Annotated in this window: 32 protein-coding genes (1 of these 32 running past the window's edge); 18 read left to right on the top strand and 14 right to left on the bottom strand. The window is 36.8% G+C overall.

Annotation, left to right across the window (positions count from 1 at the left end):
* A protein-coding gene (locus ACP6PM_RS31990) for a tetratricopeptide repeat protein (RefSeq protein ID WP_426590898.1) crosses the window boundary here: on the top strand, positions 1-441 show its 3' portion. The gene continues 201 nt to the left of window position 1, outside the view; the window shows 441 of its 642 coding nt (coding positions 202-642); its start codon lies beyond the left edge, outside the window; it ends in the stop codon at positions 439-441.
* Between the two features lie 502 nt (positions 442-943).
* Here the strand turns inward: ACP6PM_RS31990 and ACP6PM_RS31985 are convergent.
* The 3 genes from ACP6PM_RS31985 to ACP6PM_RS31975 all read right to left on the bottom strand — a co-directional run bounded on the left by ACP6PM_RS31985 (position 944) and on the right by ACP6PM_RS31975 (position 1856).
* Entirely contained in the window at positions 944-1114 is a 171-nt protein-coding gene (locus ACP6PM_RS31985; RefSeq protein ID WP_426590897.1) for a hypothetical protein, read from the bottom strand.
* A 176-nt stretch (positions 1115-1290) separates the two neighbouring features.
* Positions 1291-1455 (bottom strand): zinc ribbon domain-containing protein, encoded by a 165-nt coding sequence (locus ACP6PM_RS31980; protein ID WP_426590896.1) that lies wholly within the window; start codon positions 1453-1455, stop codon positions 1291-1293.
* Positions 1410-1856 (bottom strand): helix-turn-helix domain-containing protein, encoded by a 447-nt coding sequence (locus tag ACP6PM_RS31975; RefSeq protein WP_426590895.1) that lies wholly within the window; start codon positions 1854-1856, stop codon positions 1410-1412. The genes ACP6PM_RS31980 and ACP6PM_RS31975 overlap by 46 nt, the downstream gene beginning before the upstream one ends.
* Before the next feature lie 125 nt (positions 1857-1981).
* Between ACP6PM_RS31975 and ACP6PM_RS31970 the strand changes: the two genes are divergently transcribed.
* From ACP6PM_RS31970 to grxD, 3 genes are all read left to right on the top strand, one after another.
* The gene (locus ACP6PM_RS31970) at positions 1982-2242 is read left to right on the top strand and encodes a BolA family protein (RefSeq protein WP_293108563.1); all 261 of its coding nucleotides are present in this window, start codon (positions 1982-1984) and stop codon (positions 2240-2242) included.
* Between the two features lie 607 nt (positions 2243-2849).
* Entirely contained in the window at positions 2850-3245 is a 396-nt protein-coding gene (locus tag ACP6PM_RS31965) for an RNA-guided endonuclease TnpB family protein (protein WP_426590894.1), read from the top strand.
* 46 nt (positions 3246-3291) lie between these two features.
* Entirely contained in the window at positions 3292-3627 is a 336-nt protein-coding gene (grxD, locus tag ACP6PM_RS31960) for a Grx4 family monothiol glutaredoxin (RefSeq protein ID WP_426590893.1), read from the top strand.
* Between the two features lie 593 nt (positions 3628-4220).
* Here the strand turns inward: grxD and ACP6PM_RS31955 are convergent.
* Positions 4221-4472, bottom strand: coding sequence for a DUF6761 family protein (locus tag ACP6PM_RS31955; RefSeq protein ID WP_426542362.1), 252 nt, complete (start codon positions 4470-4472; stop codon positions 4221-4223).
* 796 nt (positions 4473-5268) lie between these two features.
* Here ACP6PM_RS31955 and ACP6PM_RS31950 point away from each other — a divergent pair.
* Positions 5269-6027, top strand: a complete 759-nt coding sequence (locus ACP6PM_RS31950; protein WP_426590892.1) for a response regulator transcription factor — start codon at positions 5269-5271, stop codon at positions 6025-6027.
* Positions 6028-7325: 1298 nt separating this feature from the next.
* Here the strand turns inward: ACP6PM_RS31950 and ACP6PM_RS31945 are convergent.
* Positions 7326-9125 carry a fatty acyl-AMP ligase gene (locus ACP6PM_RS31945; RefSeq protein ID WP_426590891.1) on the bottom strand — a complete coding sequence of 600 codons (1800 nt, stop codon included), beginning with the start codon at positions 9123-9125 and terminating at the stop codon, positions 7326-7328.
* Positions 9126-11221: 2096 nt separating this feature from the next.
* Here ACP6PM_RS31945 and ACP6PM_RS31940 point away from each other — a divergent pair.
* Both ACP6PM_RS31940 and ACP6PM_RS31935 read left to right on the top strand, forming a co-directional pair.
* On the top strand, positions 11222-12445 hold the full coding sequence (locus ACP6PM_RS31940) for a glycosyltransferase (protein ID WP_426590890.1): 1224 nt from the start codon (positions 11222-11224) through the stop codon (positions 12443-12445).
* 1242 nt (positions 12446-13687) lie between these two features.
* Complete coding sequence (locus ACP6PM_RS31935) at positions 13688-15025, top strand: MFS transporter (protein ID WP_426590889.1); 1338 nt, start codon at positions 13688-13690, stop codon at positions 15023-15025.
* 608 nt (positions 15026-15633) lie between these two features.
* Here the strand turns inward: ACP6PM_RS31935 and ACP6PM_RS31930 are convergent.
* From ACP6PM_RS31930 to glgX, 3 genes are all read right to left on the bottom strand, one after another.
* Positions 15634-16266, bottom strand: coding sequence for a tetratricopeptide repeat protein (locus tag ACP6PM_RS31930; protein WP_426590888.1), 633 nt, complete (start codon positions 16264-16266; stop codon positions 15634-15636).
* A gap of 312 nt (positions 16267-16578) precedes the next feature.
* Positions 16579-17994: a pyruvate kinase gene (gene pyk, locus ACP6PM_RS31925; protein ID WP_426590887.1), complete on the bottom strand. Its 1416-nt coding sequence runs from the start codon at positions 17992-17994 to the stop codon at positions 16579-16581.
* 352 nt (positions 17995-18346) lie between these two features.
* Entirely contained in the window at positions 18347-20527 is a 2181-nt protein-coding gene (glgX, locus tag ACP6PM_RS31920; RefSeq protein ID WP_426590886.1) for a glycogen debranching protein GlgX, read from the bottom strand.
* A gap of 94 nt (positions 20528-20621) precedes the next feature.
* Between glgX and ACP6PM_RS31915 the strand changes: the two genes are divergently transcribed.
* Both ACP6PM_RS31915 and ACP6PM_RS31910 read left to right on the top strand, forming a co-directional pair.
* Positions 20622-21086 carry a universal stress protein gene (locus ACP6PM_RS31915; RefSeq protein ID WP_426590885.1) on the top strand — a complete coding sequence of 155 codons (465 nt, stop codon included), beginning with the start codon at positions 20622-20624 and terminating at the stop codon, positions 21084-21086.
* 1026 nt (positions 21087-22112) lie between these two features.
* A complete protein-coding gene (locus ACP6PM_RS31910) occupies positions 22113-22577 on the top strand; it encodes a universal stress protein (protein WP_426590884.1) in 465 nt (154 codons plus the stop codon).
* A gap of 180 nt (positions 22578-22757) precedes the next feature.
* Here the strand turns inward: ACP6PM_RS31910 and ACP6PM_RS31905 are convergent, their stop codons facing one another.
* Positions 22758-25385, bottom strand: coding sequence for a DNA gyrase/topoisomerase IV subunit A (locus ACP6PM_RS31905; RefSeq protein ID WP_426590883.1), 2628 nt, complete (start codon positions 25383-25385; stop codon positions 22758-22760).
* A gap of 1513 nt (positions 25386-26898) precedes the next feature.
* On the opposite strand from ACP6PM_RS31905, the gene ACP6PM_RS31900 reads away from it, so the two are divergent.
* Positions 26899-27297 (top strand): response regulator, encoded by a 399-nt coding sequence (locus ACP6PM_RS31900; RefSeq protein WP_293095378.1) that lies wholly within the window; start codon positions 26899-26901, stop codon positions 27295-27297.
* A gap of 702 nt (positions 27298-27999) precedes the next feature.
* Here ACP6PM_RS31900 and ACP6PM_RS31895 read toward each other — a convergent pair.
* Positions 28000-30234: an amino acid permease gene (locus ACP6PM_RS31895; protein ID WP_426590882.1), complete on the bottom strand. Its 2235-nt coding sequence runs from the start codon at positions 30232-30234 to the stop codon at positions 28000-28002.
* A gap of 1152 nt (positions 30235-31386) precedes the next feature.
* Between ACP6PM_RS31895 and ACP6PM_RS31890 the strand changes: the two genes are divergently transcribed.
* The gene (locus ACP6PM_RS31890) at positions 31387-33045 is read left to right on the top strand and encodes a YcjF family protein (RefSeq protein ID WP_426590881.1); all 1659 of its coding nucleotides are present in this window, start codon (positions 31387-31389) and stop codon (positions 33043-33045) included.
* A 169-nt stretch (positions 33046-33214) separates the two neighbouring features.
* Here the strand turns inward: ACP6PM_RS31890 and ACP6PM_RS31885 are convergent, their stop codons facing one another.
* On the bottom strand, positions 33215-34216 hold the full coding sequence (locus ACP6PM_RS31885; protein WP_426590880.1) for a phytanoyl-CoA dioxygenase family protein: 1002 nt from the start codon (positions 34214-34216) through the stop codon (positions 33215-33217).
* 855 nt (positions 34217-35071) lie between these two features.
* Here ACP6PM_RS31885 and ACP6PM_RS31880 point away from each other — a divergent pair.
* A complete protein-coding gene (locus ACP6PM_RS31880; RefSeq protein ID WP_426590879.1) occupies positions 35072-38482 on the top strand; it encodes a WD40 domain-containing protein in 3411 nt (1136 codons plus the stop codon).
* Positions 38483-38727: 245 nt separating this feature from the next.
* Here the strand turns inward: ACP6PM_RS31880 and ACP6PM_RS31875 are convergent, their stop codons facing one another.
* On the bottom strand, positions 38728-40470 hold the full coding sequence (locus ACP6PM_RS31875; protein ID WP_426590878.1) for a WD40 domain-containing protein: 1743 nt from the start codon (positions 40468-40470) through the stop codon (positions 38728-38730).
* Positions 40471-40861: 391 nt separating this feature from the next.
* Here ACP6PM_RS31875 and ACP6PM_RS31870 point away from each other — a divergent pair, with 391 nt between their 5' ends.
* Positions 40862-42802, top strand: a complete 1941-nt coding sequence (locus ACP6PM_RS31870; RefSeq protein WP_426590877.1) for a mechanosensitive ion channel family protein — start codon at positions 40862-40864, stop codon at positions 42800-42802.
* 416 nt (positions 42803-43218) lie between these two features.
* On the opposite strand, the gene dnaE is transcribed toward ACP6PM_RS31870, so the two are convergent.
* A complete protein-coding gene (gene dnaE, locus ACP6PM_RS31865; protein WP_426590876.1) occupies positions 43219-50148 on the bottom strand; it encodes a DNA polymerase III subunit alpha in 6930 nt (2309 codons plus the stop codon).
* A 488-nt stretch (positions 50149-50636) separates the two neighbouring features.
* Here dnaE and ACP6PM_RS31860 point away from each other — a divergent pair, with 488 nt between their 5' ends.
* From ACP6PM_RS31860 to sigC, 5 genes are all read left to right on the top strand, one after another.
* Positions 50637-51125, top strand: coding sequence for an antitoxin (locus ACP6PM_RS31860; protein ID WP_426590875.1), 489 nt, complete (start codon positions 50637-50639; stop codon positions 51123-51125).
* Between the two features lie 221 nt (positions 51126-51346).
* Positions 51347-51664, top strand: coding sequence for a type II toxin-antitoxin system VapC family toxin (locus tag ACP6PM_RS31855; RefSeq protein ID WP_426590874.1), 318 nt, complete (start codon positions 51347-51349; stop codon positions 51662-51664).
* A 181-nt stretch (positions 51665-51845) separates the two neighbouring features.
* Positions 51846-52076 carry a hypothetical protein gene (locus ACP6PM_RS31850; RefSeq protein ID WP_293138077.1) on the top strand — a complete coding sequence of 77 codons (231 nt, stop codon included), beginning with the start codon at positions 51846-51848 and terminating at the stop codon, positions 52074-52076.
* Positions 52077-52583: 507 nt separating this feature from the next.
* Positions 52584-53462: a lipoyl synthase gene (lipA, locus tag ACP6PM_RS31845; protein ID WP_426590873.1), complete on the top strand. Its 879-nt coding sequence runs from the start codon at positions 52584-52586 to the stop codon at positions 53460-53462.
* Positions 53463-54085: 623 nt separating this feature from the next.
* Positions 54086-55330: an RNA polymerase sigma factor SigC gene (gene sigC / locus ACP6PM_RS31840; protein ID WP_426590872.1), complete on the top strand. Its 1245-nt coding sequence runs from the start codon at positions 54086-54088 to the stop codon at positions 55328-55330.
* 281 nt (positions 55331-55611) lie between these two features.
* Here sigC and uvrC read toward each other — a convergent pair whose 3' ends face one another.
* On the bottom strand, positions 55612-57483 hold the full coding sequence (gene uvrC / locus ACP6PM_RS31835) for an excinuclease ABC subunit UvrC (RefSeq protein ID WP_426590871.1): 1872 nt from the start codon (positions 57481-57483) through the stop codon (positions 55612-55614).
* Between the last annotated feature and the right edge of the window lie 188 nt (positions 57484-57671).

Here is a 57671-nt window from a genome sequence, read left to right as displayed (position 1 = left end):
AGTCTATTAAGTCTTCAGGGGGGAAAACGTTTAATGAACGAAGCTGACAATGCCATTGCTTCAGAGAATTATGATTTAGCTAACCAGAAACTACAAGAAGCTCGTCAAATATTTAATCAACTTTCTAATTTCCATACTCAATTAGCTGCTAGTTTTTCTGGTATTGATAATCGTTTAGCGGATGACCAAAGGACTAAAGCCCTGAATACTGCCCAAATGAGAGACCAAGCTACTTATCAGTTAGCCCTTGTCCACCGAGCGCAAAATCAACCCGAACTAGCAGTACCATTACTGGTTCAAATTATTAGCTCTCAGCAACCAACTCGCGATTTGGGAAAAAAAGCTTATCAGCAGTTACTAGAGTTAGGGTTTGTGGACATTCCCTATCCTAGATCCTCTGGAGATGACCAACCTCCTGCCTCACCCCAGTCTCTTAAGTGACATCCTCTCCGGCTGTTAGGGGCGGAGATTACCTACCGAGCCGTAGCTCAAGGACGGGTTGACATTTCATCAGATGCTGCTAAGCAATGAGTTAGTCTCACGCTTTCCTCCGCGTCCGCGCGCGAGTTTCCGTTTCGCGGAGCGACTTGAATTGCGCAGCTGCTTCGGAGGAGGCTTGCCCCCCGGCAACTAATTAAAGATCATAGCATATTTTCTGCTACAAAAATCTTAGCAAAAGTCCCCCTTTCAGGGCTATTCATTACCCACATATTTCTTAATATAAAATTTGACAAAATTGACAAGTTATGAATTAAGTCTGACTTCGGCTTTTTTCGGAGATAAATGTATGAAAAAATACATTTTTTTGTGATAATTTAAGTAGTTTTATTTAGCTACTATGATTCTTTCTCCTTTCTCCCCTGCTCCCTTCTCCCCCTCTCCCCACAAGCTTTTCAGGAGTTATGGGTAATGGATAGCTTTCAGGGGGAGGCTTCAGACCCAATTATCCGGTGACATCTTCCCGACGCTGACCTCTACAAGTTACAACGCAGGCTTCCAACATCGCTGTTATATATTGCTGCCCTGTGCCACTTATCCAAGCATAATAGCCCCGATAGCCCGACTTGACAGCCAATTTCTTTCCCCCAGAGTCCCTGGGTACTAAGTTGCTCATGGCCTCAGTTACAAATTTCCTGTGCTGAAGCTATGTCTCTATCTACTGATACCAATTCACTTTAAAGATGTGACAAATAGTTTCAAACTTTAAATGTCAAATAATTGCCTCAAACCTTTCTCTTGTCAAAGTTTTTAGCCTATCCAATCTAACTTCTCAATTCAGAATTCGCCCATTCATAATTCTGTGAAATGGTATGAGTATTTGCATTTAAGACAGCTATGCCATCTATCGGATAGTTCCTTTCTGACCTCAATTCCCCAGTTTGGAGAAATTTGGGAAGTGCCTTTGTGGTCTACTTGAGCAACATATACTCCCCGTTGTTTCCCAACATAAGACAAAATAGTCCTAAACTTTCCCAAACCTGCATCACTCGAAGCAATCCAATCCCTAAGTTCCCATCGGATAGTTCCTTTCTGACCTCAATTCCCCAGTTTGGAGAAATTTGGGAAGTGCCTTTGTGGTCTACTTGAGCAACATATACTCCCCGTTGTTTCCCAACATAAGACAAAATAGTCCTAAACTTTCCCAAACCTGCATCACTCGAAGCAATCCAATCCCTAAGTTCCCGAAGAGCATAGTTATAAACATTATGAAAAGTTTCGAGCCATTCATTCAATAACTCCACCTGTTTTTCGTCGGGATAAATTTGATAAGTGTAGTTGAGGGCGATCGTAGCTGGGATAATACCACAACACGCAATTGCAGTAAATGCTGATTTTATCCGGTCAACCCTTGTCAAATCAGCTTGGGGGAGTCCATGTATCCCGAGGTCAAATCGTAGATTATGGCGCGGGACTCAGAGCTGCCCCCCAAACCCCCTCAAATAGTTAAAATGTACAATGTAAGTATTTTCCCAGGGGAAGAATTATGAATCTAGAGCAAGTTGAGTTAATGATTAAAGCTAAGTTGCCAGATGCTCAGGTACAAGTCCAAGATTTAACAGGAGGTGGCGACCACCTAGAAGCCATTGTTGTTTCCTCTGAGTTTGAGGGAAAAACTCTCGTGAAACAACATCAAATGGTTTACGCTGCCGTACAAGAACCTATGGCTTCTGAAGCTATCCATGCTTTAGCTTTGAAAACCTATACTCCTGAAGAGTGGAAAGCAACAGGGCAAACTGCTTAATTTGTGCTTTTGGGTTACAAGGCGAACAGGATTATTTGGCTACATCAGTCATAATTAATTAATTCTCATAATTTGGCCTAAAACATCAGGCAAATTAATAGTATCTATAATCAAAAAGCGATCAACTATCACTTAAGCATATCAACCATACATTAGGGTTGAAAACTGTTAACCGTAAACTGTAGAAAACTTGATAGAATAGTAGAAAAGCAAAAACCAAGCTTCAAAACTTAACGGCTTGACAACCTGAACAAAACTCGCATCTAGTAGGATACCTGTGACAAGGTGACTGGGTACATCCACCAGTGTTAAATTTCCTGAAAATAGCGGAGTAGAGTAGCAAAGCAGTCAAATCGATTAATTTCAAATTTTGTTAGATATAGGGCGAGTTGTGCCCGATTTTTAGCCTGTGGACAGAGTGTTGCTGACAGTTCTGGTTAAAGCAGGAAACTAACTCTCTATTCTTGAGAGTAGTTAAAGTAGAACCAATTTTCTACAGTTTCGTACAACGGTTAGCTAAATGGTGAATATTGAAAGCTTTTATCTCAATGTTGGTTGAAGACCCGCGCTCTCCCGTAGGGGAGCTCAGAGATGGGAAAACCAATCAATGTTGCGAGTTTACATAGTCAAGAATCACAAGTTAGCCTGGGCAATAAGTGATGCTAACTGGTCTGAATTAGTTAGCCAATTAGAATACAAAGCAGAATGGTACGGCCGGGAACTAATCAAGATTGATAGATATTTCCCCAGTTCCAAGCGTTGTTCTAACTTTGGGTATGTAGTAGAGAAATTACCTCTACATATTAGGGAGTGGGATTGTCCTGAGTGCACAGCTCACCACGACCGCGACATCAACGCAAGTATAAATATCTTGGCTGCCGGGCAGGCAGTGTCAGTCTGTGGAGGGACTGTAAGACCAGAAGGGAGTAAGTCCCGGAAGGCAAATGCTATGAAGCAGAAAGCCCCTATTAGTGATATTAGGGAATCCCGCCCTGTCTCCTGAGAGCAGCGTCGGGAGGATGTCAAGACCATCTACTAAGGAAATAAACATGACTCTAGCTCCAGAATTAAAAGCAAAAATCGATGACTTAGTTACTAAAAATAAAATTATGATTTTTATGAAGGGTAATAAGTTGATGCCTCAGTGTGGTTTCTCTAATAATGTGGTTCAAATATTGAATATTTTAGGAGTGAACTATGAAACTTTCGATGTATTAGAAGATCCAGAAATTCGTCAAGGCATTAAGGAATATTCTAATTGGCCTACAATTCCCCAGGTTTATGTCGATGGAGAATTCCTTGGAGGCTCTGATGTGATGATTGAAATGTACAATAACAAAAAAGAAGAGCTAGAGCAAAAGCTAGCAGTTGCTTCAGCTTCCTAGAAATCTCAACTTTTTTAAAACGATAAAAAATGAAGGGTATGTCATAATGCCCTTCATTTTTTATGTCTACTATTATAGTTACTTATGGCTTGCTGATTAATTCTCAAAGCATTTACAGGTAAAGACTTGAGCCTTTTTAGATGCCAAAAAAGTGTTAGGTTTTCAACTCTTCACGCTCAAAAAGGAGCGCATTTTGGGCAAACTTTAAAGACAGAAAAATTAGGGGACAATGCTTACTCCTACCTCCTCTAAATTCCCCATTTCTCCTGACTCGGTCCTCATGACTCCTGACTCCTACTTCTACCACTCATACTTTCCATACGCAAACCCTACTTAGATTTTTGACATCCTCCCCGGTTGTCAGGCATGGGGTTGATACGGAGATATAGCTCCTTGGCGGGTTGAGGTTTTATTGGCTGCTGCTTTTCATGTCACCCAGCGAAACTTGACGCCAGTCTGACGCTTGCCTCCAAGTCCGTTTTTTCTATCGGACTGCTCGACTGCGACAAGAATACTATAGCTTATGTATCCTACTTAATCAATCAAAAAGCCGCCCTACCAGGGCGAGGCTTTAAACCAAATTTTTCGGTAATTTAATAGTAATCTACTTCTGCTTGAGTTTGTAATGGCATTTCAAAATTTGAAGGGTCATATATGTAGCGAGTCGTTTCTTCCTCCAGTCTATTAATTAAAAATGGTTCGATCGCCTTAGAGATTCTCAAGGATGCTAGGTAACCATCTAAATAGATACGCATCTCCTCATAGCGATAACCACGATTCCACATTTCGACGAGGGCGTCGGTTAGTTTTTGATAGTGGCGGATTGTTAGAGCGTCAGTTAACATTGCCTTTGTCTTCTCTGGATTAATGGTTATATTTTTTATTGGAACCTACTTTTAGGTTAATGTTATTTTCTTTTTAATGCAACTTGTACTGTTTGTTTTTGAGATTAGTCTGAACCAACTATTAAGTTGGTATTACAAATTACAAAAACACTTATACATGGGCATTTTTTATACTACTGATGTTTAACTACTTCTATTTTAAAACAATTTCCGGAAGCTTTTCAAATCTATAGTAGAGTTAGAAATAGATTTATTCACAGTATGTCTCCTATCTACAATATATTTCTTATATTTTCCGTTAATCTTAGCCAAAAATCTCAAAATATCGATTTGAAAAAAATCTAAAATATGTGATAGAATAATGATTCTATGTGAAATAATAATTGGCACAAACTTTGCTACAAATTGATCGTACTAAACACTCAGGAGTCATAATTCAGAAGGTAATACTTCTCAACATTTAGTTATAAATTTTATAAACGTTGACTATTTGTTTTTTGTTCTTACTGAAGCTATTTTAGTTTCTTAGTGACCAACTTGAGGGTTAATTTTCTCTCTAAATAGAGATGATGCGTAAAATCTTTAAATCACTCAAGCTTATTAGTAACATTATTTGATCAAATTGAAATAAAATTTAGAAAAATCTCTTTACCAAGAGGTATGGTCAGTTTCCTCAAGAAGTCTTTCTACACAGAATTTTTAGGTTAGAGTAACAGATGTTACAAAAATACAACAATAATTTATGTTAGGTTAGTATTAAGTAATTATAAAGGAAGGTATATAGGAAGTTATTTAAGTGGGAGATGCTTGTATTTTAATTATAGAAGGGAATCCCCATCTGCGTTCCCTAATTGGTTGGCATTTGCAGCAATCAAAGCATTTAGTATATCAGTCAGCAAATGTCGAGCATGCAAAAAAATTAATATACACTCATTGCCCAAGTCTCGTGATTCTCGAAACCGATCTACCAGATGGAAATAGTCTAGAATTTTGCCAGTGGCTTCAGCAACAGCAACAGTGCTTAATTTTAATGCTATCCTCACGCACAACTGAAGCAGATATTGTAGCAGGATTAAAGTCAGGAGCAGATGACTATCTTACAAAGCCTTTTGGTATGCAAGAGTTTATGGCAAGGGTAGAAGCACTACTACGTCGTCGCAGAACTATTAGTTGTACTCCACCCATTAGTTTAGATTATGGTGATTTGATTATTGATTTGGTACACCGTAGAGTTATCTTAAATGGTAATCTGATAGATCTAACTCCACAAGAATTTAATCTTCTTTATGTGCTAGCTCAAGCACAAGGAATGCCCCTTACTCGTTCAGAATTACTACACAGAGGATGGCCAGATTCTATAGATAATCCTCGTACTATAGATACTCATGTACTATCCCTGCGGAAAAAAATTGAAATTGACCCCCGCCAACCCAGTCTAATTCAGACAGTTAGAAATGTCGGTTATAGATTTAATCGAGAAATCTTAACTATGGGTCAATGGAATAATAATTATCAAAAAAGTTACAAACAACCTCAAGAAGTTGCGCCAGCTTAACTAGTTATCAGCTTTTAGTATTTCCATACTGGAATGCTTCGCAAACAGATAGTCTCCTGTGGAGGAACTTCTTTAACAGCTTTTTGTCGCTCTGGTTAAGATACTAGGCAACTGTTGCAGCAGATGGTTTAGGAGGGGTTGAAATATCCTTCGTTCATGTATAGCAGGGAACAGGGAACAGTTGGAAAAACATTTCCTAGTCTCAGATTTACAGCCTATTCCATTTAAGTGTAGTACAGTGATTTTAGTATATTTGATTAAAGACATGAAAACTTTATTCAATACTTCAAAAACTATTTAAAAATTTAGTGCCACTGTACCTCATAAACCTGGAATCCGCTGTATCATCAGTAATTGTCATCTCCAATTTTTTCTTAGCTATCAAAAAAAGGCGTTCGTGAATCGAGCTATGAAATCTAAGGAGTGTGTTATAAGAAACCGGGTTTGTTGCAGACAGATGTCATTCATTAATTGATAATGGATAATGGATAATTACCTCTCATTCTTACAGATTGGATTGACACGGAGCGTGAAAATTTTTTCTGATCAAGGGGAGATTGGAGACCAGCATATAGAGGGTCGCTTGGGGTCTGACATTAAAATGCACCTCTCTACTACTGTTACCCTATATTTTCCTCTCTCCTTTCCTTTTTAGCACTACCAAAATTTTTTCGTTGTCACTGGGTAGATCCTAATGGCTTTACTCCCTTTAGAGTTATCCTTTTACTAGGAATTGTTTTTAATCCGCGCGAGGTTTTCATCTTGGCAAAAGTAGCGAATTTTTTCACCTTTTCCAAATAGTTCATAAAGTTGTGGGAGGAAAGTCCGTTCTGTAGCAAAAACTCAGTTAGAAACCAATACGGTTTAGATCAAAGCAAAACTCATAAGGTATGAAATTATTAAAGTAGCTAGGGTTTGCTGAAAAAGTCTTTTTAAAGAGTAGAGGAGTAGGGTAGCAGGGAGGTGGGGGAGCAGGGAAATAGAGAGTAGTTAGGAAAAAGGGAGAATTATAGAGGAGTTGCTAGGAAGAATTGTGCCTTTATTTTTATGCAATTATTTTGCCTTTTATACTAACTTTTTCAAATTCTTATACTCATGCACCAGGCACTTTTTTCAGGCTAAAAAAGGATTTAGCTTTTATCTATCAATAGTTTCAGATTTAATCAGCAAACCCTAGCTATTAAGATTACACAACTGCAAAAAAACCTTAATTGAATTGTATTGAGCTATTAGACCGATCTACTTCCCTTCTGCCTTCTGCTTTTTTCCTTTTTCCTTCTTCCTTGTTCCTTCTTATTTTAACTTTTGCTTTTTGGATTCTGACTTGCGCTTAACACTTTACCTGCCAATTCAGATACACGACCCTTTTCAGTTTGAAACTGCCATTGACCTACTAAATTCAGAGTACCCTCCAAAAATTGACTGCGACATAACCGACGCTGAATCTTACCACTGGTAGTTTTTGAAATACTACCAGTCTTCAACAAATTAATAGAATAAACTTCCACTGTATGTTCCTCAGCAACTCCTTGGCGAATAGCTCCCACTATTTCCTCAACATTCAACTTCCGTAAATAACTACGCTCCACTTCCTGAACAATTATTAAACGTTCATCATCTTCTGCCTCTACAGAAAAAGCCGCCCCACAACCAGACCTCAAAGCTGGATGACATCTTTCCACGGTCAACTCAATATCTTGAGGATAACGATACCGACCCCACAAAATCATTACATCTTTAATTCGACCAGTAATAAATAATTCCCCATCCTGTAAAAATCCTAAATCTCCCGTCCGTAAAAAAGGTCCCTTATCTGCTAAAAAAGCATTAAAAGTTCGTTCCGTTTCCGAGCGTTGCTTCCAATAACCCTTACCCACACCAGCACCCGATACCCAAATTTCTCCTACTTCTCCGTCTGAACGTCTAGTCAAAGATTCTGGATCGACTATTACAATTTCATCACCCAACCAACCCCAACCACAACTAACCACCGCCCTACTTTTCTCTCCACCAACCAAAACTCGATTTTCTGCTAAAGCTTCACCATCTACATATTTAATAACTGGAGCTTTTGTTTTTGTTCCCCCACTAATAAATAGAGTAGTTTCTGCCATTCCATAACAAGGATAAAAAGCTTCTTGCCGAAATCCACAAGGTGCAAAAGTCTTGGCAAATCTTTCTAAAGTTGCAGCTCGTACAGGTTCAGCTCCAGAAAATGCGACGCTCCAACTACTTAAGTCTAAATTTTTTAGTTGTTCTGGGGTTACTTGACGAGAAACTAAGTCATAAGCAAAGTTGGGTCCGCCACTGGTTGTTGCTTTGTATTGAGAAATAGCTTCTAACCAACGTATGGGTTTTTGAATTAGAGCTACGGGTGACATGAGGGTGACTGGAAAACCTCCATAGAGAGGTTGTATTACTCCGCCTATTAATCCCATGTCGTGGAACATGGGTAGCCAAATTACGCCTTGACTTTCCGGGGAATGTTCAAAAGACTGATAAATAATTTCTGAATTATGTAGGATGTTGCCATGAGTTACCATTACTCCTTTTGGTTTGCCTGTGGAACCAGAGGTGTATTGGAAAAAGGCGAGGGTGTCTGGATCTATTTTTGGTTCTCTCCATTTGGGTGCTTCAGAGAATAAAATTTTATCTGTTGCTATCCAGGGTAAATGCTTGAGTTTAGGAGCTAAGTCTGGATTTTTGGCTAATTTTTCTTGAATTTCCCGTAAAAAAGATTCTGTGGTGAGAATGGCTTTTGGTTCGGAGGATTCGACTCTTTCTTGGAGTTTGGCTATAGCGTCGGTGTTGAGGGGAGGGTTACTCGTGACGGCGATCGCTCCTGCACAGATACAACCAAAGAAACTGGCGATAAATTCTAGTCCGGCAGTGTAGGGATAAACGACTAATATTCGGTCTCCTGGAGTGATGAATGATTGGAGGTGGGCAGCGATCGCTCGGACTTGGGTATTTAGTTGTTGATAGGTTAAGCTACCAGACTCGGTTTTTCCATCGGGCAAAAATTTATAGGCAATTTGGTCGGGAAGATTTTGGGAGCGATGGTTTAGGATATCTAGTATGGTTGAGTATTTAGCCATTTGAGGATTTTTTCAATTCTATTGGTAAGTTTTTAATGATTACCATATAGTTGTAGTTAGGTCAAACCACTGTTAGAGGAAGTTAGAAAAATTAGATCGTCATCCCTAAATGAAAATGAAGCGATCGCTGGTTTAAAGAATGGAATTATAGGTATTTCGGGCTTTAAAATTTTATTAGGCAATAAAATAGCTATAGATTATACATTAAATAATAGTATCACAGAATTTGGAAAGAAGGCTGAAAGCATTGAAACTATGTTGACTAGTTTAGATATTTTTGGCGATGTTTTGTCATAAGTTGCTGACAATCTTTTAAATTTTCTATCAAAGAAGCTGAGATTGATAATTAAAAGTTTTGATAAGAGAATTGAAGCACAAAAACCACAAGTTTGAGTTTTCAACTCATAAAATTGTGTGGTGGGAAATGTAGATGTATCTCGGAAGCTGATAGCTGATGGCTGACTGCTGAATGCTTACAAAATTCGAGATGTTCAAGAAGCACAAAAGAAACCAAACTATTCTTAAGTCATAAGTGCGGTGAGTTATACCAATTACCAAAAGTAATGCTATACTTAGATGACACTTCAGTTATAAAATAATTAACATCGGTAAAATAACTTATTCCCTAATTATTAGCTAGTTAATGTTAATTATTATTATGTTTACTTCTCTCCCCCACTCCCCCACTCCCTTACTACCCTACTCAAGAAAGTGTAGAAAAGTTTTTGAGAAATGGTATTACAGCTAAAAATTTTGGCAAATTATCTATTTTTTGAAATAAAGCGCCTCAGGCACTCTACTGATTTTTCAACTTTTTTAGAGTCGGAAGCGTGAAATGTAATCCACCATCTATCGGCAAAAAGAAACCAAACTATTCTTAAGTTATAAGTGCGGTGAGTTACGGCTAAAAATTTTGGCAAATTATCTATTTTTTGAAATAAAGCGCCTCAGGCACTCTACTGATTTTTCAACTTTTGTAAACCGGGAAGTCGCAAATGTAATCCACCATTTCACAAATAAGCAATACAGAACTAATACTATTTCTCTGTAACAATGCGCTTAATAATTCTTACCCAGGCCTGAAATTTACTCATAGTTGTTATCTTTTATTAAGCGCAACTTCATGGAGAAATGGTATTAGTCAATATCTTTCAGAAAATTGCAATGATCGAGAAAAGTTTAGTCAAGCATTATAACTATTAATGAGTCGGAAAACGGAAAATTTTAAGTATCCTCCACCATCCTTATCCCCCGTACCAGACCAGGTATTGTTGTTGTTAAAAGCGATCGTTTGTAACGATGAATATAGCCTAGTCTAATTGACACTCTCCGCTAATCGCGAGACGGGGATTCTTAAGCAGTCCAAAATCGAACTCTTAAAGGCGTTGTCAATGCGCCTCTACTTAGTTGGCTCAAATTAATATAGACAGCGCTTGGTTGAGGGCTAATTAAATATATATGCTTGTTTTTCTCATCATCAAATCTTTCCATCCATCAGGGCAAACGCATCTTATTTTGAAGTTCTGACAGGGCAAGGATGTCAAGCTTGTGAGCATTTATACTCATTAATTCTCTGAAGCTTAACGGCAGAAGGCTCCAGAATTTAGATGCGTTTGCCCTGTTCCATCCATCACTCCTTAGTGGAAAACCAGCAACATTTTCATTCTGTGAAGCTCCAGAAAAAAATAGAAGGATTTTCAGTTCTGGAGAGTACAAAGTTCTTCTAAAAAACGATTTGCTTATCTGACTGAAAGTCTTACTGGAAAGGGCTTACAGCACCTACAGGTATGAATGGATAGTTTCTAAGCTTGAGTTGCTGAAAGCCTTAGCTAGCAATAGTTATTCAAAGAACTTCGCACTGTCTAGTTTCAGTTGCATCCCCACAAAAATTCTGATATCATAAAAACTATGTGGGGTTGTTCGCCCATATACATGATTTTTTATTCAACTAAAAATAGTTTCTCAGCAATAGAACTCCGTTCCGCTTTGCTACGCACATGAAACGCGAACGCTCAGGTTGTAGAAAAGAAAATAAATCGTGAAACGGTATAATTCCTGAGCTTCAGATTCAGCTTTCTTGCCTTCTTGCTTAATTTATGAAAATTGCCATTATTACCTCTGGATTTTTACCCGTATTAGATGGAGTAACCGTCAGTGGTTATTACCGAGTTCAAAAACTAAGTCAATTCGGACATCAAGTGTTATTATTTTGTCCTGACTATAGTCCGCTAGCTAATTTATATCCAAATTGGAAAGATTATACAGGTAATATTTTTCCTGGAATTCAAGTCATTAATTTACCTAGTACACCATTTCTAGATTTTGAAAGAAATGTAGGATTTAACACTTATAAAATAGTCCGGCGAGAATTAGAAAAATTTCAGCCAGAAATTATTCATGTAGATGAACCAGAAAGATTATTTTTTGCTTTTTTTCGTTTGGCTGGCATAAAATTTGCTCAACAAAATAAAATTCCCTGCGTTTGTACCTTCCGAACTAACTTTTTAGAATATTTTGAAGATTTTTTACCTTTGCCAAAAGGGATTAACTTGATGTTGCAGTTAATCTTTGAAAAAAGTTTTGTCTCTATTTACAATCAATATGATTTAACCCTAGTTTCTAGCAGTGTTACCTATCAAAAAATTGTGAATATGGGTATCAAGAATGTTAAGTATACCAATTTTCATGGTTTTGACGTGGAAAAATTTCAGTCAGCAAGAATAACAGCTAATTTTTGGGAATCAAATTATCAAATCCCTAATTTAGCTAACAAAGTAAAAATAGTATTTTTAGGTAGACTAACGGAAGATAAGGGTTGGAAATTTACCTTAGATGCTTTTGTGAAACTTCAGCAATTAGTAAATCTAGAAAATGTTGCCATAATCATTGTTGGTGATGGTCCGATGCGCGATGAAATATCAAACAGATTAGCTACAGTAACAAATAAAGTTTATCTATTAGGTAGAATACCTCCTGAGAATGTACCTAATATTTTGAAAAATAGCGATTTTCATGTCACAGCTTCAGAAAAAGAAACCAGAGGTTTAACTGTATTAGAAGCGTTTGCCGCAGGTATTCCAGTAGTTGCTCCTCAAGCAGGAGGAGTCACAGAGAATATTCAAGATGGTTGGAATGGTTTATTATTTACTCCAGGAAATCAGGAAAGTTTTTGTAAGAAATTGAAGCTTTTAATTGAAGATAGTAATTTACGAAAAGAAATGGGTATTAAAGCCAGAGAAGTTATTGTCAAATATAGTTGGGATAATGCAGTAGCTAACTTAGTTAAAATTTGGCAAGAACAAATTATACTCAAAACTTAATTCCTTATTCCCTTAAAAAAAAATAAATGACAAATAATTGTGTATTTGCTGATTCCTTATTCGCTGCTTTCTGTGATTTTATCTAATACTATTTTGAAAAAAGAATGTTACGAATAATAATGGCGCTCATGCATACTTTACTGAATAATTAATAATTAATAATTAATAATTAATAATTAATAATTAAATAATTCACCCTTTAAAGCCTCCCCTTTCAAGGGAAAAAAGCGGTCGTTTGCGGAGAATTCCGTAGGATGGGATGGCGAGGTCTCCCGCTCTTGCAGAGCCGCTGCCTCTTTCAGAGGAGCTTCGCTAACGCTAACGCCATATCCAATCACCAATCCGAGAAAAGTGCTAGGATCTTTCCTTATATTCAATTCTGTTACGGTTAAAACCCGAGGTAATTATCCATTATCCATTAATGAAAGGAGATGTTCCTTTGACTAATAAGATAAGTTATGAATTGATAAATAGTATAGAAGCTATTCATTCTGACTCCTGACTCCTGACTCCTAAAAAGTCCCCTAGCTATTTGTAGTAAATATTTATCAATTTTATCTAATTTTTTTGTGTAGTTTGCAACAATATTTCTTAGGTTCCTTTCAGGAATAGCATTGGAGAAAATATTTGATAAAAATAAATTATAAAAATATTAAGACAATCTAATCTTTGAGTCATTTCCAGAAGATACAGTTACAGTAAATAGAGATACTTTTAGGTAAATAACCAAAACCAACCGAGGATTTTCGGTTATTAATTTTATGTAAACATTTAACTAGTTGGCATTTTTTGCGGAATGCTACGCAAACAGCTTTTGAAAGAATCAAGAAATAACTAAGGTTAGGTGATGACCTTTTTCTTTCCTGCGGAATGCTGCACAAACATAAGTTTTAATTCTCGTTGGAGACTAATTTATCCTTCCTGTGATAATGAGTTAATAACTTATAGCTGATGGTTGAATTTTTTACAATTTTATAGTGACTAATTTAACAGGGTAAATTTACTAAATAACTACTAGAAAATTAATTCGATATGGGAAAAATGAAATTGTTTAATAGCCATAGCATTTCTCAATAAGTTCAAGAGACAAAACAAAACTATTAGAGCTTAATATATACCTGGATTAATACATACTGAGTATTTTAAAATCACCATACTCAAGTTATAATATAATAAGTATTATTAAGCAAACTCAATAAATGCCATTCGACTCTATTTTGATTCATCTAGCAACTCAAAGTTATGCAAACATTCGTATTTATATGGTTGGGTCAAGTTTTTTCTCTATTAGGTTCTAGTCTGAGTGAATTTGCTCTAGCAGTATGGGTATATCAAACAACAGGTTCAATTACCCATTATGCTTTATTGTCTTTATTCATTCATCTACCTAGTATCTTTATTTCACCATTTGCTGGTGCAATGGTAGATCGCTGGAGTCGTCGTCGGGTAATGATTGTCAGTGACTCAATTACTGGGGTAACAGCATTAGGAATAATGTTCCTAGTCTTCTCTGGACAATTGCAAGTTTGGCATATCTATGTAGCAGTGGGTATTAGTTCGGTCTGTAACGCTTTTCAATGGCCAGCTTATATATCTGCAATCTCTCAACTTGTACCTCCGCAACACTTGAGTCGGGCGAATGGCATGGTACAAGGAGCAATAGCAACAGCAAGAATTCTTGGGCCAAGTATAGCTGGATTATTGATAATCAAAATTCACCTTCACGGCATATTATTAATAGACTTTAGTACCTATCTACTAGCATTTTTCACTCTGTTAATTGTTAAATTCCCAAGAAGGCAGCAGACAAATATTAGACGGAGAGTAAGTGTTGAAGAGTTATGGCAGGAAGTTGTTTCAGGGTGGAATTATGTAGTAGTCCGTTCTGGTTTGCGCAAGTTGACAATATTCTTTGGAGTTATCTATTTAAGTGCAGGGGTATTGCAAGTTTTATTCTTGCCAATGATTTTAAGTTTTGCCTCGGAAAAAGAATTAGGAATAGTCATGTCTTTTAGTGGCATTGGAATGTTATTAGGCAGTGTCATAGTAAGTTTATGGGGATGTTCTAAACGAAGAATAGAAGCTATTTTAGTTTTTGTATTTATCCAGGGATTATGTCTATGTCTGGGAGGATTAAAACCTGCTGTAATTTTAGCTGCAATTGGCGGTTTTGGTTATTTATTTTCCAGGGCAATTGTTGTTAGCTTGAATCATACTATTTGGCAGAAAAAAGTACCTCAAAATTTACAAGGGCGAGTTTTTGCTTTGCAGAATATGATGGAAAAGTTTTTGTTAGTAACTACCCATCTAAGTGCAGCGCCTTTAGTAGAGTTTATGTTTAAACCTTTGATGAGTGAAAATGGAATGTTGGCCAGTAGTGTGGGCAAAATAATCGGAGTAGGAGATGGCAGAGGAATAGCTTTGTTATTTGTATTGATGGGTTTATTGAATATGGGAGCAGTATTAGTTGCTTATCGTACTCCAGAGTTGCGACGGGTAGAGAGAGAATTAAATGATGCTGATAGCTTTCAAGTAAATAAAACTGAGACTGATAATACTGAACAAACTGTATTGATGTAGTTCATTAATGGATAATGGATAATGAATAATGGATAATTACCTCTTTAACAATGGATAATGGATAATGGATAATGAAAACTTTCTCTAATTATCAATTATCAATGTTATCGAGAACAAGAATCTGTAATCAGAATTATTTCTGCCCACAAAGCAACTAAAAAAGAAAGTCAAATGTATGGAGGATAAAACTATGAAACCAGAATATGACCTAACTAAAATGAAAAGTCGTCCTAATCCTTATGCCAAAAAACTCAAGCAACAAGTAAGTTGATCTTTAGAGATTGAAGTAATAGAATATTTTGAGAAAAAAGCACAATAAAAAGGAATTTCCTATCAACAATTAATTGATTTATGCCTTCAAGATTGTGTAAATAGCCAACGTGAACTATATTTTTGAAATATACAAATATTTGCTCGTAGTATTGCTCTCAGCCCGAAACCAATAATTGGGGCTAGAGCTTTACTACGAACCTAATTTTTCAACTCCTCCAATACCTCGGAAGTAATCGGATTTTCTCCCTTTTTCAAAGTCTCTATCTACGAATATTTGCTCGTAGTATTGCTCTCAGCCCGAAACCAATAATTGGGGCTAGAGCTTTACTACGAACCTAATTTTTCAACTCCTCCAATACCTCGGAAGTAATCGGATTTTCTCCCTTTTTCAAAGTCTCTATCCAACCTTCAACTTTTACCTTTTCCTCCTCATCTCCCATCGAATCTACATATACTTGAAAATTCTCAATCGCCCCCTGATAATCCCCAGTTAATGCCTTCGCTAAACCATAAATACGCCGAATTACACCATTATCAGGACTCAATTTAACTGCATTTTCACAGGCAAACATCACATCTTGAACCTGATTATTTAAGCTGCAAAAATAACATAATTCTCTCCAATCATTAGCAGCTATTTCTATATCAGAATCTAATTTTTGTGCTGCATCATAAAGACTAATTGCCTCTTCTATTTTTCCCTTTTTTGCTAAATTTTTCCCCTCTTCTACTTTGCCAATAGCAACAAACTTATTCGCCACAACTTCCGGGTCTTTTTCTATAGTTTCTGTATCAGGATAGAGGTCAATTTCCGGTTCCAATTCTTGGGTGTGTTTTAAGATAGAAATTGCTGTTTTTATATCTTCTTTTTCTCCTGTTTTGGTAAGTTTTTTAGCCTCTGCAATTAAACTACGATGAACCGGAAGTTCCTCACAAGTTTTCTGATATTTCTCCAATATCTGGCACAAATTATGTATGGCTGAAGTGACAGGAAAACCACTGCTAATTGACCATAATACAACCTAGATTCCGCAGGTTGTTATAGGAATTTTGAATATTTTTTTAGCGGGATTTTAGAAAAAATTAGGTAAAAACCTTATAAAGTAATGTTTTTACCTTAAATCAACTCTTTTATTGATATATCTAGGTTTCAGGTATTTTTAGCATTTAAGGTATTTCACTTGCTAATAGTGGGTTTGGAGCTATTTTAGCAGTGAAAAATCTGAAAGTACCCATAACAGTCCTATCATCCTCATTTATAACCAACTATTTATGAACTATTAACTAATAGTATGAATCTTTAAGAAATTAGTACCCCGTGTATGCTTAGTAGGAATACCACCTACAATCAAAATTTTCTCTCCTGGTGCAGCTAAATTCATTTTCAATAAATAATTCTGAGCTTGTGCTGTTAAATCTTCAAAAGACTCAACTTCTTCATTCAGTAGTATTGGTTTCACTCCCCAAATCAAATTTAAACGATGATAAACTTTTTCATTTGGAGTAAAGGCTATTACAAAAGCTTTTGGACGTTCGCTAGCAGCTAAACGTGCAGTATAACCAGAACTGGTAAAAGCAGCAATACAACGTAAAGGTAGAATCTTATCAATAGTATTGAGTGCTTCACTCAGAGCGTGAGTTTCATCCGTTTCTGCTGGTGGATAATTAACAAACTCTGTATCCTTCTCCACATCAGCAGCGATACGCGCCATCATTTCTACCGCCTTAACCGGATACTTACCAACCGCCGACTCTCCAGACAGCATTACTGCATCAGTACCATCAACAATAGCATTTGCCACATCACTTGCTTCAGCACGAGTAGGTCGGGGTTCATGAATCATACTTTCCAACATCTGGGTAGCTGTAATTACCGGAATACCTTTTTTATTGCACATCCGAATAATCTGTTTTTGCAACATCGGGACCTTCTCCGGACTCATTTCTACTCCCAGATCTCCCCTTGCTACCATTATACCATCGCATTCTGCTACAATAGCTTCTAAGTTAGCGATCGCTTGTGGCTTTTCGATTTTTGCCATCACTGGAACATCTGCACTTTTTTCTTTCAAAATTGATTTTAGAGACACAATATCTTCAGCACTACGGACAAAACTCAATGATATCCAGTCTACCCCCTGAGACAAACCAAATTCTAAATCTTTTTTATCTTTTTCTGTCATCGAAGGCAAAAGCAAATTCAAACTTGGTAAATTCACTCCTTTACGACTTTTGAGCAAACCACCTGTAATTACCTGGCAAATTACAGTATTTCCCTCAACTGACTCAACTTGTAATTCCAATAACCCATCATCTAATAATACCTGAGTCCCTGGTTTTGCTTCCTCTGCCAAATAGGGGTAGTCAATACCAACTATTCCTGGTTGATGAATATCATCAGCTAATGGTACTAAAGTTAGTTGTGCTCCTTCTTCTAATGTTATTGCACCATCCGAGAGTTGACCTACTCTAATTTTTGGCCCTTGGAGGTCTTGTAAAATAGTAATAGGAGTATCCAATTCTTTAGATATGGAACGCAACAGAGAAACTGTGTGAGCATGGTCTTCATAGCTACCGTGGGAAAAATTTAGTCTTGCTACATTGAGACCTGCTTCAATTAATTGTTTAATTATTTCTGGAGAATTACTGGCAGGGCCAATAGTTGCCACAATTTTAGTCCGATGAAGTATAGACATAATAATTAATTGTCAAATTAGGGTAGATTTTTTCTCTGACAGTCTACTATTCTATATATTTTTTTCATTAGTTTTGCATAAATTGTATAGTTATATTATAACCTTTTATTAACCTAATTTTAATCAACAAAACTGACTGAAATAGCTAAATTTATACTTAATGAATTGGTATAAAAAAAATTAAAATTAAGGTTAGTTTAACCTCTACAAATTTTCAACAAGAGATTTGCCCATGGGAAGATCTGATTAAATTCAGAAAGACAATGAGTCAATAGCTCATAGCTAATAACCAAGTTACGACCCATGAGACTAACTGATGGGTATTAGCTCCATATTCCGCAGGAAATGCTTACTAACCAACTTTTTTTGCCATTAAAACAACAGCAGCGCGAGCCTCAACCCGATACCTAACACCAATAACTTTTGTAGCTGTATCTAAATCATTAAAATCTCTAGGAGAAGAAAAAGCAGTATTAACAATTAAATACCAATTTTCTCCTCTTTCCAAAGGTGGTAACTCAAACATTAGAGGTTTCCAATAAGCATTCAACATAATATGAAAATATTCACCTTCTTTCTCCTCATAGGAGATGGCAGAAAGTAGCCCTGGATGCCTTAAACTAAAAGCTAAAGTACGAGAATCTTTCCACCAATCAGGTTTAGCAAAATGTACTCCATGCCAACTAATATTAGGTACTTTATTCGGGTCAATTTCTTCTTCTTTGATCGCTAAAGATAACTCTGCTTTAATCTCTTCAAGATATAACTCTGGCGTATCCGCTCCCACAGTAGCTAAAACCCGATCGACCCGCATAATTTCTAACTCTTGGGTGAAATTAATAATCCCTTTGACAAATCGTAATAGATCGGTTTGTTTCTCAATTTGACTCCAATCAAACCAACTAAGTTCATTATTCTGACAATAACCATTATTATTACCCAATTGAGTTCGCCTGACTTCATCTCCCATCAAAATCATTGGCGTACCCTGGGAAAAAAACAATACAGTGAAAAAATTCTTAATTTGTCGCAGCCTTAATACTTCAATTTCCCGTTTATCTGCAACTCCTTCAACTCCACAATTCCAACTAAAATTATGATTAGCTCCATCCCGGTTATCCTCACAATTTGCTTCATTATGTTTTTCATTATAAGAAACTAAATCATTCATAGTAAAACCATCATGGCAAGTAATAAAATTAATACTATGATTTGGTTCCCGATCTGGTTGAGGATAAATATCAGGACTACCCATAATTCTTGCTGCTAACTTATCAACTATCTTAGGATCACTTTTGACAAACTGACGAACATCATCACGATAATGTCCGTTCCATTCAGCAAAGCGATCGCCAATAAACGAACCCACCTGATAAAGTCCTGCTGCATCCCAAGCTTCGGCAATAATTTTTGTTCCTGCCAAAACCGGGTCAGACTCAATTGCCCACAAAACAGGAGGATCTTCCAAAGGGTCGCCTGTTACACTCCGAGACATAACAGATGCCAAGTCAAACCGGAACCCATCAACGTGCATTTCCCTAACCCAGTAACAAAGACAGTCAACAATTAAGCGATGTACAAAAGGATTATTAGTATTGAAAGTATTGCCACAACCACTATAGTTAGTGTAGCCACTAGAATCATCCGCTTCCAAAATGTAATAAGCCGAATTTTCCAATCCTCGGAAAGAAACAGTCGGTCCGTTTTCATTACCCTCCGCAGTATGATTAAACACCACATCCAAAATTACTTCTATTCCTGCTCTATGCAAAGCTTTAACCATATCTCGGAACTCATCCATCGCTCCAAAAATATCTTGGCGAGAACTATAATTGTGGTGAGGAGCAAAAAAGGCGATCGGACTATAACCCCAATAGTTAATTAGGGGTTCCCGCACATCTTGTTCATCAAATTGTTGTACGGGTAATAATTCCACCGCAGTAATTCCCAATTCCTTGAGATAAGGAATTTTTTCTATTAACCCAGCAAAAGTACCCCGTTTTTCAGGAGCAACGCCAGAATTAGGATTACGAGTAAATCCACCAACGTGCATCTCATAGATAACTGTAGTAGGGTAGGGAGTCTCCAGAGGTTTGTCGTCTTCCCAATCATAAGTAGTTGGGTCAGCTACTACTCCTTTGAGAGCGTAAGCACAGTTATCACCATAACCCGTCGCAGCTTCACGACTATACTTTTCTTGTCCCACTACTACTCTAGCATAAGGGTCAAGTAAAACTTTTGTACCATTAAACCGATGACCTTTTTCTGGGTTAAAAGGTCCATAGACTCGATAAGCATATATTTGTCCCGCTCCAATACCAGAAATAAAAATGTGCCAGTAATGATGAGTTCTGTGTTGTTTTGGGTCCAGTAAAATTACTCGCTCTGGTTTAGCTGCTAATGGTTCATCAAATAGTAGTAATTCTATTGCCGTAGCATTTTTGGAGTAGATAGAAAAATTTACTCCTTCGGGGTCTTGACAGACAGTGGCGCCAATAGGAAAACTATTACCGGGTAAGATATTAAGATTCATAATGTTTGACTTATTAATTGTTAGATAACTTGAGTAATTTTATACAATAAAAATAGATGTAGATATTTAAAAAAAAATTTGGGAGTAAAAATTTATGTATGAAAAAATTTTAGTTGCCATCGATACATCTGCCATTGGCGATCGCGTCTTTGATACAGCTCTAAAGTTAGCAAAAATTGGTAACTCAAATCTGATGTTAGTTCATATTCTCTCGGAGGAAGCAGAAGAAAGTCCTATCAGCTTTTGGCCAATGAATATTGGTTACGATCCAGAGATGATGAAAGAATATCATCAGCTTTGGGAAAAGTTTGAGAAAGAATGTTTACAAATGTTGCAATCAAAAGCAAGTGCAGCAAAAGATGCTGGCTTTCAAACAGAATTTACCCAAGTCAGAGGTAATCCTGGTCGGGAAATCTGTAAACTAGCCCAAGAATGGAGTGCTGATTTAATTGTTATGGGACGTCGTGGACATTCAGTTTTTAGTGAATTGGTATTGGGTAGTGTCAGTAATTATGTTATCCACCGTGCTCATTGTTCTGTTCATGTTGTACAGGATTAGCTTTTTTTTAGTTAGTAATCAGCAATTATTCATTGATATTTAGTAATGAATAATTGCTGAAGGTATGAGTTTATAATAACAATTTATGGAATATTGAGGCCGAAGTAAAAGTTAGTAAGTTATGAAAAATTAGGAGTACAATATGAATCGACTAAAACATTATTTTATGAAGATTAAGAGATATATAAATAAATTTTTTCAAGATATAAGGAGTATATATTTTGTCCGGCAGTACACCTACTCCTATTGTAAGTATTTAGCTGTCAGTTATCAGCCATTAGCTGATAGCCAGATGTAGTCTGAATAATAATAAGTAGACCTCTCTAGAAAAGAGGGAACAGGGAACAGGGAACAGGGAGAAGTAATTGATAATTTATGGATAAGAATTGATTTTATTTTTGATTTTCACCAGATGTCTAGTAGGTAGGCGTTAAAATTTATTGTTATATGAAGGCAGAAGGGAAGAGCTTTTAGAGCTACTTTACTTTTTGTTACATAGTTAGTTTTTTTCGTGCCTACCTACTTAATTAAAAATATTAGTAAAAGCACATAGTTGACCAAATAATTAATAATTAAATAATTCAGGTTCAAAGCTACCCCTTTCAAGGAAAAAAGGCGGTTGTTTTACTGCCGCATAACTCCACAATTTGGTGGCTTGCCAACTTAAATTGGGGATTGGCTCTGCAAGAGCAGGTTTCCCTTCCCTCTGGTCTCGAAGGGCACGCCATATCCAATCAACCAAGAGAAAAGAAAAATTTTTCCCTTTTGCGTCAATCCTTATATTACAGTAAAGGTAATTGTTTCGGCTGTCGCCGAGATGAAAATTATTAATTGCTGAACAGACCGTATCTATTTGTCGTTAATTTTTATTACGGACGGCTAATCGCTGATAGCTGAATGCTTATCAATTGAGATGTAAATTAAGGTAATACTTTTATTTAAACTATCTCTAAAATATAGATTTTTTTCTGATAATTTGGATACAATAATTAGTATCAGCCAAAATAATTAACTTTTTAGCAAATTATGTATCAAAAAATTCTAGCAGCAATGGACACATCGACAGTAGGCGATCGGGTTTTTGCCACTGCTTTAAACTTAGCAAAACTCAACAATTCCCACTTAAAACTATTGCACGTTTTATCTCCAGAAGAAGAAGACAGTCCCATTAGCTTTGGAGTAGTTTCTAGGGAATTTAACAAAGAATTGATTGCAAAATATCGACAAAAATGGGAAGATTTTGAAAAACAATGTCTAGAAATGTTACAGTCACGGGCTAACGAAGCTACGACAGCAGACGTAAGTACAGAATTTATCCAAGCTGAAGGTGTACCAGGCAAGCAAATATGTAAAGTTGCCGAGGAGTGGGGTGCTGAACTAATAGTTATGGGTCGTAGAGGACATTCTGTTTTTAGCGAACTGGTTATAGGTAGTGTGAGTAGTTATGTAATTCACCGTGCTAAATGTTCAGTATTAGTTGTGCAGAAATAACTCTTGTTGCTAAAGTGGAGAACTATATAAGAGAGTATCAAACTATTGTAGGGATGGGTTTAGATTTAAGCCTCCCTCTACAATAGTTTCAACTATTTTCACCCTTAAAAATATCAAAGTCCCGAATTAGTATTATCCCCGGATATTCCTGATTGCTACGATAAGCAATCTGTCAAAAAGTCAGCAGAAATAACCAATCACCTTAATAATTCTTTCCTTTGCACCCAACTTCAGCAAGCGATCACCCTTATCATCGTGCCCATAAACTTTCACTGTATCAGCGATCGTTCCAAAGACCCTACCATCAGTTGTCAACATCTGAACCAAAACATCTGAACCACCAACAACTATCCCTGCCAAAGTATCATTTTGCCTGGTAAACTGAAAGGCATTTTGACCAATACCACCGCGATTAGCTGGTCGCAAAGCAGTAACAGGAATTTGCTTACCATAACTCTGTTCAGAAACTAACAATAAATTACTTTCTCCATCCAAAGTTACACAACCTACTAACTCTTCTTGTTTCCTTAATCTAGTTGCTTGAGAACCTTGAGCAGTACGCCCCATTAATGGTAATTGTTCGTCATCTATTTCTAATCTTAATAATCGCCCACCAGAAGTTGCTAAAACCACTTGTTCTCCAATTTTACCCAGATTAGCATAACGTAATTCATCATCTTCTTTAAGTTTAATTACTGTCACACCACGATTTGTCAGCTCACTTAAATCAGACAAAGATAAACGTTTAATCTTGCCATTTTGAGTCAACATAATTAAGTCTTTATGTTGCTCTGCTTCATTTAAAACAAATTGAGCAACAATAATTTCACGACGAGTATCTTGAATTTCTTTTGTTGCTGATGGTGGTAGTAAGGTTACTAAAGGTACGCCTTTATTTTCATTTCGTGTTGTTGAACGGTTAGAAGCAGCAGGAATATCATTTACTTTCAGAGGATATGCTTTACCAGTACGAGTTAATAATACTAAAGTTTTGTCAGTAGTTGCCTCAATTATATTAGTAGTAAAGTCTTCACTATTTTCGATAGTAATATCAGATTTTTTATCAATTTTATGCTTCTCAAATCCTTTAGAAGCAAGTCGTCTGATATATCCTCGGTGGGTAAATTCTATGACAACTTTTTCTATCGGTGGCGGTGCAGCTTCCAAAGTTAAAATTTGTGATTCAACTGTCGTACTTTTTGATTTTATATTTCTACCTTTGGTTTGTCTATTTGTTTCTTGATTACCAGTTTCTAGATTACTTTTCTGTTGAGAAATAGATGCCACATTATCTGCATTTTTAGATTCTGCTTGGTCAATAATTCGAGTCCGTCTCGGGTCGTTATATTTACGTTTTAGGGTTCGCAATTCTTTTTTTAGCGCTTTGAGCAGTTGATGGCGATCGCTCAACAAATTTTCTAACTCTTGTATTTTCTCTATTAGTTGCTCATATTCTTCCTCTAACTTTTGTTTCTCCAAACCAGTCAGTCTCCGCATTGGCATTGCTAGAATAGCATCAGCTTGATTTTCACTTAAACCCAAACTTTCTTGGAAGCTAACTTTAGCAGTGCTGCCATCAGGTGCATTTCTGAGAATATCAATTACTGTATCCAATTCTGTTAAAGCAGTAAGCAAACCCTCGACAATGTGACATCTAGCTTGAGCTATTTCTAACTCATGGGTGTAGCGACGGGTAAGAGTCTGTTCCCTAAAACTGAGAAATTCTTGTAAAAGTTCTCGCAAAGATAATTGCCGTGGTTGTCCATCAACCAAAGCTAGCATAATAGCACCAAACTTAGAAAGTAAGTCAGTATGTTGGTAGAGATGGTGGAGTACAACACTAGGGTCAACTTCACGTTTAAGTTCGATGACAACTCTAATACCAGAGCGATCGCTCTCATCCCGCAGATCGGCAATACCTTCTATCTTGCCAGCATTAACTAAGTCTGCCGTTTTTTCGATCCAACCAGCTTTATTAACTTGGAAAGGCAACTCCGTCACCACGATAGCTGTTTTTGTGCGTCGTCCACGACCTGTAGGAACTTGCTCAATAGTGGCCACACCTCTGATGGGGATGCTACCTCGACCCTTAGTATAAGCATCAATAATTCCACCTGTGGTGACAATTTCTCCTCCAGTGGGAAAGTCTGGCCCGGGAATTAATTGAAATAGCTTTTGATCCGAAACATTCGGATTGTCAATTAAAGCAATGAGGCCATCTACTACCTCACCTAAATTATGTGGTGGAACATTAGTCGCCATTCCTACAGCAATACCAGAAGAACCATTTAGTAATAAAAATGGTAGTTGTGCAGGTAATACTTTAGGTTCTTGCTGGGAACCATCAAAGTTGTTGGTAAAGTCAACTGTAGCTTCACCAATTTGAGTCAGTAAACCTTCATTACCAATTGATGCCAAGCGACTTTCTGTGTAACGCATGGCGGCGGCGGGGTCATTATCAATGGAGCCAAAGTTACCGTGGCCATCAAGCAATGGATAACGAGTGGAAAAATTTTGAATCATCCGCACCATGGCATCATAAACAGCTTGGTCACCGTGGGGATGATATTTTCCGAGAACGTCTCCAACTACCCTGGCGCATTTCCGAAATGGTCTATCTGGAGTGAGACCAAGTTCGTGCATGGCGTATAATATTCGGCGATGAACTGGTTTTTGTCCATCTCTAACATCTGGCAGAGCACGGCCAACAATCACACTCATGGCATATTCAAGATATGATTGCTGCATTTCGATATGGAGTGCTGTAGTAATAACTTGTCCGGAAAGTAAATTTAATTGTTTGGCCATGAGTTAGTATTTAGATAGGTAATAGGGAATATAAATTAGTATTAAACTGTACCTCACCACCCTAAAAATTGCTGTAAAATAATTAATTTGGAGAATTTTAGGCATATTGTTAGAGAATTCAGGCAAAGTAAATTTGATATGCTATTTTGCTAAGGCTAAGTTCTTAGATTCTGAAATAAACAGGAGTTGAAATATAATTAGATAAGTACAAAGTTTTGCTACTCAAGGAAAGCATTTTTCTGAGATATTAGCCAGTTATTAAAACAGTTAAAAGTTATTAGTTATTAAGACATAGCAGTGGGAAATGGGCGAAGTGCCACTAATATCACCACTAAATTATTGAAATAATATAGTTATTTAACTTAAGAATGAAAAACTTTTTATGCTGAAATCCTTTGATAGAAAGAAATGTCTGTCTCAATCTAAACTTAAACGACTATATCTATATATTTAAGTCTTAAACAAACCTGTTAAGAATATTAACTGTTCACTGATGAGTAATATCTAATCAAACATAAAGGTTTTGGAGGTCAACCAACCTGTGGTTTAAACTCTAAGTTTCTTGGCTAGAAAAAAACTAAGTTTCACCCCTTTGAGTAGGTTCAAAAAAATTTAGTTGAGTGATTAAAATGTTTGATATTATCTCTGTATAGGTTCTCTTTGTGGCCTGATTGATGTTATCTAACCTCAGCAAACATTATAATTAAGTATAGGAATATCAAATATTTAATTTAGTGCTGATAGTAAACTATGAAAGTTAGTAAATGAGTAACTCAATAGATATCCATAATGGTAATTTTTTTCTCAGGTTCGGCAAATGGGCAGAAAAATGTTTGAAGATAGTAACTAACATAGCTAAAATCCTTCGATCATAATTGATTAGAGAAAAATTTATTTATGTTTAATTAAACACAAATTTTAGATGAAAACTCAAAATATTCCCTATCCAGTACCCCAAAGCTCAACTGGTATTTTTAAGACTAGACAAATCAAAATATTTGCTATGTTAGCTGATATCTAGTTGAAACTATGTCAAGGTATAGTAAATTAACTTCAGTTATGCTGAAGGAATTTAACTATTACCTTTAGCATTACTAAATGCTTAAAGGCAAGTTCAATATCTTAATACAATATATTTCCTAATTTTCAAATTGTCAGTAAGTATGAGTTTTGAGATTTGAGGTTGATCTTTTGGAGTTGATTGTGCAAGTATTTACAGGATACTTGTTTAATCATAATAGCAGCCAGAAAAAAAATATACTCTCAAGTGGTTTATCCTAATATTATCTGACTATTAGGCTTCTCTATGGGCATCTTAAAGTCCAAAAATTGACACTGAAGTATTAGAAAAACGGCAGACAATAGCTGTTTATTAGTTTAGAAAGCCAATGTTTGAGTATTTAATTCGTTTTATTTGAAACAAATTAACCATTACTGGCTTCTCCTATGTAATTTAGTCTAAACTCTATGATGGCAGTCCTTACACTCACAGGTATTTTAGCAGGAGACTTATATGAAAACTGTTTTAATTGTAGAAGACGATCAGGTTAATGCTAGGGTTTTTTCCAAGATTTTGACTAAAAGAGGTGGTTTAGCTGTTAAACATACAGAAGATGTGGAAGAAGTAGTGAAAATGGCTAAGTCAAAGGAAGCAGATTTGATTTTGATGGATGTTTCTCTAGCTCGTAGCGTTTATCAAGGTAAAGCTGTTGATGGCATTAAAATTACTCAAATTCTTAAAGCTGACCCTCAAACAGATAAACTACCAATTATATTAGTGACCGCTCACGCTATGGCAGGTGATCGAGAATCTTTTTTGCGGGAAAGTGGCGCTGACGGTTATATTTCTAAGCCAGTAGTGGATCATCAAGAGTTCATCAATCAGATCAAGTCATTGCTCCCAAATGATTGATTCCGGGAAAATGGCCTCGAAACTTTGGAGTTAAAATAGATGAGGTTTCAATCATTAATAATTAATAATTAATAATTACCTCTTCTTAAAAAGAAGAGGATTGGTTAAAAGGAAATTTTTTTCTTTTTTATCCCTGAAAGTAGAGGCTTTAAACCTTAATTTTTCGGTAAAAGCAGAAGCTTAAATCTTACCATTATCTACTTAAACATACTTTTTTTTCAAGACTTACCATGGTATATAGTCAATATTAATTTGACTCTTAAAACATTTAGGTGGAGTTCCTAGAGATTTTAAGCCTGTAGAAAAGATATATAGCACTACGTCTTTTGGCGTTTGACAATAAATTTGGGTTTTAAGGGAAAAGGGAATAGGGAAGAGAGGAATGTTCTAAAATATTTGCGTAGCGCTATATAGCTATGTGCAACTCAAAAGTCAAAAGTAATCTCTAACTGAGTTTTTTCTGGGGAAACGCTCTACGTTTTATGTTGTCTAGCAACACGGGATTTAGGAATGTCCGTACCCGAAATTTCTACTGCTATACCTTCAAGTAAAGCGTAGGTGTTTCTTACCAAACCCTAAAGATGAAGCACCGAAGCACTCTCCAAGGATAAAACCTGTGTTTCAGCAAGTTCAGCAGAGCAGATAAATATTTAAGCTACAAGTATTGGAGCTAGACTCCGACACATCTCAATCTAATCACAATTAGCGATCGCTGAGAACTTCACCATAAGAAAAACCTGGAGCTGCCAGAACAAAAACTGTACTAGGAAGACCAACAGTTTTAGATTGCAAATCCTGATAATATTCGGTAAAATCCTCTCCTGGAGTCCGAATACCAAGGAAAATCAAATCGGCATCCTGAGAAGACTCATGTAAAATATCATAAAAAGGCCGACCTTTAGATACCAAAACTTGAGAACTTGCACCAATGCGTAAATCTTGAATCACATTATCAACATTTGTTTGGGTTGCTTGAGCTGCACTTTCTTCAGGAACTACCAGTTTCAAATGAATTTCAGCATTTCGCCAATCCATATCTGTACGCAATAAATAGGCCAAAAGTAACATTAAGCCACCATTATTTTGTAAACCACCCCACCAAACATCAATTCGACGATATTGACCAAAACCACGATCGTCATCTTCTCGGAAAATTACCACATTTTTCTTGGCTTTATGAATATGAGCAACTAACTGACAGTAGCGATCGCGGCGAGAAGGTTCCTGACTGTCTCCAAGGACCACTGTATTCGGTGTCAGTGGTCCAATACCATAAGTTTCTACCAAGAGTTTTGCCCCATCAAAAAAGTCTGTAGCTGTTACAACTCTCACCAATACTTGGACTCCACGCTTTTCCAAATACTCACGAATAGTATCCTGCATATCACTCTGCTGAGAAACATCCCGAGATGAACTGGGCAAAACACTACAAACCGTAATCATCCCTCGGTTATGAGTTAGGTCATCTGCAAACTGAATTAATGGCCAGCGTTTTTTAGGTATCCCAGACAGCACCAAAATATGGGGACGCCAGTTTTTAGTATCTTCTTCACCAATCTGAAAAATCCCTTCCCGTACCAATGCCATCCATATTCCTCGTCTGGCATCTCCCCAAGTTGTCTCTAACTCCCGTCGTTGTAGCCAGATAAAGATGGCCAGCACTATGACAGCAGCAATAACTGTAGCTACAGCATTAATCAGAAACATCACTGCCAAACAACCCAGAGCACCCAGCATTGATAATGACCAATGAACTTTAAATGTAGGGCGAAAAGAGGGGCTTTGTAAAAAGCCTTCTATACCTGCTGAAACATTCAAAACCAAATAGGTAGTCAAAAAGAACATTGTCAACACTGGGGCAATAATATTTAAGTCTCCAATACAGACTGTGGCAGTAGCAACTCCTAATGTTACTGCTGTACCAATCCGAGGTTCATCATTAGGCCCACTACCATTGCCGAGAAAAGATAAACAACGCGGTAAAACTCCATCCCTGGCCAAAGCCTGTAATACCCTGGGAGCACCCAAAATACTACCAATAGCACTGGAAAGAGTTGCCCCCCAAACTCCAAACAAAATAGCTGGTCCCCAAAAAGCCATTTCTTTCATAATCAAGGGGTTTTCTATTAAGGTACTAGCATCTGCCCTCATGGCCATAACAATTGGTAGTATCATGTAAATCACATAACCTGTACCAACTGCTGCCAGAGTACCTGTAGGAATAGAACGGCTAGGTTCTCGCAAGTCCCCCGACATACTTACTCCTGCCATTATTCCTGTTACCGCTGGAAAGAAGACAGCAAAAACATTCCAAAAAGGTTCTGATGATTGGCCTGAATCTGCCCAAATTTCTATAGTTGTTGCTTCTAGAGGATGTCCAAATGCAAATGAAATTAGGGATAAGATGATCGCTCCCATAATCAAATACTGGGCTTTAATAGCAATTTCTGCCGAAGTCAAGGCCAATACTGCCACGGCTATTGTGGTAATCAAAGCTACATAAAGTTGGTTAAAGCTACCAAAAGCATCTATAATACTCTCTGCAAAACCAATGGTATAAAGTGCAACAGAGAGAGCTTGGGCAAAATAAAGGGGTATTCCTACTGCACCACCTGTTTCCAGACCTAGAGACCGACTAATCATATAGTAGGCACCTCCACCTCTAACTATTCTGTCTGTGGCGATCGCGCTAACTGACAAAGAGGTGAGAAAGGTAATACTTGTGGACAGAGTAACAATAAGTAGAGTCCCCAATAAACCTACATTACCCACTACCCATCCAAAGCGGAGGTACATAATTACACCCAAGATTGTCAAAATTGAGGGAGTATATACACCACCAAATGTTCCTAAACCTTTATCATTACTACCTTCGGGAGAAGTTTTGGGAGTTGGTTGTGTTTCTTCTGGTAGATTTGCACGTTTAAATAGCTTCATAAATCTAATAAATTGGAATATTTATACTTCTAATTCAAGTCATCTATCATTTCTGGCAATTAGCACATCGCTTATCAGCTATCGGCTTTTTTTTTGACTTAATCTTGCTGTTTGACAAGGGTAGTTCATTTATTTAATTAACGGGAAAAACGTTATAATCAAATAGCTGTTCTGTATATTTTTGTTCCTTATCTAATGTTTCAGCTATTGAATATAAGATTTTAGATAGTATTCCGGTTCAAAAATATAGCATATAAATAAATAATTATAGAACTTAGGCAAAAAAACCCGGTTGCTAGGATAAATCCTTAGTTTGAAAAATAGACATCTACACACATAATATGGTTTCTAGCTTCAGTCATGACTCAAATAGGATTACTATATGTAGTAGATATCTCCGATGATTAAAAATCAAATCAATTCCATACGCAGAAATCATTAATTCTTTCCCCCTACTCCCTACTCCCTCTTTTTCGGAGAGGTCTAGTAGATATTGTGAATTAAAACAACGTCTTAGTTTATGTAGTGTTTATAACTCATGCACTGCCTAACTTCTGGTCTTAAAACTTTGTAGCTCATTAATTACAAAACTGCTGTAAATTAGAGAAACTTTTCAAGCTAACTTTCTTTTTTGTTGATTAAATTGTTTATATTGATACTTTTATACAGGTATTTTTTGGTAATCAGGGACTTAGTTTTTCCCAGTAGTTAGGAAATAAGTTTAGTTTTAATAATCAAAATAGCTCCTGATAATGAGTTTGCTAAAAATTGTGCTTCACCAGAAATGTCCTTCACCCTAACCGCTTGATGCTATAATTATATAGATTGAAATACCGAAGCTAGAAAGAAAAGTTCTCAAACCAACGAGAAGCCTAAACTAAAACCCTGTAGTAATGGAAGCAAAGTAAAAACAGCTAGGAAAATGAGAGTCGAGCTATTCATCTAACACCTAAAAAAAAATATCAAAAACAGTAGGTGCAGGACATCCACAAACTGAAGCTAACCATCTGAACTACTTTAGATAAAACAAACTCTGGCAAGAAAACCTTGCAAGAGCAGAGATAGTTAAGCGGACTGATAACACATTAATCTCTCTTTAGCTGAAGCTAAAAGGCTTCCAAACTAACGATTTTTTTGAGTTGATTTGATTAAATGCCTACTTCCCGTCTGTTAACACTGATTTTAGGTCTCTGCCTCATTTTATTACTCATAATTTGGCTGATTAGTTCCCTATCATGGCTATACAGTCAAATTTCATGGTATGCACCTCCAGTTTTGGCCAACTTGTTAGTGCTACTTTTAGTTATTCTGATTGGAATTGTTATTTTTGCTTTCGTTTATTATCTAATATTATATACAACTCCCAAAAGTAAACGGCGAAAAGGATCAAAAGCTAAGGTTAAGATTCCAGTTGTTAAATCTGAGGCTGCGTCCGAATCCCTTAAGGCAGTCAAGCAACAAGTAATTCAAATACAAGATGAAGTGGCCAGACAAGCATTATTGAGCCGTTCACAAGAAATAGAGGCCAGTTTAGCACGAGGTGATGTCAAAGTTGTAGTCTTTGGTACTGGTTCGGCAGGTAAAACTTCTGTGGTAAATGCACTCATAGGTCGAATGGTAGGGAGGGTAGAAGCACCTATGGGATCAACAAAGGCTGGAGAAACCTATCATCTGAAAATGCAGGGATTGGAGCAAGAAATTTTGATTACTGATACTCCAGGGATTTTAGAAGCAGGAGTAGCAGGTACAGAAAGGGGTCAACTGGCACGAGTTTTTGCTACAGAGGCTAATCTATTATTGTTTGTAGTTGATAACGATTTACAAAATTCAGAATATACTGCTCTGAAAAGTTTGGCGGAGATTGGTAAGCGATCGCTGGTGGTTTTTAATAAAATAGACCTGTATACAGAGGAAGACAAAGAAGCGATTCTTGTTAGACTTAGGGAAAGATTACTAGGAGTTGTTAGTAAAATGGATATTGTGGCGATCGCTGCTAATCCCCAATCAGTTAGACTTGAGAGTGGAGAAATGTATCTACCAGAACCTGATACTATGCCTTTAATTAGACGCATGGCTGCTGTTTTGCGGGCTGAAGGAGAAGATTTGATTGCAGATAATATTCTATTACAATCTCAACGTTTGGGGGAAGAAGCAAGACGTTTAATTGATACTCAAAGACGACGACAAGCAGATAAAGTTGTTGAAAGATTTCAGTGGATCGGGGCGGGTGTGATTGCAGTTACGCCATTGCCAGTGGTGGATGTGTTGGCAACTGCTGCAGTTAATGCTCAAATGGTAGTAGAAATTGGCAAAGTTTATGGTTGCGAATTGAATTTGGAAAGAGGTCAAGAATTAGCAATGTCATTGGCAAAAACTCTTGCTGGTTTAGGTATTGTGGAAGGGGTAATCAAAATTATTTCTACAGCTCTACAATTAACTGTAGCAACTTTTTTAATTGGTAAAGCTATTCAAGGAGTAAGTGCAGCTTATTTAACTCGAATTGCTGGCAAGAGTTTCATTGAATATTTTCGTCAGAATCAAGATTGGGGAGATGGTGGGATGACAGAAGTTGTACAAAGACAATTTCAATTGGTTAAAAAAGATGAATTTGTTAAGTCATTTGTGAAAGATGCTATAACTAAAATTGTTGAACCTTTAACTAATATTTATTCTGCTGATGAAGAGGCTGAAACTGAGGAAGAATATTATGAGGAAGAGGCAAAAATAAATTATCAACCTCAACCTAGTAAAAAAGTAGATGATTATGATGATTGGGAAACAGAAAGTAGAGCTAAAAGAGAAGATTGGTAATTTGAAAAAGGAAGGTAAACTATAATATTTTAGTGGTTTTTAGGTACTACTAAGTATAAAACCATTTATAAATACAGGCTTCAAGCTTTTGCATCTTACCTAACCCCACCAAAAAAATTATTCAGCTCGGTACTATTATACAATTGCAGTAGCAATATTGCTCAGATCCTCAACCCAGAAGCATTTTTATTGCTACATTCTTAGCGAATTGGTAAGCTTTAGGAAATCGAGTTTCCAAGTAAAAAATTGCTCTATTTTTTAACTTATCGCGATCCTTAGGGCAATGAACATTAAAAGAGTTGATTTTACGTAAATTTAGGGGTTTATGCTGACGCTGAAACAGCATAAAATTAGTAGAAGCAGGAATAAAATGAGAGGTGAATGAACAACGAGATACTTCCATATTCTTAGTTTGTAGACTGCCATGAATAGTTCTTGCTGCCCAAAATAGCACATCACCCTTACGCAATGCTGGAGCATGACATTCGAGTTTTTCTTCAGCGATAATTTTTAGCACTAAATCTTGGTATCGTGAATGGTTAAAAGCGATATCTAAATCACCACTATTTTTGGCCATTTCAATTTTATGACTTCCTGGATAAACGTAGAATCGTCCTGCCCCTGGATGAATATCTTCTACGGCAATCCAAGCTGCAGTCATTCTGCCGATCTCGGCAGAATCTAAATAGTATGTGTCTTGATGTGCTGCTGTTGCAGAATTTCCTTCAAAATACATACTCTGGACTAATATACCTTCTTCACCTAAGATAGTCTTAACGGCATCGTAAATATTGTTATGAGTAATAACTGATAATGCTGCGTTCTTAAAATTTGGAAAATCTTTAGCTCGCAAATCCTGAATATTTAGTAGAGGGTTAATCACATAACCATTTTCTGTAAATTTATTTTTCTCAGGACTAGCTGTTGTTTGCCGATATATATATCCTTGATATGTCTTTATTTCTTGATCAAAAGTTATTTTTACACGATCGCATAACTCTTCAGGTATCAGGTTGCGAAATACAACATACCCATTTTCCTGATAATAATTTTGTATTTCTGATGGTTCTTTGAGTTTCAAATATATATCTGATTCTTCATCGATCGTTACTGGAATACTGATTTCAATTCCTCCGGGACTAGCAATATTAAAATTATTGTCTGTAAGCATTTGTTTACCTAGCCTGTATTAGCAAATGTTTATTTTTATTCTATGCCCCATATTGTCTCTGGAGGACAAAATCAATATAGCATAAATTTTTACCAAAACTCAAAAAGTTTTAGGTAGTAGGTGTTAAGTAAAAATACGCTTGATATAAAGTAGTTATAAAATAAGTTACTGATAGGGAAGGCTTTCTGTTAGTTTGTTGCTCATTGGTATAAATTTGCGAAAGTTTGAATAATGAAAGATTTCAATATTTTATTAATTAAATTTTTTTTGATTAGCTCTGTATCAGTATATTTACTACTGTTTATGATAGTTTTATCCACAATAACTATCTATGATTTAACACCTACAAAAAGTGGTAAAATACTCAGGATAATATGAAACTCACCCACATTCTAAAGCTACATTAGCTAGTAGGTTTAGTTGCGTGAGCGCAGCTTGTCCGCAGTATAAACCAAACAAATATAGGTGTTTTTTTTGTTGTGCTACCGCTTAACAAAAGCTATATAGCAATCCCCTGTATATTTGTGTATAAAAATCTTGCCGCTTTTAGGGAACAGGGAACAGGGAACAGGGAACAGGGAATAGGTGGGAGTTTCAGTTGTTTTATCTACTTTTTGATTACCCGCAACCTATGCACGGATTGCTATAGTATTATAATTAATTATCCGAACTTGATATTACTCCCTTTCTCCTTCTTATACCAATTGACTCTAAAGATGTCACAAATAGTTTTAAACTAAAGATTGTAAAATAATTTTATGAAATTACTGTGGCGTCAAAGTTTTGAGCCTATAAAATCCTTGATTTATGACTTTTGACTTCCGTGAAACGATATTACTTCTAACAAAATGAAAGATGAATAATTACCAATACCAAGTAGGAGGTAGTCTCCCAGTTGATGCACCTACTTACATTAAACGACAGGCAGATGATGATTTTTATCTAGGGTTAAAAGCTGGAGAATTTTGTTATGTTTTGAACTCGCGACAAATGGGAAAGTCTAGTCTGCGAGTGCAAACTATGAAACGTTTAAAAGCTGATGGAATTGCTTGTGTGGCAATTGATTTAACTGCTATTGGTAGTCAGGATATTTCTGTGGAACAATGGTATGCGGGTATTATTTATACTTTGGCTAGTAATTTGGAGATTTTAGATATATTTGATATTAGTAATTGGTGGAGTAATTTATCATTTTTGACACCTATTCAAAAATTGAGTCAATTTATAGATACAGTTATTTTGCCGGGAATTAATCAAAGTCTAGTTATTTTTGTGGATGAAATAGATAGCACTCTAAGTTTGCCTTTTTCGATAGATGATTTTTTTGCTTTAATTAGAGCTTGTTATAATAAACGAGCCGATCGTCCTAATTATCAAAAGCTGACTTTTGCATTATTAGGAGTAGCTACACCTTCAGATTTAATTAGTGATAAGAATCGTACACCTTTTAATATTGGTAGAGCAATTCAATTAACAGGTTTTAAACTTCATGAAGCAACGGCATTAGCTCCAGGATTAGTAGCAAAAGCTGATAATCCATTGGCAGTTTTAAAAGCAATTTTAGCTTGGACAGATGGGCAACCATTTCTCACACAAAAAATCTGTAAATTGGTAATAATGTCTCCTTTTCCTATTGCAGCAGGTGGGGAAGAAAAATTAGTAGCAAATTTAGTTCGAGTCGAAATAATAGAAAATTGGGAAGCCAAAGACGAACCAGAACATTTAAAAACGATTCGCGATCGCCTGCTAAAAAATGAACAAAAAGCTAGTCGTTTGTTAGGACTTTACCAACAAGTTTTACAAAATAATTCTCAGACTTATATTAATATTAATCCTGGAGATAGTCTGGAACAAATAGAACTAAATCTCACAGGATTAGTAGTTAAAAAAGAAAGAGGATGGAGAGTCACAAATCAGATTTATCAAACAATATTTAACCAGGAATGGGTAGAAATAGAATTAGCAAAATTACGACCATATAGCCAAGCGATCGCTGCCTGGTTAATATCTAATCAACAAGATAAATCTAGACTTTTACGAGGGCAAGCATTACAAGAAGCATTAGAGTGGAAAATTGGTAAAAACCTCAGTACAGAAGATAATGATTTTCTGGCAGCAAGTCAGGAATTAGCTCTAGCAGAAATGCAAAAAGAGCTAATAGCAGAAAGACAAGCTAAACAAATATTAGAAACAGCCAAACAAACAGCAGAAAAATTACTGCAACAAGCCAAACAAGCACAACAAAAAGCCGAACAAATGTTGGCGGAAGCTAAAGCAGGAATTCAAATTGAAAATTCTGGAATAGAAGCCTTAAAAAAATTTGCAGCAGGTGGGAGAGAAATCGAAGCATTACTCATCGCATTGGAGGCAGGAAAAACTCTCAAAAAATGGGTAAAAGACGGTCGTAAATTAAAAAATTATCCAGCCACAAAACCCATATTTGCCCTACAACAAATTCTCCATAAAATTCGAGAGCGAAATCAATTTTTAGGGCATCGGCGCAGTGTTAATAGTGTTACTTTCAGCCCCGATGGTAAATATATTGCTACTGCTTCCACTGACTGTTGTGCTATTTTGTGGAATTTTTCTGGCAAACAAATAACAAAATTTAGAGGTCACAAACACACAGTCAACTCAGTAACTTTCAGCCCTAACGGCAAACACATAGCCACCGCATCCACTGATGGCAATGCTATTATTTGGGATTTATCTGGAAACAAAATCCTCACTCTTCCAGAAAAACAAAGTATATCAGATATCTGTTTTAGCCCTTGTGGGCAATTCATTGTCACCGTCTGCTCCCATAACAAAGCCAGACTTTGGGATACACAAGGCAACCAACTTACAGAATTTAAAGGGTTGCCTGGAGGATTAAGTTGTCTCAAATTTAGTCCTGATGGCAAACACTTAGTAATTGCCTCCAGCACTGGTATTGCCAAAATTTGGGATTTTGTTGGTAACTATCCCCTAGCAGAATTGACAGGACATCAAGACCGAATTAACTGCATTAGTTTTAGCCCTGATGGAGAAATTATCGCCACTGCTTCCAATGATGGCACAGTGAAAATCTGGAATTTATTCGGATATCAGATAGCAGAATTAACCGGACATTACAAACGAGTAAACAGTGTCAGTTTCAGTCCTGACGGCAAAATATTAGCCACTGCTTCTGCTGATGGCATCACAATATTATGGGATTTAGATGGAAACCAAATAGACAAAATTGAGGGGCATCAAAAACCAGTAAATAGTATTAGTTTTAGCCCCGATGGCAAATATTTAGCGACAGCTCTAAGTGATAAAACTACCAGGTTATGGGATTTATCACCGCAGCAGACTATTGAGTTGAGGGGGTATGAATGTCGAATAAACTGTGTTAGTTTTAGCCCTAGTGGGGAGTACCTGGCAACGGGTGCAATTGATGGCAATATGGCTTTGTGGAATTTATCTGGGGAGCAAATATCTATTCTGAAAGCACATCAAGAATGGGTGAGAAGTGTTTGTTTTAGCCCTAATGGTGAGTATATCGCCACCTCATCTAATGATCGCACTGCGAAATTATGGGATTTATCGGGAAATTTAATTGTTCAATTTGCAGAGCATCAACGCACGGTGTCAAGCATAAGTTTTAGCCCTGATGGTAACTATATCGCTACTGCGTCAGCGGATGGAATAGTAAGAATTTGGGATTTATCAGGTAAAAAAATTGCTGAATTTCTAGCTCACTACCGTTGGATAAGAGGACTGAAATTTAGTCCTAACGGTAATTATTTAGTTACTGCTTCAGATGACTACACAGCCAAACTGTGGGATTTATCAGGAAAATTGATAACTGATTTTAGGGGGCATCAGAATGAGGTGAAGAGCGTGAGTTTTAGCAACAATGGTGAATACATTGTTACAGGTTCTGGAGATTACACAGCCAAATTATGGGATTTATCCGGGAAAGCGATCGCTCAATTTTTGGGTCACGAAGGTTGGGTGTTGACTGTTAGTTTCAGCAACAATGATGAGTATATTGCTACGGGTGCGGGTGATGGTACGACAAGACTTTGGGATTTAAACGGAAATTTGTTAGGACTATTTGAGGCAAAGCAGGAGAAAATTACCAGTGTGAGTTTTAGTCCAAATGGGAAGTTATTAGCTGCTGCTTCTGATGCTGGTGTTGTGCGACTGTGGCGGATAGAAACTCTCGATGAATTATTAGCGCGTGGTTATGAGTGGTTGAAATATTATTTGGCATCCCATCCTGAATTGGGAAATTAGGAGTTATGAAAAAGTCTTTGTTTGTAGTTGCGCTTCAGCGCTCCTAGACTTATGTATGTATGATATCAAATCCGTTTGAATACTTATTGTATATTTGGGGGATGGGGGGATAGGGGGATGGGGTGATGGGGTGATGGGGTGATGAACATATACTATATAACCGGATTCTGTATGAGGCGCTAAAGCGCAATAACGAGCCAATTTTTTTTCCTAGATGTCTATTGTTCAAAGTTCGCGTGCGTAAGTCATGGCTTTAATTTATGGAGAAACTGACTATAAGCTTGATTAATAATTTGCATTTTCAAAATAGCTTCTTTATCCCCATTTACATCTGGATGATATTGTCTAGCTAAACGACGATAAGCTAACTTCACTGTTTCTGCATTTGCATTTGGCATCACATCCAATATTTCCCACCATTCCCCAGAGAAAGATACCATACCATCCGACATCACCTGATGCCAAATTTTAATATTTTTGCCGTTACCCCCAGTTACTAAACAACCATCACTGGAAAAAGCTACTGGATAACTACCTGCCAAAGTTTGCAAAAGTTCTCCACTAGACAAACGCCAAATTTTTACGGTGCCATCTTGACTACCACTAGCAAGCATTTCTCCATTGCCACTAATAGCAATAGAAAATACTGGTGCTGTATGACTAACCAAAGTACAAATTAATGACTCTGTTTCAATATTCCAAATTTTGATTGTAAAATCTGTACTACCACTAACAAGGATATTTTCAGTGGGATGAAAAGCTAAAGATGTTATCCAACCAGAATGTTGTTGCAGAATACGGGGTGGTTGATAACTGTTGATATTCCACAAGCGAATACTTTTGTCAGCACTCCCACTAGCAAAAGTTTTACCATCCTGACTCCAAGCAACTGCCCAAATTTTATCTGTATGACCGTTAAAAGTACGTTTGAGTTTTCCTGTTTCTACTTCCCACAGTCTAATAGTTTTGTCAGCACTCCCACTAACAAGATTTTTACCGTCTTTACTGATAGCTACTGCAAATACTGAGTCTCCATGACTGGTGGGAGAGTTGGCAGGGAAAAAAGTCTGACAATGTTTTTTAGTATCTATATTATATGTGGTTATTTTTCCCTCGAAGTTTCCGCTAACGAGTATGGGAGTTTTAGTATTGAGGGCGACAGTTTGCACTTCCTGTGAAGATCCGAAAAAAGTGTAGAGACGTTTACCTGTTTTGATATTCCAGAGACTAACAGAGGAGTCGCTACTTGCTGTGGCAAAAGTCTGACTATCAGCACTAACAGCTACAGCATTAATTGAGGCGGTATGTGCTTTGATAACTTTTTTACATTTCCAAGCTAATTTTTGCTGTTGTTGTAACTCTGAATTTTCTGTGGGTGGGGAAGAAAAATTTGATTGATTTTGCCAACCTATATTTTTCTGAAGTTGTGCTAATTCTGCCTCTATTTCTAGAGCGGTAAATTTTTGCTTTGTCTCTATTTCAGCTAAGACAGGATCTAATTCTATTATAGTTTGATTATAAGCTTCTTGCCAAGAAACTCGATCTGAAATGTTCCTCTCTATGCGCTCAAAAGTTGCAAAAGAATAAATTATTCGCTTTTGTGGGGATGAGTTAATAGCTTGAAAAAATCCATAAAGACCAAGACCGACTACTCCACCTAAAGTTGCCATTGTTCCCATCCCAAGACTAAAAGCAGTTCCTCCAACACCTAAACCCATACCACCAAGAGTAGAAGAAAGGGTGACTCCTCCATAACTACCCATACCAATAAAACCAAAAGCAGTAGGATCTGATTTTGTCATAGCTTTGACTGCGCCATAGGTTGCTGCACCGACAACTGCACCAGCACCAATAATAGGAGTTGCACCGATACTGATGCCTCCAAAACTACCTATTAATCCAATATTGCCGACTGTAGTAGAGAAAGTTACGCCTGTTGCTGCACCTGTAGATGTAAAAAAGAAACTTTCCGGTAGGTTATTGTTCATTGGTCTCTAGAATTCTATATGAGAAAAAATTGGCTTTGATTTAATCATAAGGGTTTCTTGATAGGGTCTGCATCAGTGGATATACGAGTTTTTCCTGGAAAAAAATAGCGATCGCCTTTTAACAGAGAATTGATTTGAATGGATAAGGAGGTGAGCATAAATAAACGCAACAAGTTTAGGGCGGGTTTAATGGACTACATCGGAAACAATTGATAATTGATAATGAAATGATTTTTTAAATCTCTAATTTTCTCTCCCTATTTCTATCTAATTCTAAATAGGCTCTAATTATCATTAATGAATACCCAAGTTCCATGATTTGTGTATTAACATAAACCCTTATAAAGGTGCGTAACCTGCACCCTATTTATGGGTATATTTAATAATTCTTATGGTTCGGAAATTTATTCGGATTTTAACCTTTCTGCTTTCTATTACTGTGCTAGTCTTAACACTAGCTCTAACCTGGGAGTTTCCTACATTTGCCCAAACTATTCCCGGTTTAGGTATGTCTTCCGATGAAGAGATTTCGGTAAAGCCTTATGTCCCCGTCTTTAATAGGGGAAACCTGGAGATAGCTCCAGTTTTTCTGGATGGAAAAATCATTGGCACTATTGCCTCATTTATCAAGTTAGACTCAAACACAAACAAAAATCAAGCTAGTATCTACAGTGCTGTTGTTCGCTCCCAGTTGATTCACAGCAAGTTGCAAAAAATTCTGCACAATATGAGTAGGTACACTCAAGAGGTTTTACCTAACCAGGGAATATCTACCATAGAAGCTCAAGAAAAAGAACTGAGAAAACAGCTAGTTACTACTTCCTCTGAGAGCAAAGGAACGACATTTGTGTCAGTCACATTTCCTAAAAACGATGTGCCAGAAATTATTTACTCAGTTACTCAAGCAGACATTGAAAGACCTAGATTTGGTGGCTCCCAACCTTTAAAAATTGCAAAAGGCGCAACAGAAATTGCTGAAAAGATTCTAATTCAAGCCTGGAAAGAACGTCAGACTCCTTATTTACTTGCTCAGGTTCAACTAGCGATGCTTCTCTTAGTTGCCCTGACTTGTAGCAGCCTAACTCTGGGGTGGATACAAAAGCAACTTACTATTAGACAAAGAAAACTTAAAGATAGCTTATCAAACTCAGAGACTATTCAACTTGAAGATAATCAGACTTTCAGTTCATCAAAGATTACTGAAAAATTTCGAGCGATCGCTTCACCATTTGACAACCTATCTATAGAACAACGCTACAGTGTCAATGCTTTCTACAACTCCACATTATTTTGGACTCAATGGCTAGTTTGGTTATTGGGAATTGGCTATATAAGTAGCTTGTTTTACTGGAGTCGCTCCTGGAGTAATTGGATGGTGGGCGTGACAATTCGTGGTAGTCGGGCTGAACAAGTAATAGTTGGTTGGGCTCCATTGGATTGGATTTTAAGTTTTGGACGAGAGGCTAGTCTGGGAACTCCGCTTTTCATTTTACTGCTTTTATTGGTGGCTCGTTTAAGCATCAAAGGTGGAGATGTCCTCACCAACTTTTTGGCTCGGCGGTGGAGTGAACAAAAATCAATCCAAAAACGCCAAACTTTGCGTGTTTCTACTTTGGCTAGAGTTTCCAAAGCTTGGCTGAGAGCTATCGTTTATCTATTATTAGGAATGACGCTCCTTCATCATTTGCATCAATTAGGAACTTTTACCCAAGTAGTGACGGTCTTTGTTGGTTTTCTTAGTTTTGCCCTGTCCCTAGCTTCTCAAAACTTACTGAAAGATTTAATTGCTGGCCTGATGATTTTATCTGAAGACCAATATGCTGTGGGAGATTGGATTGTCGTAGATGGACAAGATGGCTTGGTTGAGAGTATTACTTTGCGAGTTACTAAATTACGGAATCTGAATGGGGAGTTAATTACTATTCCTAATGGGTCTATTGGGGTGGTCCGAAATTTATCTAGTGAGTGGTCACAAGTAAATTATGCCATTGAAGTGGCTTATGATGCTGATGTGGATCGAGTCATGGGGGTGATGGAAGCGATCGCTCAACAATTGTATTGTGACCCTCAATGGCAAGAGCAGATTTTAGAAGCCCCTAAAGTTTTGGGTATTGATAAGATTGCTCATACTGGAATTGTAATTAGATTGATAATTAAGACTCAGCCTATGAAGCAGTGGTTAGTTGCTCGTGAGTTTCGCCGTCGTCTGAAGAAGGCATTCGATCTGCAGGGTATTGAGGTGGGAGTTCCGCAACAAGTTATGTACGTTAATGGGCCTTTTGCCAAAACGAGCAACGGGAATTTTAAAATTAATAGTCAACACCAGAATTGAATTAGGTGGTATAGCGCTTTACGCAGGCAACAGGCAACAGGGGGATAATATTAAGTCCAGTAGCATTGGTATAATTAGATAAAGAGTGTGGGGAGATGGGGAGATGGGGAGATGGGGAGATGGGGAAATGGGGAGATGAGGAAATGGGGAGATGGGGAGATGGGGAGATGGGGAGATGGGGAGAGCTAGAAAGATTTAGCGCGCTCGTGAAGAGAACATTATTTTATACCGAACCCGAGCGGATTTGATATAAAATAATTATTATATAAGGCTTTTAGTAACTATTAATTCTTTCAATCTATAAAATATACCAATGCGTACTGCTATAAGTTTTAGGTTTGATCAAATATCATTAAATTAACCATAACAAAAATTTTCTTTTCCAAGAGAGAATATCCTAAAATCACTCCTATTTCCTAGTATTTTATTGATGGATATTCAATCAGATATGATGTTAATCTCTGCTTCAAACCTTGCTGAATACGACTAATAGTTTCATCTCCATCTTCTACCCAAAATTCTCTACCGAATTGTACAAACTTTTTTTCTTTATCATCAAATACTAATGCTCCTATTGCCACCTTTGCTTTTTCCTCATCTCCAGAAGATTGTTCTTTCAAAGTAGCTTTAATATCTTCAAACAAAGAATTATCTTCAGGAATTATATCTACTGGCAGTTGCAAGATAATTATTTGTTTTGGTTTAGCAGAACCATTTTCAGTTATTAACAATTCAGCATCTTTTTTCGGACTATTTTTTTGACTCTCTAATTGCTCTACTGTTTTTTTTGCTTCTGAAATAGATTGATGAATTTTTATCTCTTCATTTATTGATTCATTTTGATAATTATCTAATTCTGTCAAGGGTTTTTCCTGTTGTTCAACTCCATCTGCCATTACCTTTTCTACTGTTTCTGCACTATCTACTAATAACTGACTTTCATCATCCTTCTTGTCAACTTTCCCAGTCAATACTAAAAGAGCATTTTCTGTCAGTAAATCTTTAATTTCTTCATATATTTTGGGAAAAACTACAGCATCTACTTGCCCAGTCATATCTTCTACTTGCAGAAATGCCATGGGGTCGCCTTTTTTAGTAATATGATTTTTAAGTCCAGCCAACATTACCACTAATTTTATAGCTGACTTAGATTTTTTTTCCGACATTTGAGCGATAGTAATAACATCCTTAATTTGATTTTGTTCATGTGCATATTTAAGAGGATGGTCAGATACATAAAATCCTAAAATTTCTTTTTCATACTGCAATTTTTCTTTGGCTGGAAAATCTGAAACAGGCGAATGTTTAGGAGCAGAATCAAAAGCAGGCATTGTTTTTTCTGCCACATCAAATAAACTTAATTGCCCCATATCTCGATCTTTATTTCTATCTTGTGCCCATTTCATTACACCTTCTAAATCTTTAATTAATTGGTGACGGTTTGGTTCAATTTTATCGAAGGCTCCACATTTAATTAAAGATTCTAAAGTACGACTATTCAGAGCATTAAGATTCACACGGTCACATAGATCGGCTAAAGACTTAAAGTTTCCCCCTTCTTTTCTTGCTTCTAAAATTGCTTCTATTGCTCCTTCACCTACATTTTTTACTGCGGATAATCCAAATAAAATTTTATCTTTTGTTTCCCCTGTAGCTACTTTTGGCAAAGGAGTAAAATCTACTTCTGATTTATTAATATTAGGCGGTTCGACTTCAATATGAAACTTTGGATTTTGACAATTAGCAATATATTTTTGTACTTTATCTTGGTCGCCACTATTGGCAGTTAGTAAAGCTGCCATATATTCAACTGGATAGTTAGCTTTTAAATAAGCGGTTTGATAAGCAACATAAGCATAAGCTGTGGAATGAGATTTATTAAAACAATATTCAGCGAATTTAATCATCTGTTCAAACAAATCTTGTGCCACTGCAGAATGAACCCCTCTTTTAGTGGCACCATCAATAAATATTTCTCGGTGCTTTTCCATTTCCGAGACTTTCTTTTTACCCATGCAGTTGTGAACTATAAAATCATTGGCAATGAAGTTATGAGTTTCGGGAATTGTCAAATCAAAAACTTCTTCTTTGCCAATATATTCTATAGAAGTAATCTCATCCCAAAAGACCTCAGAATTAGCTATTGCTTTTAATTCTTCATCTGCAAAAGCTGTGGCAAAATTATTAACTTTATGACGAGATAAACTCCTGCTTGGGGTGTTTTGAAAATTCAAAGGAGTAGGGAGTAGGGAGTAGGGAGTAGGGAGTAGAGAATGAGGAGTAGTAACTAAATAACAACTTTGACAAAGCTCCTGTTTGTAACTACTCAAATATGGCTGTATTAATTCACAAAACTTGAGCATATCCTCACGCCCTGTAATTTGAACCCGATAATAAATATAAGGCTGACCTAGATATTTTATCTGCTTAATATTGAACAGAGAAACAATACCTAAGCGTAGAAGTAAATGTTGGATTTGTCTGACTAAAACTTCTGAAGTAGAGTTGTAATCTGTATGCCCAATTGTTTTGTCAAAATTACCATTTGTTGACCATAAAATTCCTAAGAAAAGTTGTAACTGACTCTGAGACAAAGAAAATACCCAATTAGGAATTTCTTGATCCGGTGAATTAGCAGGTTTGAGATAATTATCAAAATAATTGGGTCTAAAACCCTGCCTTGATTGGCGAAATGTTTTTGGAGGGTTGCTAAAATCTCCGTTGCAAAAACAACTTCTGTAGGTCGCCAATCCGACAGCTCCTCTATCTGTAGGTCGCCAATCCGACGGCTCCCCTATCTGACTTCTGATTTCGTTAGGTGCTGAAGAGCCAAATAATTCTTCTACGCAGCGATTAAAATCAGTAATTAATTCCGGATTGCTATTACAGAAATAACTACAAGGTTCAGTCTTGGTAGATAGATGTCCGTCACCTATTAAATAAGCAGTAAATTTAATTTCAGCATCAGATATTTGACTCCCATAATTAATCGGAATTTTCTTTGCCAAACCCAGGCTATCCCCTACGGAAAAATCTTTTAAAGGTTTCCATCCTAAAACCGTATAAAAAAGGTGGTCGTTTGTAGCTCTAATTTTCCGGTTTGTACGAGTGGTAATTTCCCAAACATCCCGCACGCCATTAGGATGAATTTCTGTTATTGGTTGTTGAACAATTTGTTGACTTTTGAAATCTAAAGAAAAGACTTTTCGACTCAACCAATACTCAGGTTTGGCAGCTATTTCTTTTAGACTAACCAAGTTACCTGTTGCTGCATCTATTACTTTTGTATAACCACTCAAACAACGACGTAATAAATCTGCTTCTCCCAAAGAATATCCTGCCAAATCTTGAGCCATTTTCATAATTTGCTCTTGGTAACAATTATGAACTACTACCCCTTTGGCTAGAAAATAAGGTGAGCTTTGGTCTTCCATTTCTAAATCAAAACATTCTGCTTTTCCTACTTCTTCCACTGAGACAACATAAACAAGTCTGGCATCCTGTAAATAAGTTTTTTCGTAGATTTCCCGGTCTGACTCTTCCCAATTTTTCAGATTAGTTTTGTCTGAGAAATTTGTCTGTTTAAATAAGGTGGCTTTTTGAAGGGAAGACTCCAAATTTTTCCGACTCGAAATATCTGTATGAGAAATGGAATCTTCTAAGTCGGTTGTCAAAGTGAAAGGGGAAATCTGTAGATGGTTTTCTCTGACTTTTTCCTGATTTTCCCACTGAGGTCTATCTGAGAAATTTATCTGTCTAAATATAGTTGCTTTTGCTAGAGAAGACTCCAGAATTTTCTGACTCGAACTATCCGTCTGGAGAGTCGAATTTTCTAAGTCGGTTATCAAAGTGAAAGGGGAAATCTGTAGATGGCTTTCCCGAACTTTTTCCTGATTTTCCCACAGAGGTCTATCTGAGAAAATGGAATCTTCTAAACCAGTTGCCAAAGATAAAGAGGAAATCTTTAGATGGTTTTCCCTAATTTTTTCCCAAGAGTCCTGCTCTGGTCTATCTGAAAAATTTGTCTGTGTATATAAGGTGGTTTTTTCCTGGTAAGACTCCTGATTTTTCCGACTCGGATTATCTGTGTGAGAAATGGAATCTTCTAAGTCGGTTGTCAAAGTGAAAGGGAAAATCTGTAGATGGTTTTCTCTAATTTTTTCTATTTGTTGGTTTGGCATTTGATAGTTTCCCAATAGATAAATAAACCGAGACCTGTCAGAAACCTCAACATAATTATCTGCCAGATAATAATCAATTTTCAAACTTCCCAAAAGCTTGCCAACTTGTGACAATAATCGAGGAGAAGAACTCTGATAATCAAAGAAGTTTTCCCTATCAAAACTACTACCATCCCAGAGACCGCGTAACAAGTCTATTCGGTCTTTTTCCGAATAATCCAAAATATCTTCTGGTAAATGCTTGTCAACAGATTTTACCTGCCAACTTCTACTGCCATAAATACGATCCAAAAATTCAGTTAGAGATGTAGATTTAGATTGAGTATTTAACTTTAAATAAATCTGTCGGCAAAGAGTATCAAAATAATATTTAGCTTCCCCACCCCTAGTCTCATCAATCAAATTTGTCATCCAAACAGCAGCCTTTTCTGTTGAAAAGGAAATATTGGGAGTCGAGGAAACCAGATGACCAAAGAAATAAGGTATCAAACCTTCTCTGTTAAAAGGATAAAAAGAAGAAAATTCCCCATTCCAAGTCTCCTCCTTTAGCTGGAAGTATTGATAACCTTTAACTGTTTTGCTGCGCGACATGAAAAACGCAGTTCCTCCAGAAGAGGCTAACCGTTCACTGACATGACTCTTTCCTATTAATAACCCCAACAAATAGGCTTCATTTTTACCAAGTCTTTTCTTATTACTAGAAACTTGCCATTTTTCATAAACCGCAGAACCATAAATATTGCAGTTCCTAACTCCCCGTTGTAATTCCCAGGCAAACTTATCTCCTTCTGGAGTTAAAAAGCGATGGTTTTTTCCCGAATAAATTACCGTCCCGCTAGACAAAGTAATCTTCAATATTTCCTTTACACCACTCCGCCACTGTTTAGCAACTTTTGCCTCCCAAACTTTCCTTCCATCCGAAGTTAAAATGACCTCTCCACTTTTAACATTTTCGATCGCCTTCCTCGAACCATTTGGTTTATCAATTAAAGTTCCCTTTGGCAAACACAAAACCCCATAAGTTTCTTTTAAAATCGGCTCTAACTTTGAATCTTGATATTCAATTTTTTCCCGCCCATGTTTTCGGTCAATAAACTTAGGAATTAAACCAGCATCCAAAGGTCCGGGGCGATACAAAGCCAAGATAGAAGAAATATCTTCAATAGAAGTAGGCTTCAATTTTTTCACCACATCTACCATCCCAGAAGATTCCAACTGAAATACTCCTTCCAAATCTCCAGACTTTATCAGTTCATAGGTCTTTTTCACATCCTCTGGCATTTTTTTAGTATTGCCTCTTGCCAAAATTTCCATTGCCTTTCTTTCATTAGCTGGCAACTCATCTGGAACTAAAGGAAGATGATGATTTGTCTCAACTAGGTTGGCAGTATTCTGGATAATAGTTAAATTTTTCAATCCCAAAAAATCCATTTTCAACAAACCCAAGGATTCTATATCTTCCATGTGATACTGAGTAATAACCGAGCCATCATTATTTCTTTGCAAAGGCACAATTTCATCCAGAGGTTCTTTAGAAATTACCACTCCTGCCGCGTGTACTCCAAAAGTTTTATTCGTTCCCTCAATTCTAATTGCCATATCTATCCATTGTTGGATAGAAATTGTATTAACTTTTCCCTCTTCATTATCTTCAATAGGTGTTTCTAAATTCTCATAAGCTTCCTTAAATTCTGGGGAAGGAGTCTCATCAGAAATCATCACTTTTAACTTTGCTGGTTTCCCCCGTGCAACAGGAATCAACTTTGCCATTTTATTCGCTTCCCCAAACGAAACACCTAATACTCTCCCCACATCTTTTAATACTGCCTTAGATGTCATCCGGTTAAAAGTAATAATTTGAGCAACTCTCTCTTCCCCATACCTTTCAGTCACATAATCAATCATTACATCTCGCTTTTCAATGCAGAAGTCTGTATCAATATCTGGCATTGATTTCCGTTCGGGATTCAAAAATCTTTCAAATAACAAGCCATGATGCACCGGATCTATATTAGTAATTCGCAAAGAATAAGCAACTAATGAACCAGCAGCACTTCCCCTACCAGGTCCGACAGGAATATTTTCATCTCTGGCATATTTGATGTAATCCCAAACCACCAAAAAATATGTAGAGAAACCTTTATCCTGAAGAACTTTCAATTCAGTTTCCATCCGCTCTTTATAAACTACGGAAATTTCACTTCTTTGTTTAAGCTTCAGCCTTTCTAATAATCCTTCCCAAGCAAGTTCTTCTAGATAAGTATCGGCATTATGATCTGGTGGAATCGGATAATCAGGAATTCTTGGCTCTCCCAATATTCCCTCATACTTTTCAACTTTATCTGCCACTTCTAATGTATTGGCGATCGCCTCTTCTATAACTTTATCTTCTAGATGGTCTCGAAATAATAATTTCATCTCTTCAGCAGACTTTAAATATTCGGTGCCACTATACCGCATCCGCTTTTCTTCAGATATTAATTTTTGGGTGTTAATACACAACAAAGCGTCGTGTGCTTCTACATCTCGACAAGAAATAAAATGAGAGTCGTTTGTGGCTACTATTTTTATCTTTAATCTCTCAGCAATTTTGACAATTCCAGTATTAACTACTCTATCTTCTTGGAAACCGTGGTCTTGAATTTCTAGATAGTAATCTTCTCCAAATAAATCTTTGTACCACTTAGCTACTTTCTTGGCTTCATCTAATTTTCCCTGCATAATATTTTGCGGTACTTCTCCAGCCAAACAACCGCTAGTTACTATCAGACCTTCGTGATATTTTTCTAACAATTCTTTATTAATACAAGGTCGAGCAAATATACCTTTTCCTTGAAAACCATGCAGATGAGAAAGAGTTGTTAGTTTGACTAAATTTTTATAGCCTTGAGTATTTTTTGCTAATACGACTTGGTGAAACTTTTTCCCTCGTTGCTGTTTCTCAATATCTCCATTTATCACATACATTTCATTCCCAATTATGGGTTTAATTCCTTTATTTCTACACAGTTTGATTAATTGAATCGCCCCATACATTACTCCATGGTCTGTCAGAGCAATGGCTGGCATTCCTAATTCCACGGCTCTATCTATTAATTGTGGTAATTGGGATGCTCCATCCAATAGGCTATAGTCGCTATGAATATGTAGGCCAACAAATGACATTTTTTTTAGATTTTAGAATAAATATTTTATGTAGCTCTATTTTATAAGGAAGAAGTAGGAAGGAAGAAGGAAGAAGGTTTATATTTAATTTTTGCTTCTATTAGTTTGACTTAAAGTCTTTACCTGTAAAGTTTTTAGGGTTTAATGAATGATTATCATAAATTAAGCTTATAAATTATGGCTAAATATATTTGGAATTTAAACTCAATTTTGCAAAAAAAGTTGAAATGAGCTATTTAGGGGTAAAAATGGAGAAATTTAGGTGCGATCGCGTTCTCGTCGGCCATTTGTTAAAAGTATTGATATGTAATAAATACAGGGTGGTTGCTTTTCAAGAAATTTTTGTGTATTTTTGAAGTAAGTGGCTCGCTCTGCGCAGGTGCTTATTAAAATGAAAAAGAGAATTAGTGAGTGGGAGTGCGATCATACTCTCGTCAATATTATATAAGTCAAACTACAATTAATAATGTTGATATAAAACCACTACTTTGACTACTAAAAACGTAAATCCAAGTTTGAAATGGCTACTTCAATCTGAATGGCGAGAAACATTCATTCCTAGTTTAGGTACAGATCCATGGATAACTGTTTATTTTGATAAAGTTACTGAAGACGAGAATCTTGGCATATTTTCAGCCATTATTCCAAATGCTTATGTTGAAACTTCTCTAAACCAGATTTCTTGGGATTTCCATCTTGAACATGGGCATCCATGTTTCAACCAGAGCAATAAAAATCCTACCTATTTGCGGTTTGGAAACTTAGATGACGTAGAACCCTTTATAATTCATCGGGATTTTCATGGCATTCGCGACTCATATAACGAAATCATTGAGAGGATACTCATGCAAAACTCACATTATGTTTCTCTACAAAGAAGTGGGAAAAATCAAGTCATAACCATTCCCCATGAATTTGCCCTACCAGGTACTGAAGTTTTGTTACGCAAAGAAGGCGATCGCCTGATAATCGCCTGATAATTGAACCTATTCCTTCCGGTTCCCTACTTTCCTTACTAACTACATTGCCAGATATCACAGATGATTTTCCTGACATAGACAAAGGCTTACTTCCCCTTAATGACATTATACTTTAGTGCCACCTAAATGACTTATCAATACCTTCTTGATACTAACACTTTGATGACCTCACGTCACAACCAGAACCTTGTAGGGACCTTTCATGGAACGTCCCTACTGTGGTTTATCCAAATGAAAATTGCTGTAATAGTAAAGTGCTTGGGAATGACATTGAAACTGCCTGGTGTGTCATAACAGAAACTTGTTATTTTTTACAATCCTGTCGTGGGGTTGAAGCAGCAATTACTTTTATTAATGCTGTGTCTGAGGGATTATTTGAAATATTTGAAATTAAAAATTATGATGCTCTCAGAATTAGAGAATTAATTATTCAATACAGATATTTGCGAATGGACCTAACAGACTACTCCCTTTTTGTCTTAGCAGAAAAATGCCAAACAGGACGAATTTTATCTTTGATATCTGAAAGATTTTAATATTTCAGGACTTACGCATCGGATAGGAAAAACTAGGATTTGAGATTGCTTCTCTCTGGGTCGCAATGACGAAAATACCTTGTACTGCCTAAGTCCTATATTTATCAATGAGACAGCAATAATTATTTCACCAACAGTAGTATCATATTATGATAGATAACCTCTAAGAAAGGAGAAAGGAATGGAACTATCTGATTTTATTGAGAAAAAATTGAATGACTACGCAAAATCTATAATTGAAGGAAGTGCGAAAAGAGATGAAATTGCCCTAGGTGAAATGACTTTCTACATGACTTTACGTAGAGCATTAACTGGAAAGGCAACCCCTCAAGATATTGGTATGTTAGATGCTATCAATGATACCTTACAAGAAAAAGGAGTTATCGAACCAGGAAAATCTTTCTACAAATAAAACTTTCAAAACAATAGACAAATTAGTGCTTTTTATCTGTTGTTAAATTTGGATCCTTTTTTTCCTCAAAAATATAAAGTATTGTTCTAGTAAGGTGTGTTAATGAAATATAACGCACCTTACTTAATTACTAAATAACGATATAACGATCGTCATATAACGATCGTCAACTTCTTCGTCCCGAAGAGGTTCGCTACTAAACTGTGTTAAAGCCCGGCTGTAAAATTCCTAATACTATTAGACATCTCCGATCATAAAAAATCAAATCAATTATCCCATAGAAATTATCAATTCTCTCCCTCCTACTCCCTTCTCCGTACGCAGGTTGCATGCAACTCGCTCTTTTCTAGAAATGTCTATATTATCCAGAGTGATTATTATATCAATTATCAACAATTGCCTAACACTACAAATCTCTTATCTCAATAAATTTACTCAAAACTCTTGTTACTGCCCCAATTGATTTGTTAAGCTTAATTTGTATATCAAACTACAGTAGAGGCAAAAGTGGTAGTCAAGCCAGATTGGTTAAGAGTAAAAGCCCCCCAATGGCAAAGGGTTGGTACTGTTAAAGAGATTTTGCGAGACCTAAATCTCAACACGGTCTGCGAAGAAGCTTCCTGTCCAAACATTGGCGAATGTTTTAACGCTGGGACAGCAACTTTCTTAATTATGGGACCTGCTTGTACTCGTGCTTGTCCCTACTGTGATATTGATTTTGAGAAAAAACCTCAGCCTTTAGATATTACTGAACCAGAAAGACTGGCAGAAGCAGTCAAACGCTTGAAACTCAATCATGTGGTCATTACTTCCGTCAATAGAGATGATTTAACAGATGGAGGTGCTAATCAATTTGCTAAATGTATTTCTCAAGTCCGGGCAATTTCTCCTCAGACAACGATAGAAGTCCTAATACCAGACTTATGTGGTAATTGGCAAGCTTTAGAAATAATTCTTAACGCCAAACCAGAAGTTATTAACCATAATACTGAGACTGTTCAAAGATTGTATCGCCGAGTCAGACCCCAAGGGGACTATCACCGCACATTAGAACTTTTGAAGCGATCGCGAGAATTAGCCCCTGAAATTTATACAAAATCTGGAATTATGGTAGGTCTCGGAGAAACCGATGCAGAAGTCCTAGAGGTAATGAAAGACTTACGGGCTGTTGACTGCGATATTTTAACCATTGGACAATACTTACAACCAACTCCTAAACATTTACCAGTAGCTACTTTCGTCAAACCCGAACAATTCGATCGCTGGAAAGAAATAGGGGATTCGATGGGTTTTTTACAAATTGTTTCTTCCCCCTTGACTCGTAGCTCATATCATGCTGAACAGGTAAAAGAATTGATGGTCAATTATCCAAAGGCCAAAAGTTAGAAGGAAACTGCTGATGGGTTTGGCCTTTCAGGTGCTTGGGCAAAAGAAAATAGGCCAATAGGTGTGCCACCCATCACCCCCGATTGCAGAAACGATCTCTGGTAAAGTGTGATTTTGAGCACTTATTCTTGTATATAGGTTTACTTAATAGCTCAAAATTGATAAGTAAAGATATTAAACTTGCTACATATAAAAAAATAAAAACGACTTAAAGATAAGGAAATAAAACTAAAAAAGTGTAACCATAAAAAACACCAAAAAATTAATAAGAGAAAATTTAAGCGCCATACTCAGAAAATTTATGAAGTGATCGGGAACAACGACTAATAGTGATGAACATTAATATAGCTTCTGACGAAAATCACTTTTTTGTAGCAGAAGTATCAATATACTAAAAATTAAGCCTAGAGAAGTTAACTGAAACAAACAACTATATAGACAAATGTACTCTCAAAGTCCATCGTTAACAAAATCAATATCAACGATCGCCTAAGTCCATTTAGTCTAAGTTGTTAGGACTAATCAGGAAACATAACTAGAGCAAATGCCAACTTCTCAGGAATTAGGCATTTTATCCACAGACTGTCACTAAGTGCAGCCTCTTGTCACCTGGAGTAACTGAGATGATCGCTATGTCAGCAACTTATCCTTACACTGAACAATCTGAAGAACAACTGCACTCTAATAACTTGCAGCCTGAGTTTCCCGAAAATTTAGAGCAAATCACCAACGAATTAGCAACGGAGGATGAAGAAGCGGATAATGCTCAAGTAAGTCCAAACCGTAGCACCACAGATTTAGTCCGTTTATACCTCCAAGAAATTGGGCGAGTTGATTTGCTAGAAAGAGATCAAGAAGTCTCTGAAGCTCAAAAAGTCCAACGCTATATACAGTTATTGGAATTACGCAACAAAGCAGCTCAAGAAGAAGAAGGAGGAATTCAGTGTTATGTTCAGTTGATGGAAGTTCGTGATCGTCTAGCAGCTCAGTTAGGACATAGACCATCATTTGAACGGTGGGCAAAGGCAGGAAATGTTTCTGTGGTAGAACTTAAAAAGATTATGGCAGCAGGAAAACTTCGCTGGGCAGAATTAGCAGGTTTAAGTGTAAAAGAACTTGAGCAAGTCCAAAGCGAAGGTATTGATGCCAAGAATCAGATGATTAATGCTAACTTGCGTCTAGTCGTGTCAGTGGCGAAAAAGTATCAAAATCGTGGTCTAGAACTTTTAGATTTAATCCAAGAGGGTACTTTGGGTCTAGAAAGAGCAGTTGAAAAGTTTGACCCACGACGGGGGTATCGATTCAGCACTTATGCTTACTGGTGGATTCGTCAGGGAATTACAAGAGCGATTGCTACTCAAAGTAGGACAATTCGCTTACCTGTCCACATTACTGAAAAGTTGAACAAAATTAAAAAAGCACAACGGAAAATTTCTCAAGAAAAAGGACGTACAGCAAAAATTGAGGACATTGCGCAAGAACTAAATATGACACCAGCGCAAGTTCGGGAAGTGTTAGTAAAAGTTCCACGTTCAGTTTCTCTGGAAACTAAAGTAGGTAGTGATAAAGATACTGAATTAGGTGAACTTCTGGAAACTGAAGATGCTTCTCCAGAACAAATGCTGATGCGAGAGTCTTTAGTACAAGCATTAAAAGGGCTATTATTAGATTTAACTCAACGAGAAAGGTCTGTAATTTCGATGCGTTATGGTTTGGAAGATGGTCATCCCTACTCCTTATCAGAAATTGGTCGTGCTTTGAAACTGTCTCGGGAACGAGTCCGTCAAATTGAAGCAAAAGCTCTACAGAAGTTACGCCAACCAAAGCGTCGTAATCAAGTACGGGATTATTTAGAGTCTTTGACGTGATATACTCCCAGACTAACCATTCGTTTAGGGTGCGTTGATGAAATGTAACGCACCGCCTATGCAAAATATTTCGGTGCATTACGCTTGGGCAATACACCCGACTGGACTCTCCGAAATATTTCGGTGTGTTAGCGAAGCGTAACGCACCCTACTGGACTGACACAGCCAATTTTGTGCATTAGCTTTTTTCGTCTCGCACCCCATCCCCCCATCCCCCCATTTTCTAATGCACTATTTAAGGTGTGTCAGTCTACTACTCCCTACTCCCTACTCCCTACTCCCTAAAGATGAAAATAATCATAAATTTGCTGTGCCAATTTCGGTCCAACTCCTGACACCTCGGCCAACTGTTCAACCGTTGCCATCCTAATATAATCAACGGAATGAAAATGCGCCAATAACAATTTTTGTCGATGGTGTCCTAAACCCGGAATTTCATCTAGACGCGATCGCTTCATTCTCTGACTCCTCTTATCCCGATGGAAACTCACGGCAAACCGATGTGCTTCATCTCGCAACCTCCGCAACAACTGCACCCCCGGTTGTTCGGCGTCAGTTGTTAAAGGTAATGACTCCCCTGGCAAAAAAATCTCTTCCCGTTGTTTTGCTAAACTCACGACGCGCACTTCTTCTAATATATTCATCTCTTCCATCACTGCAACTACTGCGGAAAGTTGCCCTTTCCCACCATCTATCATTATTAAGTCTGGTTTCTCTGGAGTCGATTGTTTTTCATAGTCGCGAAACCGTCGCCCAATAACTTCTGCCATACTGGCAAAATCATCAGAATGACCGGAATGCACTTCTGGATTTTTGATTTTATAATGTCGATAATGTTGTTTTGCTGGCAAACCGTCAATAAATACTACCCGCGATGCTACTGCATCCGAACCTTGAATGTGAGAAATATCATAACCCTCGATCCGGTGGGGTAATTCTGGCAAATCTAATATTTCTGCTAAGTCTGTCATTGCTTGATTGTTGCGATCGCTCATTTTTGCCAATCGTAACAACTCATATTCAGCATTCTTTTTTACCATTTCTATTAATTCGGCTTTTCCCTGGCGTTGGGGTACGAATATTTCTACTTTTTTACCTTTCTTTTCTGTCAACCAATTTTGCAAAAATTCACTCTCTAGTAATTCATTTTGTACAATAATTTCTGTGGGAATTTCTACAGATTCTACTGTTTGATAATGAGATTCTAAAACCCGCTGCAAAATTGCTCCTAATTCTTGATTTTCTGTTGTTGCTAAATTAGGATTTTCGGCAATAAATCCCAACCTACCTACTAATTTTCCTGACCTAATTTGGAATAATTGAACACAAGCAATTTGATTATTTCCTGCCAGAGCAATTGCATCTCTAGAAACACGGTCATCTGGTAAGGAAACTTTTTGGTCAGCATTTAGAGAATTTAAACCTTTTATTTGGTCTCGAATAAGTGCTGCTTTTTCAAAATTCAGCGCCTCCGCTTCTTTTTCCATTTGAGTATTTAAAATATCGATTAATTCTCCAGTCCGACCTTGAAAAATCATTGCCACTTTTTGCACAATTTTATGATATTCATCTGGAGTAATTAATGCCTGACAAACTCCCGGACAGCGACCAATATCATAATTTAGACAAGGGCGGTCTTTAAATAAAGGTTTTGGTCTTTGACGTAGGGGAAAAATTCGTTTGACTAAATGTAGAGTATTTCGGAGTAATCCTGTATCAACGTAGGGACCGTAATAACGGTCTTTAGCTTTACCTAATCTGCGCTTTCTAGTAATAAAAATTCTGGGATAATCTTCCGACCAAGTTATGCAGAGATAGGGATATTTTTTATCATCTTTGAGTAAGACATTAAAGTATGGTTGATGTTGTTTTACCAGATTAGCTTCTAATGCTAAAGCTTCCGCTTCTGTATCTGTGACAATAAATTCAATTTCGACTATTTGTTGTATCATTAAGCTGATACGATGAGTGTGATTTTTACCATCTCGAAAATAGGAACGAACTCGGTTTCTCAACTTTTTAGACTTGCCAATATAAAGGATGCGATCGCTACTATCACGCATTAAATAAACTCCAGGAGTTTGAGGAATTTCTTTGAGTCGATTTTCTAAACGTTCTGAGTCTTTTTTCATGGGTAAAGTTTGAGTTTTCATATAAAGTAAGGAAGAAGTTAAAAGGAAGAAGGAAGAAGGAAGAAGGAAGAAGGAAGAAGGAGTAAATATTTAAAAAAAAGGAAAAATTATGGGAAATTATATAGATAAAAGTAAGGAAGAAGTTAAAAGGAAGAAGGAAGAAGGAAGAAGGAGTAAATATTGAAAAAAAAGGGAAAATTATGGGAAAT

The sequence above is a fragment of the Dapis brunnea BLCC-M229 genome (genome assembly GCF_050015995.1).
Taxonomy (GTDB): domain Bacteria; phylum Cyanobacteriota; class Cyanobacteriia; order Cyanobacteriales; family Microcoleaceae; genus Trichodesmium.
This window is presented reverse-complemented; position numbering and strand designations above follow the sequence as displayed.

Coding starts and splice junctions, on each gene's coding strand:
- ACP6PM_RS31935 (WP_426590889.1), top strand. CDS start 13,688: ATGCAAACATTCGTATTTATATGGTTGGGTCAAGTTTTTTCTCTATTA.
- ACP6PM_RS31965 (WP_426590894.1), top strand. CDS start 2,850: ATGTTGCGAGTTTACATAGTCAAGAATCACAAGTTAGCCTGGGCAATA.
- ACP6PM_RS31890 (WP_426590881.1), top strand. CDS start 31,387: ATGCCTACTTCCCGTCTGTTAACACTGATTTTAGGTCTCTGCCTCATT.
- ACP6PM_RS31945 (WP_426590891.1), bottom strand. CDS start 9,125: ATGGCTAAATACTCAACCATACTAGATATCCTAAACCATCGCTCCCAA.
- ACP6PM_RS31875 (WP_426590878.1), bottom strand. CDS start 40,470: ATGAACAATAACCTACCGGAAAGTTTCTTTTTTACATCTACAGGTGCA.
- pyk (WP_426590887.1), bottom strand. CDS start 17,994: ATGTCTATACTTCATCGGACTAAAATTGTGGCAACTATTGGCCCTGCC.
- ACP6PM_RS31900 (WP_293095378.1), top strand. CDS start 26,899: ATGAAAACTGTTTTAATTGTAGAAGACGATCAGGTTAATGCTAGGGTT.
- glgX (WP_426590886.1), bottom strand. CDS start 20,527: ATGAATCTTAATATCTTACCCGGTAATAGTTTTCCTATTGGCGCCACT.
- ACP6PM_RS31870 (WP_426590877.1), top strand. CDS start 40,862: ATGGTTCGGAAATTTATTCGGATTTTAACCTTTCTGCTTTCTATTACT.
- ACP6PM_RS31910 (WP_426590884.1), top strand. CDS start 22,113: ATGTATCAAAAAATTCTAGCAGCAATGGACACATCGACAGTAGGCGAT.
- ACP6PM_RS31955 (WP_426542362.1), bottom strand. CDS start 4,472: ATGTTAACTGACGCTCTAACAATCCGCCACTATCAAAAACTAACCGAC.
- ACP6PM_RS31850 (WP_293138077.1), top strand. CDS start 51,846: ATGGAACTATCTGATTTTATTGAGAAAAAATTGAATGACTACGCAAAA.
- grxD (WP_426590893.1), top strand. CDS start 3,292: ATGACTCTAGCTCCAGAATTAAAAGCAAAAATCGATGACTTAGTTACT.
- ACP6PM_RS31895 (WP_426590882.1), bottom strand. CDS start 30,234: ATGAAGCTATTTAAACGTGCAAATCTACCAGAAGAAACACAACCAACT.
- ACP6PM_RS31940 (WP_426590890.1), top strand. CDS start 11,222: ATGAAAATTGCCATTATTACCTCTGGATTTTTACCCGTATTAGATGGA.
- dnaE (WP_426590876.1), bottom strand. CDS start 50,148: ATGTCATTTGTTGGCCTACATATTCATAGCGACTATAGCCTATTGGAT.
- sigC (WP_426590872.1), top strand. CDS start 54,086: ATGATCGCTATGTCAGCAACTTATCCTTACACTGAACAATCTGAAGAA.
- uvrC (WP_426590871.1), bottom strand. CDS start 57,483: ATGAAAACTCAAACTTTACCCATGAAAAAAGACTCAGAACGTTTAGAA.
- ACP6PM_RS31915 (WP_426590885.1), top strand. CDS start 20,622: ATGTATGAAAAAATTTTAGTTGCCATCGATACATCTGCCATTGGCGAT.
- ACP6PM_RS31905 (WP_426590883.1), bottom strand. CDS start 25,385: ATGGCCAAACAATTAAATTTACTTTCCGGACAAGTTATTACTACAGCA.
- ACP6PM_RS31885 (WP_426590880.1), bottom strand. CDS start 34,216: ATGCTTACAGACAATAATTTTAATATTGCTAGTCCCGGAGGAATTGAA.
- ACP6PM_RS31985 (WP_426590897.1), bottom strand. CDS start 1,114: ATGAGCAACTTAGTACCCAGGGACTCTGGGGGAAAGAAATTGGCTGTC.
- ACP6PM_RS31880 (WP_426590879.1), top strand. CDS start 35,072: ATGAATAATTACCAATACCAAGTAGGAGGTAGTCTCCCAGTTGATGCA.